This window comes from Streptomyces shenzhenensis (genome assembly GCF_021462265.1).
Lineage (GTDB): Bacteria > Actinomycetota > Actinomycetes > Streptomycetales > Streptomycetaceae > Streptomyces > Streptomyces shenzhenensis.
Map to the genome: position 1 here is coordinate 1 of NZ_JAJONF010000058.1, position 51996 is coordinate 51996.

Annotated in this window: 37 protein-coding genes and 2 pseudogenes; 21 read left to right on the plus strand and 18 right to left on the minus strand. The window is 73.2% G+C overall.

Annotated features, from left to right (window positions below; translation table 11 throughout):
• The 5 genes and pseudogenes from LQ326_RS41695 to mhpA all read left to right on the plus strand — a co-directional run.
• The coding region (locus LQ326_RS41695) for a type I polyketide synthase (RefSeq protein ID WP_234544297.1) at positions 1 to 2768 on the plus strand (2768 nt) is incomplete at its 5' end.
• 128 nt (positions 2769 to 2896) lie between these two features.
• Positions 2897 to 8335 (plus strand): annotated as a pseudogene (locus tag LQ326_RS41700) (type I polyketide synthase); the annotation flags it as partial.
• Complete coding sequence (locus tag LQ326_RS41705; protein ID WP_234544299.1) at positions 8332 to 11499, plus strand: type I polyketide synthase; 3168 nt, start codon at positions 8332 to 8334, stop codon at positions 11497 to 11499. The pseudogene LQ326_RS41700 and the gene LQ326_RS41705, both read left to right, overlap by 4 nt.
• 29 nt (positions 11500 to 11528) lie before the next feature.
• Complete coding sequence (locus LQ326_RS41710) at positions 11529 to 12317, plus strand: arylamine N-acetyltransferase family protein (RefSeq protein WP_234544300.1); 789 nt, start codon at positions 11529 to 11531, stop codon at positions 12315 to 12317.
• 11 nt (positions 12318 to 12328) lie between these two features.
• Positions 12329 to 13993, plus strand: coding sequence for a bifunctional 3-(3-hydroxy-phenyl)propionate/3-hydroxycinnamic acid hydroxylase MhpA (mhpA, locus tag LQ326_RS41715; RefSeq protein ID WP_234544301.1), 1665 nt, complete (start codon positions 12329 to 12331; stop codon positions 13991 to 13993).
• 275 nt (positions 13994 to 14268) lie between these two features.
• On the opposite strand, the gene LQ326_RS41720 is transcribed toward mhpA, so the two are convergent.
• On the minus strand, positions 14269 to 15906 hold the full coding sequence (locus LQ326_RS41720; RefSeq protein ID WP_234544302.1) for a serine/threonine-protein kinase: 1638 nt from the start codon (positions 15904 to 15906) through the stop codon (positions 14269 to 14271).
• Positions 15907 to 16080: 174 nt separating this feature from the next.
• Between LQ326_RS41720 and LQ326_RS41725 the strand changes: the two genes are divergently transcribed.
• The gene (locus LQ326_RS41725; protein ID WP_234544303.1) at positions 16081 to 16875 is read left to right on the plus strand and encodes an FHA domain-containing protein; all 795 of its coding nucleotides are present in this window, start codon (positions 16081 to 16083) and stop codon (positions 16873 to 16875) included.
• Positions 16876 to 16930: 55 nt separating this feature from the next.
• On the opposite strand, the gene LQ326_RS41730 is transcribed toward LQ326_RS41725, so the two are convergent.
• From LQ326_RS41730 to LQ326_RS41740, 3 genes are all read right to left on the minus strand, one after another.
• Positions 16931 to 17194, minus strand: a complete 264-nt coding sequence (locus tag LQ326_RS41730; protein ID WP_234544304.1) for a hypothetical protein — start codon at positions 17192 to 17194, stop codon at positions 16931 to 16933.
• Positions 17195 to 17227: 33 nt separating this feature from the next.
• The gene (locus LQ326_RS41735; RefSeq protein ID WP_234544305.1) at positions 17228 to 19672 is read right to left on the minus strand and encodes an ATP-binding protein; all 2445 of its coding nucleotides are present in this window, start codon (positions 19670 to 19672) and stop codon (positions 17228 to 17230) included.
• An 82-nt stretch (positions 19673 to 19754) separates the two neighbouring features.
• Entirely contained in the window at positions 19755 to 20489 is a 735-nt protein-coding gene (locus LQ326_RS41740; protein ID WP_234544306.1) for a Crp/Fnr family transcriptional regulator, read from the minus strand.
• Positions 20490 to 20660: 171 nt separating this feature from the next.
• On the opposite strand from LQ326_RS41740, the gene LQ326_RS41745 reads away from it, so the two are divergent.
• From LQ326_RS41745 to LQ326_RS41770, 6 genes are read left to right on the plus strand one after another with little or no spacing between them, the layout of a single operon-like run.
• Entirely contained in the window at positions 20661 to 21422 is a 762-nt protein-coding gene (locus LQ326_RS41745) for a hypothetical protein (RefSeq protein WP_234544307.1), read from the plus strand.
• A 9-nt stretch (positions 21423 to 21431) separates the two neighbouring features.
• Positions 21432 to 21854, plus strand: coding sequence for a hypothetical protein (locus tag LQ326_RS41750; RefSeq protein WP_234544308.1), 423 nt, complete (start codon positions 21432 to 21434; stop codon positions 21852 to 21854).
• Positions 21851 to 23053 carry a protein phosphatase 2C domain-containing protein gene (locus LQ326_RS41755; RefSeq protein ID WP_234544309.1) on the plus strand — a complete coding sequence of 401 codons (1203 nt, stop codon included), beginning with the start codon at positions 21851 to 21853 and terminating at the stop codon, positions 23051 to 23053. The genes LQ326_RS41750 and LQ326_RS41755 overlap by 4 nt, the downstream gene beginning before the upstream one ends.
• A complete protein-coding gene (locus LQ326_RS41760) occupies positions 23050 to 24195 on the plus strand; it encodes a hypothetical protein (protein ID WP_234544310.1) in 1146 nt (381 codons plus the stop codon). The genes LQ326_RS41755 and LQ326_RS41760 overlap by 4 nt, the downstream gene beginning before the upstream one ends.
• 14 nt (positions 24196 to 24209) lie before the next feature.
• Positions 24210 to 24860 carry a vWA domain-containing protein gene (locus LQ326_RS41765; protein ID WP_234544311.1) on the plus strand — a complete coding sequence of 217 codons (651 nt, stop codon included), beginning with the start codon at positions 24210 to 24212 and terminating at the stop codon, positions 24858 to 24860.
• A complete protein-coding gene (locus tag LQ326_RS41770) occupies positions 24860 to 25234 on the plus strand; it encodes a hypothetical protein (RefSeq protein WP_234544334.1) in 375 nt (124 codons plus the stop codon). The genes LQ326_RS41765 and LQ326_RS41770 overlap by 1 nt, the downstream gene beginning before the upstream one ends.
• An 87-nt stretch (positions 25235 to 25321) precedes the next feature.
• Here LQ326_RS41770 and LQ326_RS41775 read toward each other — a convergent pair whose 3' ends face one another.
• A complete protein-coding gene (locus LQ326_RS41775; protein WP_234544312.1) occupies positions 25322 to 26224 on the minus strand; it encodes a PfkB family carbohydrate kinase in 903 nt (300 codons plus the stop codon).
• A 161-nt stretch (positions 26225 to 26385) separates the two neighbouring features.
• On the opposite strand from LQ326_RS41775, the gene LQ326_RS41780 reads away from it, so the two are divergent.
• Complete coding sequence (locus tag LQ326_RS41780; RefSeq protein ID WP_234544313.1) at positions 26386 to 27429, plus strand: phosphatidylinositol-specific phospholipase C domain-containing protein; 1044 nt, start codon at positions 26386 to 26388, stop codon at positions 27427 to 27429.
• A gap of 100 nt (positions 27430 to 27529) precedes the next feature.
• A complete protein-coding gene (locus LQ326_RS41785; protein ID WP_234544314.1) occupies positions 27530 to 28090 on the plus strand; it encodes a glycoside hydrolase family 25 protein in 561 nt (186 codons plus the stop codon).
• Between the two features lie 36 nt (positions 28091 to 28126).
• Here the strand turns inward: LQ326_RS41785 and LQ326_RS41790 are convergent, their stop codons facing one another.
• The 3 genes from LQ326_RS41790 to LQ326_RS41800 form a co-directional block, all read right to left on the minus strand.
• Positions 28127 to 28789: an NADPH-dependent F420 reductase gene (locus tag LQ326_RS41790; RefSeq protein ID WP_234544315.1), complete on the minus strand. Its 663-nt coding sequence runs from the start codon at positions 28787 to 28789 to the stop codon at positions 28127 to 28129.
• 199 nt (positions 28790 to 28988) lie between these two features.
• Complete coding sequence (locus tag LQ326_RS41795) at positions 28989 to 29201, minus strand: EF-hand domain-containing protein (protein ID WP_234544316.1); 213 nt, start codon at positions 29199 to 29201, stop codon at positions 28989 to 28991.
• Between the two features lie 59 nt (positions 29202 to 29260).
• The gene (locus LQ326_RS41800) at positions 29261 to 30205 is read right to left on the minus strand and encodes a helix-turn-helix domain-containing protein (RefSeq protein WP_234544317.1); all 945 of its coding nucleotides are present in this window, start codon (positions 30203 to 30205) and stop codon (positions 29261 to 29263) included.
• 57 nt (positions 30206 to 30262) lie between these two features.
• On the opposite strand from LQ326_RS41800, the gene LQ326_RS41805 reads away from it, so the two are divergent.
• Positions 30263 to 30895 carry a GNAT family N-acetyltransferase gene (locus LQ326_RS41805; RefSeq protein WP_234544318.1) on the plus strand — a complete coding sequence of 211 codons (633 nt, stop codon included), beginning with the start codon at positions 30263 to 30265 and terminating at the stop codon, positions 30893 to 30895.
• A gap of 212 nt (positions 30896 to 31107) precedes the next feature.
• On the opposite strand, the gene LQ326_RS41810 is transcribed toward LQ326_RS41805, so the two are convergent.
• The 6 genes from LQ326_RS41810 to LQ326_RS41835 form a co-directional block, all read right to left on the minus strand.
• Complete coding sequence (locus tag LQ326_RS41810; RefSeq protein WP_234544319.1) at positions 31108 to 32301, minus strand: YncE family protein; 1194 nt, start codon at positions 32299 to 32301, stop codon at positions 31108 to 31110.
• Positions 32301 to 33083 carry a polysaccharide deacetylase family protein gene (locus LQ326_RS41815; protein ID WP_234544320.1) on the minus strand — a complete coding sequence of 261 codons (783 nt, stop codon included), beginning with the start codon at positions 33081 to 33083 and terminating at the stop codon, positions 32301 to 32303. Before LQ326_RS41815 ends, LQ326_RS41810 begins: the two co-directional genes overlap by 1 nt.
• A gap of 122 nt (positions 33084 to 33205) precedes the next feature.
• Positions 33206 to 33820, minus strand: coding sequence for an ATP-binding protein (locus LQ326_RS41820; RefSeq protein WP_234544321.1), 615 nt, complete (start codon positions 33818 to 33820; stop codon positions 33206 to 33208).
• A gap of 183 nt (positions 33821 to 34003) precedes the next feature.
• Positions 34004 to 34771 (minus strand): enoyl-CoA hydratase/isomerase family protein, encoded by a 768-nt coding sequence (locus tag LQ326_RS41825; RefSeq protein WP_234544322.1) that lies wholly within the window; start codon positions 34769 to 34771, stop codon positions 34004 to 34006.
• 119 nt (positions 34772 to 34890) lie between these two features.
• The gene (locus LQ326_RS41830; protein WP_372497098.1) at positions 34891 to 36129 is read right to left on the minus strand and encodes a L,D-transpeptidase; all 1239 of its coding nucleotides are present in this window, start codon (positions 36127 to 36129) and stop codon (positions 34891 to 34893) included.
• 155 nt (positions 36130 to 36284) lie between these two features.
• On the minus strand, positions 36285 to 37520 hold the full coding sequence (locus LQ326_RS41835) for a L,D-transpeptidase (RefSeq protein WP_234544324.1): 1236 nt from the start codon (positions 37518 to 37520) through the stop codon (positions 36285 to 36287).
• Positions 37521 to 37761: 241 nt separating this feature from the next.
• Between LQ326_RS41835 and glgX the strand changes: the two genes are divergently transcribed.
• The gene (glgX, locus tag LQ326_RS41840) at positions 37762 to 40011 is read left to right on the plus strand and encodes a glycogen debranching protein GlgX (protein WP_372497099.1); all 2250 of its coding nucleotides are present in this window, start codon (positions 37762 to 37764) and stop codon (positions 40009 to 40011) included.
• Positions 40012 to 40036: 25 nt separating this feature from the next.
• On the opposite strand, the gene LQ326_RS41845 is transcribed toward glgX, so the two are convergent.
• From LQ326_RS41845 to LQ326_RS41860, 4 genes are read right to left on the minus strand one after another with little or no spacing between them, the layout of a single operon-like run.
• Complete coding sequence (locus LQ326_RS41845) at positions 40037 to 40699, minus strand: response regulator (protein WP_234544325.1); 663 nt, start codon at positions 40697 to 40699, stop codon at positions 40037 to 40039.
• Positions 40692 to 41969 carry a sensor histidine kinase gene (locus LQ326_RS41850; RefSeq protein WP_234544326.1) on the minus strand — a complete coding sequence of 426 codons (1278 nt, stop codon included), beginning with the start codon at positions 41967 to 41969 and terminating at the stop codon, positions 40692 to 40694. The genes LQ326_RS41845 and LQ326_RS41850 overlap by 8 nt, the downstream gene beginning before the upstream one ends.
• Before the next feature lie 26 nt (positions 41970 to 41995).
• Positions 41996 to 42730 (minus strand): ABC transporter permease, encoded by a 735-nt coding sequence (locus LQ326_RS41855; protein WP_234544327.1) that lies wholly within the window; start codon positions 42728 to 42730, stop codon positions 41996 to 41998.
• Positions 42727 to 43635 carry an ABC transporter ATP-binding protein gene (locus tag LQ326_RS41860; protein ID WP_234544328.1) on the minus strand — a complete coding sequence of 303 codons (909 nt, stop codon included), beginning with the start codon at positions 43633 to 43635 and terminating at the stop codon, positions 42727 to 42729. The genes LQ326_RS41855 and LQ326_RS41860 overlap by 4 nt, the downstream gene beginning before the upstream one ends.
• A 191-nt stretch (positions 43636 to 43826) precedes the next feature.
• Here LQ326_RS41860 and LQ326_RS41865 point away from each other — a divergent pair, with 191 nt between their 5' ends.
• The 5 genes and pseudogenes from LQ326_RS41865 to LQ326_RS41885 all read left to right on the plus strand — a co-directional run.
• Positions 43827 to 45758: an ABC transporter ATP-binding protein gene (locus LQ326_RS41865; protein ID WP_234544329.1), complete on the plus strand. Its 1932-nt coding sequence runs from the start codon at positions 43827 to 43829 to the stop codon at positions 45756 to 45758.
• Positions 45755 to 47623 (plus strand): ABC transporter ATP-binding protein, encoded by a 1869-nt coding sequence (locus tag LQ326_RS41870; RefSeq protein ID WP_234544330.1) that lies wholly within the window; start codon positions 45755 to 45757, stop codon positions 47621 to 47623. Before LQ326_RS41865 ends, LQ326_RS41870 begins: the two co-directional genes overlap by 4 nt.
• A 23-nt stretch (positions 47624 to 47646) precedes the next feature.
• Positions 47647 to 49431, plus strand: a complete 1785-nt coding sequence (locus LQ326_RS41875) for an ABC transporter ATP-binding protein (protein ID WP_234544331.1) — start codon at positions 47647 to 47649, stop codon at positions 49429 to 49431.
• A complete protein-coding gene (locus tag LQ326_RS41880; RefSeq protein WP_234544332.1) occupies positions 49428 to 51170 on the plus strand; it encodes an ABC transporter ATP-binding protein in 1743 nt (580 codons plus the stop codon). Before LQ326_RS41875 ends, LQ326_RS41880 begins: the two co-directional genes overlap by 4 nt.
• Before the next feature lie 325 nt (positions 51171 to 51495).
• Positions 51496 to 51996, plus strand: a pseudogene (locus LQ326_RS41885) (M4 family metallopeptidase); the annotation flags it as partial.

A 51996-nucleotide genomic window follows, 5' to 3' on the forward strand; every position in this document is an offset into this window, starting at 1 on the left:
TGAAGCCGGGCACTCAGGCGGCCACGGACATCAATGCGGTCGGTCTCGGCCAGAGCGGGCACCCCCTGCTCGGCGCGGTCGTGCTGCTGCCGGACTCGGACGGGGCGGTGTTCACCAACCGGCTGTCACCGAGCAGTCAGCCCTGGCTGGCGGAGCACTCCGTCGCCGGGACGGTCCTGGTCCCCGGCACCGCGCTGCTGGAACTCGTGGTGCGCGCCGGTGACGAGCTGGGCGAGTCGGTGGTGTCGGAACTCGTCGTGGAGGCACCGCTGGTGCTGCCGGAGTCGGGCGGCGTTCAGGTGCGGGTGACCGTCGGGGAACGGGACGGCGCGGGCCTGCGGTCCGTCGCCGTGCACTCCCGGACGGAGGACGTCCGCCCCGACGCGCCGTGGACCCGGCACGTGACGGGCTTCCTCGGCGGCGCCCGGCCGCTCCCCACCCCGGTGTCCGCCCAGTGGCCCCCGTCCGGGGCCGAGGAACTGCCGACCGACGGTTTCTACGACGCCCAGCGCGCGGCCGGCTTCGAGTTCGGCCCGTTGTTCCAGGGGCTGCGCCGGGTCTGGGCGGCCGGCGACGAGGTGTTCGCGGAGGTGGCCCTGCCCGCGGACACCGAGGGCGCCGCTGACTTCCTGCTGCACCCGGCGCTGCTCGACGCGGCTCTGCACGCGGCGGCGTTCCTGCCCGGCCGTTCCGGCCCGGACGCGCCCGCGCGGCTGCCGTTCGCCTGGGACGCGGTGACGATCCACGCGACCGGGGCCACCGCCCTGCGGGTGCGGGTGCGGCCGTCCGGCGGCGACGACATCGCGGTCGAACTGGCCGACGCCACCGGCGCCCCGGTCGCCTCGATCGGCGGGCTGACGATGCGGCCCGCCGACCTGAAGCTGCTGCCCGGGCGGGAGACGACCGGTGACATGCTGCTGCGGACCGAGTGGCGGCCGCTGGCGGTGACCGCCGGTGCGCAGGCGCGGCCGAGTGCCGTGCTGGACCTGACAGCGCGGGACGCGGGGACGGCCGTGGCGGAGTCGGTCGCCACGCCTCGGCGGGCACGTGACCTGGTCGCGCGGGCGTTGGAGGCGATCCAGCGGCATCTGGCGGATCCGGTGCCGGACGAGCCGCTCGTGGTGCTCACCCGCGGGGCGCGGCGGGACCCGGCGATGGCCGCCGTGTGGGGGCTGGTCCGGGTGACGCAGTCGGAGAACCCGGGGCAGGTCGTCGTGGTCGATCTCGACGATGCGGCCGAGTCGCGGGGCCTGCTGGCCGCCGCGGTCGCCTCGGGCGAGCCCCAACTCGCCCTGCACACGGGGTCGGTGTCCGTGCCGCGCCTGACACGTCAGGTGCCGTCCGGGACCGCCCGGGCCCTCGATCCCGAAGGGACCGTCCTGATCACCGGCGGCACCGGCACCCTGGGTGCCCTGGTCGCGCGGCGGCTGGTCGTACACCACGGTGTGCGGCGGCTGCTGCTGACCAGCAGGCGGGGTGCCGACGCGCCCGGCGCGCCGGAGCTGGTGGCGGAACTCACCGCGCTGGGCGCCACGGTGACCGTCGCCGCGTGCGACATCGGCGACCCGGACGAGGCCGAGCGGCTGGTCGCCGGGGTGCCGGCGGAGCACCCGCTGACCGCGGTGATCCACTCCGCCGCCGTCCTGGACGACGGTGTGGTCACGGCGTTGGACCCCGCACGGGTCGACACCGTGTTCGCGCCGAAGGTCGACGGCGCGTGGCAGCTGCACCGGCTGACCGAGCATCTGGACCTGGCGGCGTTCGTGCTGTTCTCCTCCGCGTCGGGCACGGTCGGCAACGCCGGGCAGGGCAACTACGCGGCGGCCAACGCCTTCCTGGACGCCCTGGCCGAGTACCGCGCCGCACGTGGACTGCCCGCCCTGTCGCTGGCCTGGGGGCTGTGGGAGACCGCGAGCGAGATGACCGGCGCGCTGCTGGCCGGCACCCAGGGGCATCTCAAGCAGGAGGTGCTCGCTATGACCGACGAGGAGGGCCTCGCCCTGTTCGACGCGGCCCTGCGCGGCACCGGGCGCGCGGACCTCACGGCCGGCGCGGACGACGGACTCACGACGACAGCCGGGGGAAGCGCACCCGCCGTCCTCGTGCCCATCAAGCTCAACCCCGCCGCGCTGGCGGAGGCCGGCAACCCGCCCGCCGTCCTGCGGGACCTGGTGCCACGGTCGCGGCCGGCGGCGCGGCAGGCCGCCGACGCGGCCGTCACGGGCGACTCGCTGGTCGACCGGTTGCGGGCGCTGGCGCCGCGGGAGCGGTTCGCACGGCTCCTGGACGCCGTCCTCGCGCACACCGCGGCGACCCTGGGGCACTCCGGGACCGGGGCACTCGACGGGCGGCAGGCGTTCAAGGACCTCGGCTTCGACTCGCTCGCCGCCGTCGACCTGCGCAACCGGGTCGCCGCCGGCACCGGGCTGCGGCTCCCCGCCACCCTGGTGTTCGACTACCCCAACCCGGGCGCCCTGACCGAGTACCTGCTCGGTGAGCTGGGCCTGGGCGACGAGGACGCCGGGGAAGCGGCGGCCGAGCGGGCGCTCGACGAGGTGCGCCGGCTCACGGAGTCGCTCGGCGAACTGCTCACCGGCCCCGAGGACCGGGCGCGGCTGGCGGCCGGGCTGCGCAGGCTCGCGGCCAAGTGGCACGCCCCCGACGACCCGCGGCTGCCGGGCTCCCCCGCCGCGGACGCGGCCGACCTGGAGTCGGCGTCCGACGACGACATCCTCCGGCTGGCCGAGGCCGAACTGGACCTGTCCTGAGCTCCGACCACCTGTAAAGGACCCTTTCCGTGGCCACTGATGAGAAGCTTCGCGACGTTCTGAAGCGGACCCTTGTCGAACTCAGGCAGGCCCGCACCCGGCTGGAGGAGGCCGAGTCCCGGCGGCAGGAACCCGTCGCCATCGTCGGCATGGCCTGCCGGCTGCCCGGCGGTGTCGCCTCCCCCGAGGACCTGTGGCGGCTGGTGGACTCCGGCACGGACGCGGTGTCCGCGCTGCCCGAGGACCGCGGCTGGGACGTCGAGGCCCTCTACCACCCCGACCCCGACCACCCGGGTACGAGCTACACCCGCGAGGGCGGCTTCCTGCGCGACGCGGGCGGCTTCGACGCCGAGTTCTTCGGCATCTCGCCCCGCGAGGCGGTCTCCCTCAACCCGCAGCAGCGGCATCTGCTGGAGCTGTCCTGGGAGGCCGTCGAGCGGGCGGGCATCGACCCGACGAGCCTGCACGGCAGCCGGACCGGGGTGTTCACCGGCGTGATGTACCACGACTACGCGCCACCGCTGCGGGAGGTGCCCCGCGAGCTGGAGGGGCTGCTGAGCATCGGCGACTCCGGCAGCGCGGCCTCCGGCCGGGTGTCGTACACCCTGGGTCTGGAAGGGCCGGCGGTCACCGTGGAGACCGCCTGCTCCTCCTCCCTGGTCGCGCTGCATCTGGCGGTGCAGGCGCTGCGCTCGGGCGAGTGCGATCTGGCGCTCGCGGGCGGCGCGGCCATCATGGGCACGCCGGACGCCATGGTGCACTTCGCCCGGCAGGGGGGCCTCTCGCCCAACGGCCGCAGCAAGGCCTTCGCGGCGGCGGCGGACGGCACGGGCTGGTCCGAGGGCGTCGCCGTCGTCCTGGTGGAGCGCCTGTCGGACGCCCGGCGCAACGGCCACACCGTCCTCGCCACCGTGCGCGGTACGGCCGTCAACCAGGACGGCGCCTCCAACGGCCTGACCGCCCCCAACGGCCCCTCCCAGCAGCGGGTCATCCGCCAGGCCCTCGCCAACGCCGGGCTGACCGGGGCGGACGTGGACCTCGTCGAGGCGCACGGCACCGGGACCAAGCTGGGCGACCCGATCGAGGCGCAGGCCCTCATCAACACCTACGGCAAGGACCGCTCCCCCGAACGGCCGCTGTGGATCGGCTCCTTGAAGTCGAACATCGGGCACACCCAGGCCGCCGCCGGAGTCACCGGGGTGATCAAGTCTGTCCTGGCACTGCGCCACGGCACCCTGCCCCGCACCCTCCACGTGGACGCACCCACCCCCCACGTCGACTGGTCCGCGGGGACCGTCCGGCTCCTCACCGAGCCGCGGGACTGGCAGGACACCGGACGCCCCCGGCGCGCCGCGGTCTCCGCGTTCGGCGCGACCGGGACGAACGCCCACGTCGTGCTCGAACAGGCACCGGTCGAAGTGGAGGAGACGGGCCGTCAGGAAGCCGTACCGGACACGGCTTTCACGCCCTGGGTCCTGTCGGCGAAGACCCCCACCGCGCTGGCGGACCTGGCCCGCCGGGTCCACGACCATGTCGCCCAGGAGGACGAGCGGTCCGGCGCCCCGGAGATCGCCGCCGCCCTGCTGCGGCGGGCCCGTCTCGACCACCGTGCGGTGATCGTCGGTGCCGGCCGCACCGAACTCCTCGACGGGCTGGCCGCTCTCGCCGACGGCACGCCACACGCGGACGTGGTGACCGGACGGGCCGGGCCGGGTGCCGGTCGCCTGGCCTACGCGTTCGCCGGGCAGGGCAGCCAGCGCGCGGGCATGGGAGCGGAGCTGTACCGGGAACTGCCCGCCTTCACCGCGGCCTTCGACGAGGTCTGCGCGGAGCTCGACCGGCACCTGGACCGGCCGCTGCGCGAGGTCGTCTTCGCGCACCCCGGCACCCCTGAGGCGGAGCTGCTCGACACCACCGCCTACACCCAGCCGGCGCTGTTCGCCCTGGAGGTCGCGCTGGCCCGGGTGCTCGGGCAGTGGGGGGTGCGGCCGGACGTCCTGGTCGGCCACTCGGTCGGGGAACTCGCCGCCGCGCATGTCGCCGGGGTGTTCTCGCTGCCGGACGCGGCCCTGCTGGTCGCCGCCCGGGGCCGGCTGATGCAGGCGCTGCCCGCCACCGGCGCGATGGTCGCCGTGGGCGCGCCCGAGGAGGCGGTGCTGCCGCTGCTGGCGGGGCACGAGTCGGCCGTGGCGATCGCCGCGGTCAACGGGCCGGAGTCGGTGGTGCTCTCCGGTGACGAGGACGTGGTGCTCGCCCTCGCCGAGCGGCTCCGGGAACAGGGCAGGCGCACCAAGCGGCTGGCGGTCAGCCACGCCTTCCACTCGCCCCATATCGACGCGATGCTCGACGAGTTCGGCCGGATCGCGGCCCGCGTGGCCTATCACGCGCCCGCCGTCCCGATCGTCTCGGACGTCACCGGCGCCCTCGCCGACCCCGCCGAACTGGCCACCCCCGACTACTGGGTGCGGCATGCGCGGGCGGCCGTCCGGTTCGGCGCCGCCGTGGCGACGCTGCGGGAGACGGGAGTGGGGACCGTCCTGGAGCTCGGCCCCGGGGACACCCTGACCGCGCTGGTGCGGGAGACCGCCGACGACACCGTGGTGGCGGTCGCGTCGCTGGCACGCCGGCAGCCGGAGACCCGGTCGGTGGGCCGGGCGGCGGCCCGGCTGCACACCCGCGGGCACGCCGTCGACTGGGCTTGCCTGGTGCCGGCCGCCGGCGCGCCGGCGCCGTTGCCGCCGTACCCCTTCGAGCACCGGCACTTCTGGGTCGAGCCGGTGCGCACGGCGGATCCGGGGATGCTCGGGATCGGTGCGACCGGGCATCCGCTGCTCGGAGCGGCGGTCGCGCTGCCGGGGTCCGGGGGCGTGGTGTTCGCGCAGCGGATCTCGGTACGCGACCAGCCGTGGCTCGCCGACCACGCCGTCGGCGGCTCGGTGCTGCTGGCCGGCACCGCCCTGGTGGACCTGGCGGTCCGGGCCGGTGACGAGGTCGGGGCCGGCGTCCTCGACGAGCTGGTGATCGAGGCGCCGCTGGTGCTGCCCGAGAACCGCGGAGTGCACCTGCGGGTGGCTGTGGAGGACTTCGCCGCATCCGATGCCTCCGGTGCCTCGGATGCCTCCGGTGGTGCCGGCGGGCTGCGGCGGCTGACGATCCACTCCCGGCCGGACGAGCCGGCCTCGGGCGGCACGCGCGGTGCGGACGGCACCTCACAGGGCACCGGGTGGACCCTGCACGCCACGGGTTTCCTGTCCGCCACCGAGCCCGCCGGCACCGGGTCCCCCCTCGCCGACCTGGGCGCCTGGCCGCCCGCGGACGCCGAACCGGTCGCCCTGGACGGCTTCTACGACCGCCAGGAGGACAGCGGCCTCGTCCTCGGCCCGCTCTTCCGCGGCCTGCGCGCGGCGTGGACCCGCGGCGACGAGGTGTTCGCCGAGGTCTCCTTGCCCGGCGGGGACGCCGAGGGCTTCGTGCTGCACCCGGCGCTGCTGGACGCGGCGCTGCAGACCGCGGGACTGCATCCCGCACGCGACGGGCAGAAGCCGGAACTGCCGTTCGCCTGGCGGTCGGTGGCCGTGCACGCCACCGGTGCCACCGCCCTGCGGGTGCGGCTCGGCGTCACGGACACCGGCGCCCTGCGGCTGGACCTTGCGGACGCCACGGGCGCCCCGGTGGCCACCGTGGGCTCCCTGGCGACCCGCCCGCTGCACGCCGAGCGGCTCACCGCCGCCCGCCCCGCCGAGGACGCGCTGTTCCGGCTGGAGTGGACGCCGGTGCCGCTGCCGGAGGCTCCGGCCGTCGAGCCGCACGCGGTACTCGACCTCACCGGCGGCCCCGAAACGGCGCCGCCGGACCGGGCGCGGGCGTTGACCTCCGCCGCCCTGGACGCCGTACGGGCGCATCTCGCCGCAGCCGGGGACGGGCCGCTGGTCGTGCTGACGCGAGGCGCCGACACGGATCCCGCCGTGCGGGCCGTGCACGGGCTGGTGCGGGCCGCACAGGCCGAGCACCCGGACGAGTTCGTGCTGGTGGACGCCGACGAGGCCTCGCGTGCGCTGCTGCCGGCCGCGGTCGCGAGCGGGGAGCCGCAACTGGCCCTGCGGGCAGGCACGGCGTCGGTGCCGCGGCTGGCGCGGGTCCGGGCGGACGCAGCCGAAGAGGTCGCGGGGGCGGAGGGGTCCGGGGCGGGGCGGCAGCGTCCGCCGGACCCCGACGGCACCGTCCTCGTGACCGGCGGGACCGGTGCGCTCGGCGCGCTGATCGCCCGGCATCTGGTCCGTCGGCACGGGGTACGGCACCTGCTGCTGACGAGCCGTCAGGGGGCTGCGGCGCCCGGGGCCGCCGAGCTGCGGGCCGAACTCACCGGGCTCGGGGCCTCGGTGACCGTTGCGGCCTGCGATGTCGCCGACCGTGCCGCCGTGGCCGGGCTGCTGGCGGGGGTGACCGCGGCGCACCCGCTGACCGCGGTCGTGCACACCGCCGGTGTCCTCGACGACGGCGTGCTCACGGCGCTTGCCCCGGAGCGGTTCGACACCGTGCTGCGGCCCAAGGCGGACGGCGCCTGGCATCTGCACGAGCTGACCCGGGACACGGACCTCGCGGCGTTCGTGCTGTTCTCCTCGGCGGCCGGCACGCTCGGCAGTGCGGGGCAGGCCAACTACGCCGCCGCCAACGCCTTCCTGGACGGTCTCGCCGCGCACCGCCGTGCCGTCGGACTGCCCGGCATCTCGCTGGCCTGGGGCCTGTGGGAGCACGCGAGCGGGATGACCCGCGGGCTGCGCGGCACCGGCCAGGACACCCGCGGACGCTACGTCCTGCCGCTGCCGACGGACCGGGCGCTCGCCGTGTTCGACCAGGCGCTCACCGGGCCCGCCGAACAGCCGGCGCTGGTGCCGGCCGCACTGGACCTCGGTGCGCTGCGCGGGGCGGAGACGGTGCCCGCGATGCTGCGCGGCCTCGTCCCGCCGGTCCGGCGCCGGGCGCGGGCGGAGCAGGCGTCCGCCGGGTCGCTCACCGACGAGCTGCGGCAGCTGCCCCCGGCCCAGCGGCTGCGCCGGCTGGGAGGCCTGGTCCGGTCGCTGGCGGCGCAGGCGCTGGGGCACGAGAGCGCCGAAGTGATCGACCCGGAGCGGCCGTTCAAGGACCTGGGCTTCGACTCGCTGTCGGCGGTCGAGCTGCGCAACCGGATCGCCGGCGCGACCGGCGTACGCCTCCCGGCCACCCTCGTCTTCGACCACCCGACGCCCGAGGCGGCGGCCCGGGAGCTCCACGACCGGCTCTTCCCGGAACCCGCCGGGATCACGGACCAGGAGGTGGACATGATCGACACCGACCGTGAGGAGCGACTGCGCCGGACGCTGGCGTCCGTGTCGCTGCGACGGCTGCGGGACCTCGGGGTCCTCACGCCCCTGCTGGAACTCGCCGACGCCGACGCGGGGCCGCGGGCCGGCGCCCCCACGGTGGCCCGGGCGGCGGACCCGGCCGGCGCCGAGCAGATCACCGAGCAGATCGCCGAGATGAGCGTGCAGAGCCTCATCGCCAAGGCCCTGGGCGAGAGCGGGCGTTGACGGCGATGCGAGCGGATCACGAGGCGCGGCCTGCGACGGCCGTCCGACCGGATGACGATGCGGAGAAGACAATGAACACCGATGACAACGCCGTCGTCGAGGCCCTGCGCGCTTCCCTGACGGAGAACGAGCGGCTGAAGCGGGAGCTCGCGGCGACCGCGGACAGTCTCCGGGAGCCCGTGGCGATCGTCGGAATGGCCTGCCGGCTGCCCGGCGGGGTCCGCTCCCCCGAGGACCTGTGGACGCTCCTCGACGAGGGCCGCGACGCGATCACGGGCTTCCCCGAGGACCGCGGCTGGGACGTCGAGGCGCTCTACGACCCCGACCCCGACGCGCACGGCAGGAGCTACACCCGGGAGGGCGGATTCCTGCACGACGCCGGGGAGTTCGACGCCCGGTTCTTCGGGATCTCACCGCGTGAGGCGCTGTCCATGGACCCGCAGCAGCGGCTGTTCCTGGAGACCGCCTGGGAGGTGCTGGAGCGCGCCGGGCTCGACGCGGGCGCCCTGCGTGGCAGCCGTACCGGGGTGTTCGCGGGCGTCATGTACCACGACTACGGCACCGGACTCACCGAGGTGCCCGAGGAGTTGGAGGGCTTCCAGGGCGCGGGCGTCGCGGGCAGCCTGGTCTCCGGCCGGGTCTCCTACCACCTGGGCCTGGAGGGGCCGTCCGTGACGGTCGACACGGCCTGCTCGTCCTCGCTGGTGGCGCTGCACCTGGCTGCCCAGTCCCTGCGCGCGGGCGAGTGCGACCTGGCGCTGGCGGGCGGGGTGGCGGTGATGGCCACGCCGAGCACGTTCGTGGAGTTCTCCCGGCAGCGCGGGCTGTCCCCGGACGGCCGGTGCAAGGCGTTCGCGGCCGGCGCGGACGGCACCGGCTGGTCGGAGGGCATGTCCCTGCTGCTCCTGGAGCGGCTGTCCGACGCCCGGCGAGCCGGTCATCCGGTGCTGGCCGTCGTACGGGGCAGCGCGGTGAACTCCGACGGCGCCTCCAACGGCCTGACCGCGCCCAACGGCCCCTCCCAGGAACGCGTCATCCGGCAGGCCCTCGCCGCCGCCCGGCTGACCCCGGCCGAGGTGGACCTGGTCGAGGCGCACGGTACCGGTACCCGGCTGGGCGACCCGATCGAGGCGCAGGCCGTGATCAACACGTACGGGAAGTCCCGGGACGCCGGACACCCGCTGTGGCTGGGCTCGCTGAAGTCCAACATCGGGCACGCCCAGGCCGCCGCCGGGGCCGCCGGCGTCATCAAGGCCGTCCTGGCGCTGGGGCACGGTGTGCTGCCGCGGACCCTGCACGTGGACGAGCCGACCCCGCACGTCGACTGGTCCGCGGGCACCGTCCGGCTGCTGGGCGAGGCCCGCCCGTGGCCCGTCGTGGACCGCCCGCGCCGGGCCGCCGTCTCCGCGTTCGGGGTGAGCGGCACGAACGCGCACGTCGTCATCGAGCAGGCCCCCGACCTGCCGGAAGCCGAGCCCCCGGAGGCCGCGGACTCCGACGTCCCCTGGGTGCTGTCGGCGCGCACGCCGACGGCGCTGGCGGAGCGGGCGCGCCAGCTGGCCGTGTACGCCGAGGCGCACCCGGAGCTGGACACCGCGGCGCTCGGCCGGGCCCTCGCGACCACGCGGGCGGCGATGGAGCACCGGGCGGTGCTGATCGGCGTCGGCCGTGACCAGCTCCTCGACGGGGCACGGACCCTGGCCGCCGGCGAGACCTCGCCGCTGGTGGTGACGGGCCGGGCGACCGGCGGCCAGCTGGCCTTCCTGTTCTCGGGCCAGGGCAGCCAGCGTCTCGGCATGGGCCGTGAACTGCGCGCCCGGCACCCGGAGTTCGCCGAGGCCTTCGACGCGGTGTGCGCGGAGCTGGACGCCCGGCTGCCGCGCCCGCTGCGCCAGGTCCTCGACGCCGAGCCGGGCACCGCGGAGGCCCGGCTGCTGGACCGTACGGAGTTCACGCAGCCGGCGCTGTTCGCCTTCGAGGTGGCACTCGCCCGGCTGCTGGCCTCCCGGGGCATCGAACCGGACGTCGTCGCGGGCCACTCCGTCGGCGAGATCGCCGCCGCGCACCTCGCCGGGGTGCTCTCCCTCGGCGACGCCGCCGCCCTGGTCACGGCCCGGGCCGGACTGATGCAGGCGCTGTCCGCGCCGGGCGCGATGGTCGCGGTGCGGGCCGAGGAGGACGAGGTCACCGCGCTGCTGTCCGGCCACGAGCACGAGGTGAGCATCGCCGCGGTCAACGGGCCCGAGGCGGTGGTGCTGTCCGGCGTCGAGGAGCGGGTCCTGGAGATCACGGGGGCACTGCGCGCGGTCGGCCACCGCACCAAGCGCCTCAAGGTCTCCCACGCCTTCCACTCGCCGCTGATGGAGCCGATGCTCGCGGAGTTCGAGCGGGTCGCCCGCGGTCTGCGGTACGAGCGTCCGCGCATCCCCGTGGTGTCCAACGTCAGCGGGAAGCTCGCCGAGGGCGACGACCTCGTGACCGCCGGCTACTGGGTGCGGCACGTGCGCGCCACCGTCCGGTTCCGGGACTCCCTGCGGACCCTGCGGGCCGAGGGGGTGCGCACCTTCCTGGAGGTCGGGCCCGGGGACACGCTCACCGCGATGGTCCACGAGAACGTCTCCGGCGACACCGAGGCCGTACCCGCCGTACGCCGTGACCGCGAGGAGTCCCTGTCGGTGCGGGCCGCGCTGGCCGCCCTCCAGGTGCGCGGCCGGGCGCCCGCCGTGGCACCGCACCCCCGCCACGTTCCCCTGCCCACCTATCCCTTCGAACACAAGCGTTACTGGCTGGAGAGGACCATCGTGCCGCAGAACGACACCGCCGCCCTTGTCGAGGACCCGGCGCCGGACCGGCCGGCGGAAGAGACACGGACGTTCGTCGAACGGCTCGCGGAGCGCCCCGCCGAGGAGCGCCGCAAGGAGCTGATCGCGCTCATCGTCGATCTCGCCGCCACCGCCCTGGGCCACGACACCACCGACGAGTTCGACGAGGAGACCGGCTTCTTCGACCTCGGCTTCAGCTCGCTGACCGCGGTCGAGGTGCGCAACAAGGTCAACGAGATCTGCGGCACCGACGCCAACCCGATGCTGCTCTTCGACCACCCCACCCCCGGCATGCTCGCGGACCACCTGGAAGAGCTGCTGTTCACCACCCCCACCCACTGATCCGACACCTTCGAAAGGCGGACCGAGCCATGTTCGACGTGGACACGTATCTGAAGCACCTGGGGTACACCGGCTCCCTGGAGCCCACTCCCGGCACCCTCCGCGAGCTGCACAAACGGCACATGATGTACGTGCCGTTCGACAACTCACGCAACGCTGCCAAGGGCCTGGCGATCTGGGACGACGTGGACGCCGGGGCGGACTACTTCTTCCAGGCGCTGATCACCGAGGGCCGGGGCGGCATCTGCCACGAGCACTGCGGGCTGTTCCGCACGCTGCTCGCCGAGCTCGGCTTCGACGTCCGGGTCATCTCCTCCGGCGTGCGGGGCGCGGGCGACGAGTTCGGCCCCGACCTGGAGCACATGCTGGCCGCGGTGCGCCTGGACGGCGAGGACTGGCTGGTCGACGTCGGCTTCGCCGGGCCGTCCTTCACCGAGCCGGTGCGCGTCAGCGAGGACGTGCAGCGCCAGAACGGCTTCGACTACCGGGTCGTCGAGGACGGTGGGCGCCTGGTGCTCCAGCGCCGGCCCGCCGGGCGCGACTGGCAGGCGGTGTACCGGTTCACCCTCCAGGAGCGCGACCTGTCCGAGTGGAAGGCCATAGCCAGCGGCGACAACGACGACCCGTACTGGCACTGGGCCGGCGAGATGATCCGCGCGGGCACGCTCATCTACGGCCGCGCCTACGAGACCGGGCAGCTGCTCCTGGTCGGCCGCCGCTACCTGCGCGCCGAGGACGGCACGGACCAGGCGCGGGTGCTGGCCAAGACCGCCGAGTACGAGTCCGTCGTACGCCACGTACTGCGCCAGGACGCCTGAGGAGCATGACGATGAGCACGGACAGGGACGACGACACCCCCGGCGGGCCGGGGCGCGGCGCCGCCGGGTGGGACGCGGACGTGCTGATCGTCGGCGACGGGCCGGTGGGCCAGACGCTGGCGATCCTGCTCGCCCGGCGGGGATGGTCGGTCACCGTGGTCGACCGGTGGCCGCAGCCGTACACGATGTCGCGGGCGGTGGCGTTCGACAGCGAGGCCGCCCGGGTGCTGGCCGCGCTCGGCCTCACCGGCTACATCGCCGACGAGACCGAGCCCTCGGGCCGGTACGTCTGGCAGAACGGCGACGGCAAGGTCCTGCTGGACATCGAGGGGTCGGCGCGGGGCTGGTGCCACTGGCCCGACTCGACCTCCATGTACCAGCCGGGACTGGAGGCCGCGCTCACGGCACGCGGTGCGCAGCTGCCGACGCTGCGGGTGCTGCGCGGCCACGAGGCGGTCGACGCGGCCGACCTCGGCGACCACGTCGAGCTCACCTGCGTCGGCCTGGACGGCGGGCGGCGGACGCTGTCGGCACGCTGGCTCGTCGGCTGCGACGGGGCGAACAGCTTCGTCCGGGACCGCGTCGGCACCCCGATGCGGGACCTGGACTTCGCCCACGACTTCCTGATCTGCGACGTGGTCCTGCACGAGGAGCGCACGTTCGACCCGAACAACCTGCAGATCTGCGACCCGGCCCGGCCGCGCACCGAGGCCTCGGCCGGTCCCGGGCACCGGCGCTGGGAGTTCATGCGGCTCGCCGACGAGTCGGTGGAGGAGCTCAACACCCCCGACAGCGCCTGGCGGTTGCTGAAGCTCTTCGACGTCACTCCCGGCAACGCCACGCTGCTGCGGCACGCCGTCTACACCTTCCGCTCCCGGTGGGCGGAGCAGTGGCGCTCGGGACGTCTGCTGCTCGCCGGGGACGCGGCGCACGTCATGCCGCCGTTCGCCGGTCAGGGCATGTGCTCGGGCATCCGGGACGCGGCGAACCTGTCGTGGAAGCTCGACCTGGTGCTGGCCGGCCGTGCGGACGAGGCGGTGCTCGACACGTACGTCTCGGAGCGCGCCGCCCATGTCCGCCATGCCGTCAGGATGTCGGTGGACCTCGGCCGGGTCATCTGCCAGCTGGATCCGGCCGCGGCCGCCGACCGCGACATGGCGATGCTCGCGGCCCGCGAGCGCGGTGTCGGCCGCGGAGCGCCGCAGGCTCCCGTCCACCCCCTCCGCGACGGGCTGCTCCACCGCGCGGACACCCGCGGCCGCCTGACCGGCCGGCTCACTCCCCAGGGCCGCGTGCGCCGCGACGGGACGACGGCTCTCTTCGACGACCTGATCGGCACCGGCTTCGTCCTCCTCACCACGGAGGACCCCCGCCCCCGGCTGAGCCAGGAAGCCCTGAGGGTCCTGGACCGCCTCGACATCCGCACGGTGCGGGTGTTGCCCGCGGCCGAGCCCACGCCCACGCCCACGGACGACCGGGTGCCCGACGCGGCGGCCGACGCCACGGTGGTGGACGTCGACGCCACCTACATCCCCTACCTCACCGAGGCCGGCGCCACCAGCGTGCTGGTCCGCCCCGACTTCTACGTCTTCGGCCAGGCGGACACCCCGGAGGCCTGCGCGGCTCTCCTCACCGACCTGGGAAGGCAGTTGGAGGTGGCGGCGCTGACCCACTGAGCCACGGTGCCCGGCCCGCCGGCGGGGCCGGCGGGCCGGGGCGTCCGGTGCAGCGCTGCTGAAGGCCGCACCGAAGCTCCCTCACCGTGGCCGACACCCTTGAGCACCACGCGCCGGCCCCCGACGCCCCCGCCCATCCGGCCGGGCCCGGCGGCTCGGTCTCCTCCCAGCTGCTTGCCTTGCGGACCTGTCGGCACGCACGGGTGGGTCCCGCGAGGCGGCGTGCACCGGCGGTGATGGGTCCCTCCGCCAAGTACAAGGTGTGGCTTCGGCTTTCACCGCTTGACGGGGGTGTCGCCGTTCATGCCGAAGCGAGCGGAGCACTGCTCGTCGGACCGGTCGCTCGCGTTCCAGACGCAGATCCACATCGTGTGGCCGACGTCCGAGACGAAACTCGTCTTCGCGGCGCCCCAGGAGGCCTGGAACGTGTACGCGACGCCGTCGCTGCGGTAGAGCTCGGCGCCGCAGGTCTGGTTCAGGGAGGTGTTGAGCACGCCCGCGAGCTCGCCCGAGCCGTTGTCGTCGAGCCAGGCGGAGCAGGCCGCGTCGTTGCCGACCCAGGAGGTGTCCGCCTCGGAGCCCTTGACCTGGGCCGGGTCGTCGCTGCCGTTGATGCCGCTGATCGACGACGAGGTGAGGCGTGGGGCCGGCGCCGAGGACTCGGCGGTCGCGCCGGTGCCGGCGGGGGGCCTCGCGCTGGACGTGCTCGGCGGGACGGCGGTGTCCGTGCCCGCCGGGACGGCCGTGAGGGCCGAGGCCGGGTGCGTGGAACCGGCGGTGGGCGAGGCCGAACTGCCGGGGCTCGCGGAGGACTTCCGCGTCGTCCCGGCCACGTGCTCGACGGCGGCCGACGCGCTGCCGGACGGCCTTGCGGCGCTGTCGCGCGGGGGATCGGACGGGGTGAGTACGAACGCCGCGACGGCACCGAGGACGATGACCGCGGCGGTCGAGAGCAGGAGCAGGCGTTTGCCCGGGCGGCGGGGTGGTGCGGCGGAGGGCGGCACGGTCCCGGGCGTCGGCTCCGCGTCCGGGTCCGGCGGCGGGACGGTCTCCAGCTTGCCGACCGGCGTCGTGGCGAAGGCGCGTCGTACGGTGATGCGTGCCATGACCTCGGAGGGCCAGGAGGGGGGAGGCACGGGCAGGTGCGCCTGGGCCGCCTCCGCCACCTCGCCGGCGGTGGGGCGGGCGCCACGGCCGGTGGCGAGACAGGATTCGACGAGGGCGGCGAGGCCGGCGTCCACGGCGCGCAGCGGTTCGACGTCGGGGATGACGCCGGGCGTGCGGCCCGAGGCCGCGAAGAGCAGGAGCGCCCCGAGCGAGTAGACGTCCGCGGGCGCCGCCACGTCCTCGTCCCCGGCCTGCTGTTCCGGTGCCGAGAATCCCTGCGTTCCGTAAGAGCCGCCGCTCCTGGTGAGCCGCGCCTGGTCCGCGGCGCGGGCGATGCCGAAGTCGATCAGTTTGACGCCGTCACGCACCAGCATGACGTTGGCGGGTTTGACGTCGCGGTGCACGATCCCTAACGCGTGCACGTCCGACAGGTGAGCGGCCGCCTCGGCCAGCAGCAGCCACAGCGCCTCGACGGGCAGCGGGCCGCGCAGCCGGACCGCCTCGTCCACGGTGAGTCCGGGCACGTATTCGGTGGCGAACCAGGGACGTTCCGCGGTGCCGTCGCTCGCGAGCACCCGCGGCCCGACCCCGGGCGGCACCCGGTAGAGGATGCCGACCTCGCGTGCGAAGCGTTCGCCGGCGACCAGCCGTGGCCGGACCCGCTTGACGGCGGCGTAGCCCTTGTCGGACGCCCCGAGGTAGACCTCGCCCATGCCGCCGACGCCGAGCAGGCCGATGATGTTGAAGCTGCCGATCTCCTGCGGATCGTCCGGACCGAGCGGTTCGGCGATCGTGCTATCGATCATCAGCAGTTCCCCGGCCGCTCGCGCTCACGGCGGGCAACCTATCGGACACGCCGGGGCACTGCAACGCGAGTTGACAGCGAACAGGAGCCGTGCCCGGCGTACCGGGCCTCGTACCAGGACCGGTCCCCGCGGTGCGCTCCTACACTGACGCGACCCGAGCCGGAGGTATGTGACATGGCGTACGGAAACTTCCCACCCCAGATGCTGCCGCCGGGCAGTCCGTCCGGCAGGGTGCCCGCAGCGCCGCCGGGGACGATCTTCGTACTGGGTCCGGAGGGCGGATACGCCGTGCCGCCGCGCCGGTACACGCTGCTGTTCGGGCGGGACCGCGAGGACGTGCATGTGCCGGTCGGTGTCGACGACCCCACCGTCAGCCGCCGGCACGGCGTGTTCACCTGTACGGGCACGGACGGCGACTGGTGGCTGGTCAACACCGGCAATCTGCCGATCGAACTGCCCGACGGCGTGCTGATGCTCACCGGCCACAAGCGGCTCATCGAGTCCGGCTACACCCCGCTGGTGATCAACTCGTCCAAGCAGCGTTCCCACCTCGTCGAGGTCCGCGTCGTGGACGAGGACGACCGGCACCCCCGCTCCACGAGCGGTGCGGAGACCGTGGATCCCGAGACGGTCTACGAGCTCTCCCCGCAGGAGCGGCTGGTGCTCACCGCGCTCGCCCGGCGCTACCTGGAGGGCCACGACGCCTTCCCGCTCCCGCTGGCCTGGGAGGACACCGCCCGTCTGGTCAACGCTTCCCCCTACGCGAGCAAGACCTGGACCCACAAGTCGGTCGCGAACGCGGTCGAGGACGTGCGGGAACGGCTGCACCGCCGGGGCGTGCGCGGACTGCTGCGCGACGAGGTCGGCGAGCCGGTCGGCTCGACACTCAGTGTCAACCTGATCAGGGAACTGCTGAAGACGGCGACGCTGAGCGCCCAGGACCTGGAGTTGCTGGCCGACAGGGACTGAGCGGATCGCAGGGTACGTGCCCCGGCCGGTCACCGGCCGGGGCACGCGGCGTTTCTCAGCCTTCCGCCCCGCGCTCGGCCGCGGCGTTGTAGGTGACGTGCATGGTGCCGTGCTCGACAGCGAAGACGGCTGCCTGGTCCGCCGCCGAGTTCTGCTGCCCCGGCTGCTGCCCCGGCTGCTGCCCTGGCTGCGACTGCGGCTGCGACTGCGGCTGCTCGGGGGGACGCGTCGTGTTCGTCACGCGGTTGTCGTCTCCGACGACGAAGGTGCCGGAGACGTCCCCGGTGTGGATGTCCCCGTGGGTGGATTCCGGTGGCATGGTGGGCCTTTCTTCAGGTGGGCCGCAGGGAGGTCAGGCGCCGCAGTCGGTCTGCAGGCTGTCCGCGGCCGAGTTCATCGCCATGACCTGACTCGACGTGTCGAACGCGGAACCCGTCGGGTCGTTCGCGTACGACTGATACAGGCTCTGGATCTGCTGGGTGGCGGTCAGCATGTCGTCGAGGTCCGATTCCACGGAGCTGTCCTGGGCCTGCGAGATGGCTGCCCGCAACGTGGACTCGATGGAATCGAGGTCGCTGATGGCGGCGTCGACGTCGGAGAGCACCGTGCTGTCGTCGGGAACGGCGGACGTCTCGCCCGAGTTGTAGGAGGCCATGGCGCTGTTGTACGAGTCGACCGCGGCGGACGCGACGGCGGCGTCGGTGTTGAACTGCTGGGTCTCCGACGACAGGTCGGGGATCACGGTCGCGCACACGGGATCGACGGTGGGCGACGTCTCCTCGGTGGGCACGCTGTCGTCGGCGGGCAGGGTGCCGTAGCTCAGGTCCGGCGTGCTGACGGAACTCGACGCGACGGCTGCGGAGGGGTCCGTCCGATCGTTCGCGTTGACCATGAAACCCACGCCCAGCACGGCCGCAAAGCCGAGCGTGCAGACGAGGGCGAGTGCCGATACGCCGCCCTTGGCACCCACCGCACCGGTGGCGGTGAGGGCCGCGGGGGCCTTGCCCGTCGCGGTCGTCGCGGTGTGCGCGACGTGCGGTGACCTCGTCACGGAAGAGTGCGCCGCCGACAGGTCGATCCGCTGGGGTACCGGTGCGGCCGAGTGCGCGCCGGTCACATGGGCGCCGACGGGCGGCTGTGCGGAGGAACGGGACAGGTCGACCACCGGCCTCGCCACGTGTGCGGGCAACGCTGTGTGCGCGGAAGCCGGAGCGGCGGGCCCCGGCACGGCCGGGTGCGTGAAGGCGGGCGTGTGGGCGGCGCCGTGCGACGAGACCGCCCCGTGCGACGACACCTCCCCGTGCGACGGGGCGAGCGAGTGGGCCGGCGGTGTGCCGGGCGACGCCGCGCCGACGGCCTGCTGGGCCGTCGAATGCGCCCGCAGGGCGGTGAGTTCATGCCACAGCACCTCCGCCTCGAGCACCAGGGCCGTCGTCTGCGCGGCCCGCCCGATCGCCCTTCGGCGGGTGCGCGCCTCACGCAGGAAGAACTCCTCGCCCTCCTTGTCCCCCGCGCTCCTCGCCGCTGCCCAGCCGGCTCCGAGCAGGCTGCCCCACGCGTCGAACTGCCGGGACAGCGCCAGCTTCGGCGAGGCGGCACGGGCCAGCGCCGCGCCGAGCGGCGCGTGTCCGCTCCGCTCCGCTCGCTGCACCGCGACGTCCAGAGCCTGGAAGTGCGCCGCGACGTCGTCCGGAGCGGTGTCCCTCGCCTCGACCCACGCGGTGAACGCCCGGCAGAGCCGGTCGGCGGGAAACTCCGTGCCGCGCGTGTTCAGGACGCACTCGGCGACATCCGGCGGACAGCTGTAGCCGGTCTCCGAGGCGAGCAGCAGGCCGTGTCGCACCAGGCCCTCGGCGAGCGCGTCGGAGTCCGGCCGGCCGAGCAGGTCGTTGAGATGCCGGGGGGCCAGCTCGGCGCCGGACAGCGAGCCGAGCAGGTACAGCAGGTCCCGCTCCTGCGGCCGGAGTCTGTTCAGCAGCGCGGGTAGCAGTTCGGGGAGATCGGCGATGCCCGGCAGGCCCTTGCCGGTCGCGGCGGCCAGCGCGATGCGCCGCAGCCGGAGCGGGTTCCCCTCCACCGCGTCGCACAGCGCGGGGACGATCCGCGCCTCGTCCGGCCGCAGCTCGCGGGAGAGCAGCCCCGCCACGAGTTCCGCCGCCGCCGGGGCCGTCAGCCCTTCGAGCCGGATCGCGTGCACGCCGTCGACGGCGGTCGGCCGCTGCGCGGTGAAGACGAACGTGGACTGCTCGGCCATGTCGAAGAGCCGGCGCAGGTCATTCTCGTCGAGTCCCGCGTCGTCCAGGTAGATCCGCAGCCGCAGGGACTTCAGATGCTCCTTCAGCACCTCGAGGGACGGCTTGTAGTTCGGCGCGTCGAAGCTGATGTCGAAGATCGCCTGCGCGATGTCGTCCGCCGTACGTCCGCCGGCCTCGATGTAGGCCGAGCCTTCGGCCCCGCGCGCCATCGTGCGTGCGAGGTGGCGCAGCAACGCGCTCTTGCCGACCCCGGACGCGCCCCAGACCTGCACCAACTGACGTGTCTCGATCGCCTCTCGGAGGACGCGCAGGTCCCGCGCCCGTCCGATCAGCGGCTCGCCGGCGGACCGCGGCAGCTGGGAGATCGGCCGGCGTCTGACCGGATCCGGCAGCGGCCCCCCGTGGACGGTGACGGTCGAACCGTACTCGGCGTTGATACTCAGGTTGTTCACGGTGTTGTGGCTGCCTACGACCATCGTCCCGGACACGTCGCCGGTCCGGATCCGCTCCGCGTCCCGCGGAACACCACTGTTCTCTGGCATCTGCTTTCCCCCGTCCTCTCCAACGCCCGGGTCCCGGCACTCGGCAAGGCTGGCGTCGATCCGTCGTGCGAATCCGGCGTTTTTACGTGTTCGGCGCGATCGCCAGTGATCCGGCGGGCCCGGCCGCGACGGCGATCCGGGCGAGGTGATCCAGGTCGAGGATGGTGATCCTGCGGTAGCCGGTCGCGACCGCGCCGGACTCCCGCAGCGCCCGCAGGGCCTTGTGGACGGACGACTCCGCCGCGCCGACCAGGGTGGCCATCTCCGGCTGCGACAGCGGGAGACGGGCTTCGTTCTGGCCGGGACGCCCGTAGGTGACGGCCAGGTGGTGCAGGATCCTGGCCAGCCGTCCGAGCACGTCGCACCCGGTGAAATCGACGATCCGGCCGGTCGCCGTGCGCAGTTTGGCCACCACGCTCGCGCTGAGCGCGAGTCCTATGGCGGGGTGCTGTTTCGTGCACTCCAGCAGTTCGGAACGCAGGATGTAGCGGGCCAGCACCTTGCCACAGGCGGTCACGGTGCCGACGCGCGGCTGGCCGTCGATCCCGGCGAACTCCCCGACCAGGTCCCCTGCCATCCGCACGGCCAGCAGCGCCTCACGGCCGTCCTGCGCCCGCGCGGTGACCTTGACCATGCCGCCGAGCAGGAGCAGCGCGAAGTCCGAGGTGTCGGCCTCGCGGATGGTGATCTGACCGGCCGGGTAGGTCACGCGGTGGCCGAGTCCCATGAGGATCGCGCGGTCGGCCTCGTCGACCCGGCCGAGCAGCCCGGCCGGCGGCCAGTAGGCCGCGGCCCCGCGAACCCGTGTGTCGGTCATCGGCCCCCTCCCTTCCTCGTGCGGCCGAAACCGCACAAGCCGTATTAGTAGCCGTTCTACCCGGGGACCCCTCCTCTACGGTCTCGTCAATCATCTTGTCGACACCGGACAGCGCGGACGACGGCACATCGGTCGTCGAGCTGCCTGCCCCGCCGTGATCGCGGAGGAACTGTGAATCCGAGGTACGAGTACCGAGCGCTGCTGGCGTGCGACATCGCGGGCTCCGCGGGCCGTGGCGAGCGGCGGTTGCAGGAGATCCGCCAGGTTCTGCGTGCCGCGCTGTCCGACGCCCTGGGCGTGGCGGACCTGGACGCGCGGGAGTTCGGGTACGCCGACACCGGCGACGGCTGCCGGCTCGTCGCCCCGGCCGCGCTACCCAAGGCCAGACTGCTGTTCCCGCTGCTCCCGGAGCTGGCCGCACGGATCCGTGTGCACAACGGGCAGGCCGGCGCGGACACCCGGCTGCGGGTGCGGGCCGCGCTGCACGCGGGGGAGATCCGGCTCGATCCGGACGGCACCACCTCCGGCGCGCCCTTCGAGGCGCTGGCCCGGCTGCTCGACTCGGCCCCGCTGCGGCACGCGACGTCGGCCGGTACCGGCGGCACTCCGCTGGCCGCGATCCTGTCGCAGCACTTCTACGAGGAGACGGTCGGGCACGGCCACGAGGGGCTCGAAGCCGACGCCTTCACCGCGGCCGAGGTCCAGGTAAAGGAGTACGCCGCGCGGGCCTGGCTCTGGTACCCGGGCAGCCCCGTCGGGCCGCGGTTCGGTTCCGGCGCCGCTTCCGGCTCCGGCGCCGCTTCCGGCGACGGCGAGCAGCCCGCACCGCCCGAGCCGCGGACCGCGGACCAGCTCGTCCAGGCCATGGGAAACGGCACGGTCTTCGCCGTCCACCGGGGCGACCAGCACATCCGCCACCACGCCCGAGGTTGACGACCGCTGATGAACGAGGAACTCGCCGAGCTGGCCGCGAGCGGTGCCACCGCTCTGGTCTCCGCGATGGGCACCGATCTCTGGCAGGAGGCGAGGAGGCTGATGGGCCGCGTCCTCGCACAGGTCCGGGGCAGCCGCCGCGACGAGCTGTCCGTGGCGCTGGACCGGCAGTCGACCGCCACGAGGGGAGCGGTCGACGCCGGGGCAGTGCACTACTGGACCGAGGCTCTGAGCCAACTGCTCGACCGGCACCCGGAGCTGGCCCAGGACGTCATGACCCTGGCTTCGCTGCGCAGCCCGCAGCGGCCGGACATCGTGATCCAGGTCAATTCCGCCACCCATTCAGGTGAGGTGTTCGCGGTGCAGCACGGCACTCAGCACTTCGCCTCCGGGCCGCGGTCCCGCGACCGCGATTCCGGGGACCGGCCGTGAGCCGGGACGCCGGCCGGCGGGGCGGCCTCATGGACGGACGGTTGCGGACGGTGCTGCTCGTGGCCGTCGTCATCGGGGCCTTCGTCGAGGTCAGCACGGAGCATCGGCGGTACGGCCCGCTGGTGGACGTGTTCGCCCTCGCGGCGGTCGGTGTGGTCGGCGCGGCGGCCGTGCTGGGGTCCGAGTCCATGGCGGCACTGGCCCGGCAGCGGGACCGGCTCGCACCGGAACCCCGGCCCGGCACAACGGTTCCGCTCTGCCGCTACGTCGCCGGACCCGTGGCGCCGCAGTCCCAGCCCCCGAGGCCCCAGCCGTTCCTGCGGGAGCGGCCGACCGACCTCGGCGTCCCCCGCTTCGGCGACGGCGCCCGTGCCCAGGGCTACCCCTGGCTGCTGCCGGAGCGCACGGTGCAGAACGGGATCGCCGCCGACGAGGCCACGGTCGGTGCCTTCACCATCCGCGCGGCCTCCGTCATCGGGCCCGGCCACCGCTGCGGCCGGCCCGCCGAACCGCGCCAGGACTCCTACCGGATCGGGCGGAGCGGGGACAGCCGGTACGCGATCGTGGCCGTGGCCGACGGCCTGTCCAGCGCGGCCTGGTCCGACGCCGGGGCCACCACGGCCTCCAGCCAGGCCGTCACCCTGCTGCGCGAGCAGATCGAGACGGCGGGCTTCGGCGGGCTCGACGCCAAGGAGCTGTACGGGCGGATCGCGGAGTCGGTCGCCGCGCACGCGGCCGGCCGTGGCGTCGCCACCTCGCACCTGGCGACCGTGCTGATCACGGCGGTGCTCGCCGAGCCGGACGCGAACGGCGTCGCGAAGGCCTGGGTCGCGTGGCTGGGCGACAGTTCGGCCTGGACGCTCGACCCGCACGTCCCGCTGTGGCGGTTCTGCGCCGGCGAGGCCAAGGACCGCGCGGCCGCGGTGGTCTCCAACGAGGTCGCCGGGCGGCTGCCGGACACACCGCACCTGGCCAGGGACCACTACGTCACGCTGGCTCCCGGCGCCGCCCTCGCCCTGGTCACGGACGGGATCGGCGACGCGTGGGCGGACCCGGCGGGCAACGTCAACGAGTACTTCGCGAACTCCTGGCGCTCGCCGGTCCCCGCCACGCGGTTCACCGCCGACGTCGGCTTCGACGCACCGCAGTGCCTTGACGACCGCACCGCCGTGGTGATGTGGAACGGTGACCGGGCATGACAGAACCGCACCTCGTCGACGGCGCCGGCGACGGCGGCAGTGCCGGCGACGGCGCCGCCCCGGCGGCCGAGCCGCGGGGCTGGACGCTGCCACGGGCCGTGCGCGTCAGCGATCTCGGACCACTGGCCGACCCGGTCTCCGAACACAACGGCCAGGCCATCGCCGTACGGCCGCTGACGAACCATCCGGGCTGGCTGGCCAAGCTCTACCGGCCGGACCAGCACCCGGAGGACGCCCATCGGCTCGACCTTCTGATCTCGGCTCCGGACACGCTGCCCGAAGCGGATCGTGCGGCCCTGTACGCCGGCACCTGCTGGCCCGCGGCCCGGATCCACGAGCCGGGCAGTCCGGCGGTCGGCTGCGTGATCCCGATGGCGCCCGAGCAGTACCGTTCCGAACTGCGGCGCGGCCAGTTCAGCGACCGGCGCTTCGTGGAGATCGACTGGCTGGCGAAGTCCGACGAGTCGATCCGGGGTGTCGGGCTGCCGCCCCCCGGCTTCGCGGGCCGGCTGGCCGCCTGTCGCCGGCTGACCGAGCTCGCCGCGATCCTGGAGAGACTGGGCCTAGTCTACTCGGACTGGTCGTTCTCCAACGCCTTCTGGAGCCCCGGTCAGCGTTCTGTCTACCTCATCGACGTCGACGGCTGCCAGCCGAAGAAGATGCCCGACCTCCACCAGCCGAACTGGGCCGACCCGCTCACGCCGCCGGGCACCGACGCGGACGAGTACACCGACCGCTACCGGCTCGGACTGCTCGTCGCCAAATGCATGACGGGCCACCGTGACGCGGGCGCCTTCCACACGGTCGCCGCGTCCCGCTGGCAGAACCAGCCCGCCGTCTGCGAAGTACTGCTCGACATGCTGCTCGCGACCGACCGCGAGCGACGGCCCTCGGCCGCTCAGCTGAACCAGGCGCTGAACGGCGGCCCCTATCTCAGGGCCGTGCCACGGCCGACCCGCACGGCGCTGCCTCCGCTGCCCGTGCGGCCCCCGGTCCGGCAGTCCCCCACCGAGGCCCCCGAGCCCGCGCGGAAACCCGAGCCGGCACCCCCCGAGGCGCCTGAGCCCGGCCTGCAGGCCGGCTGGATCCTCGTCCTCGTCCTGGCCGTGATCCTGCTGTTCGTCATCGCCGCCAACCACTAGCTCAGAGGTGCACCATGTCACTCTGCCTGCCCACCTACGTGGTGATCGACGCGTCCTCGTCGATGAAGGAGCACGAGGCAGTGCTCAACGCGACCCTCTCCCGTCTGCACTACAACCTCGCGACCAATCCCCGGGTCTCGGAGTTCGCCCGCGTGTGCGTGGTCGCCTTCTCCACCGATGTGCACGTGGTGATCCCGATGTCGGACATGGAGCAGGTGCCGGCCATGCCCGAGGTGCTCTGCGGCGGGCGCACCGAGTACGGCAAGGCCTTCGACCGGGTGCGGGAGTGCATCGAACAGGACGTCAGCGACCTGAGGACGCAGAACTTCAGCGTCCTGCGGCCGACGGTCTTCTTCCTGACCGACGGCGGGCCGACCGACGCGCACTGGCACAGCTCCTTCCGCGAGCTGGTGGACAGGGACTGGCCGCGCCACCCGCACGTGATCGCCTACGGCTTCGGCGGCGCCAAGCGCGACGTGCTGGAACAGGTGGCGACCAAGGCGCTGTTCATCGCCGACGGTTCGGACACCGAGTCGGCGCTGAGCGCCGCGATCACCGGTCTGCTCAACACCCTGATCGCCTCGTCGAAGACCGGTCAGATGCAGATCGCCACCGACGTCAAGGGCTTCGAGTACGTCCAGGTCGCTCAGGAATACGTGGACTGATGACGGACGTCGACCCGCGTTCCACGGCATCCCGGACACTGCGCGCCTCCGTCGGACTGACCGCGCTGGCCGCGACGCTGCTCGTCTGCGGCGCCGCGGTCGAGGCGACGGGCAATCTCCTCGACTCCTCGGCGCAGCGGAGCGGCAGCTCGCACCCGGCGACGACTGCGCACCCGGCCCCCACCCGCTCCCGCGCCTCCGAGACGCCGCCGCCCCACCGTCCGCCCCCGGTCTCCCCCACCTATCCGCCCCGGCCCACGGTCATCGCCACGCCCACCGCCACGGTCATCGCCACGCCCACGCTCACGCCCACGCCCACACTCACGCCCACGCCCACGCCCACGCCCACAGCCAGCCCGTTGAACGGGTGGTAGAAAGCAAGGCCGCGTCCAGTGGTGACGGCGTCGAGCAGGGCGTACAGGGGACGGGTGCCGGTCTGAGCGTTCGCGCGGGATCGCCGGTCAGTCCGCGGTCAGCCACGCGCGCGTGCCGAAGGAGGCACAGGCGCGGGAGGCCACCGCGGCGGCCCTCGCCAGCGCTTCGGCGAAGGCCGGGCCGTCGATCCGGCCGAGCCCGCTCAGGTGGTGGGCGAGGGCACCGTGCAGGACGTCGCCCGCGCCCAGCGTGTCCACCACGCGGGTCTCCGGGACGCCCACGAGGCCGCCACCGCCGGGGCCCGCCCACACGATCGGCGCCCCGCCACCGGTGACGGCCGCCCAGGTCACCCCGTGGTCCCGGAGGAACTCCAGGGTCTCGGCGGTCGTGCCGGCACCGGGCGGGCGGAAGTCCGCCGAGCACACGGCGATGTCTGTCGACGCCAGCAACCGCTCCGTGCCCTCCTTCCAGCTGCCCGCGTCGAGGAGGGTGGGCCGGCCTGCGGAGCGGGCGGCCTGCGCGACGTCGACGGCCAGGTCCATGTGATGCCCGTCGAACTCGGCGATGTCGCACGACTCCACCAGCTCCTCCAGGCCGGCCGGGGCCCGCAGCCGGTGCCCGGTCGCGTTGGTGGAGGCGACCGCGCGCTCGCCGGTCGACGCGGTCACCAGGATCGAGGAGACCGCGGGCGGGTCCGCGCGCCCGGCGGCCAGGTCCAGGACGCGCACGCCGAGCGCGTCGAGGTCCGCCCGGACCCCGAGTGCCAGCGGATGGGAGCCGAGGCCCGTGAGCAGCCGGGGAAGGCCGCCCAGACGGCCGAAGGCCACGGCGGCGCCGGTGGCCGGACCGCCCGCGGCGACCACCTGGTCACGGGCCGTCAGCTTCTCGTCCGGACCTGGTACCCGGTCCACCAACTGGATGACGTCCAGGGTGCACAGCCCCACGAACAGGCCCGTGACCCGTCGGCCGCCGCCCCGTACGGGTCCCATCCGCAAGCACCTCCTCGGGCCTCGGTACGCGGTCAGCGTACGTGCGGCCTCCCGAGTCGTGAGGGAGTTGCGGAGGCCGATGTTCCCCCAGGGGCTACCGCCAGGTAACCGCCGGCTTCTACGCTGCCGTCAACTCACCACCAACCCAAGGGAGTTGGGTCATGCGTGTACTGAGACGGCTGGCGGCGGTCATGGGTGCCGGGGCCTTGTTCGTGATGGCGGGCTCCGCCGCGCACGCGGACACGGTCCAGGACGCGGCGAAGTTCTCCGCGACCACCACCATCGGCACGCACAACGCGTACGAGAAGGACAAGTACACCTACTGGGCGCAGGCCCTGGACTCCGGGGCGTCGCTGCTGGAACTGGACGTGTACGTCGACAGCATCAGCAAGCGGTGGCGGGTCAGCCACAGCAACCCGTGGGGCGACGACAACAACTGCGAAAAGGCCAGCACCCCCAGCCAGTTGTACGGCCAGAGCACCAGCCAGGACCTCGGCAGCTGCCTCGACAACATGGCGGCCTGGGAGCAGCTGCACCCCGACCACGCGCCCGTCGTCGTCAAGGTCGAGATGAAGGTCGGGTTCAACCAGACCATCGGCCTCGGCCCCAGCGCGTTCGACACGCTCGTCTCGCAGAAGCTCGGCGGCAGTGTGTACAAGCCGGCCGACCTGCTCGGCTCGTCGTACTCCACGCTCGACGCCGCCGCCAAGGCCAACGCCTGGCCCACCCGTGACCAGCTCAAGGGCAAGTTCATCTTCGAGCTGATCCCGGGCACGGTGGAGAAGGCCAACCCGTTCGACCACTACTGGACGGACGAGGAGTACGGGGACCACCTGCGCGATCTGTCCGCGGCCGGGAACATCTCCCAGGCCCAGGCCTTCCCGGCCGTACTCGGTGCCGAGAACGGGGACCCGAGGACCAGCAGGTACGACTCCTCCATCCAGCCCTGGTTCGTGTTCTTCGACGGCGACGCGGCGACCTACCTGAACAACGGCTACGACACGTCGTTCTACGCGACGAACCACTACATCCTGATCATGACGGACGCCGCCGGCGTCTCACCGGCGATCTCCTCGACCAGTCCGACGGACGCCGAGGCCGCGGCCCGGCTGGCGCTGCTCGCCGCCGACCACGCCAGCATCATCACCGCCGACTGGTCGGCGAAGCCGGCGTCCGTACTCGGCGAGGTGGCAGCCCGCGGCTGACAATTCACCCGCGCCCACGGGGATCCGTCACGCCGCGAAGGGGAATACGACCTACGCAGTTGCAATTCGTGTCACCCCACTGGCACCAGGAGCACCCCACATGCTGCACGGAATCGACGTGAGCGCGTTCCAGTCGTCGAGCTACGACACGGATGGCCTCTCCTTCGTCTTCATCAAGGCGACGGAGGGGCATTCGTACGTCAACCCCAGACTCGCCGCCCAGACCAAGACCGGACGCGACGCCGGACTGGTCGTCGGCTTCTACCACTTCCTCTGGCCCGGCAACCTCACCGCCCAGGCCGAGTACTTCGTCCGGCACGCCCCCGAGAGGGCGGGCGAGATCCTCGCCGTCGACTGGGAGACCACCGGCGACGGCACCCACGCGAGCCACGCCGAGAAGGACTCCTTCATCCGCAAGGTGAAGGCACTCCGGCCGAACAACCGGGTGATTCTCTACACGAATCGCAACTACTGGCTGACGGTCGACACGACCTCGTACACCGGTGACGGCCTCTGGATCGCCGACTACGTCAGCGCCGGCCACCCCCGCATCAAGGCCCACTGGCTTTTCCACCAGTACACCAGTGACCCCCACGACAAGGACGTGGCCGGCTTCGCCGACAAGGCCGCCCTCAAGGCCTGGGCGTCGAAGAAGGGCTGAGCTCCCCCGCGGCGGCCGGCCCCGGCGGCGAAACGGTCAGCCGCGGAAGCCCTCGGGGCGTTCCGGGGACGCCTCGGCCAGGGCCTTCGCCACCTCTTCGACGCCCGCGCGCAGCCCGTACACCGGCGTACCCGGCTGCTGGCGCCAGGAGTCGTCGATGCCGCCGTTGTCGACCGTGTCGAAGCCGAGTTCGTCGATCAGGGCGCGGACGACCCGCTTGGCGGCCTCGTCGTCGCCGGAGACCGGGAGGGCCTGGCGCCCGGGGTCCCCGGCGGGGCGGCCGCGGTCCAGGATGTCCTGGGCGAAGGTGCCGTTGAAGGCCTTGATCACCGGGTGGCCGATCTGCCGCTCGGTCCACCGGCTCTCCGTGATGCCCTCGTCCTCGATGCCGGCGATCCGGCCGTCCCGCTCCCGCGGGTAGTAGTTGTCGGTGTCGATCACGGCGACGTTCTCCGCGGCGCCGTCCAGGAGACCGGAGGGCAGGTCCGGGACCGCCTTCACCGGGACCGTGACCACCACGACCTCCGCGCCGCGCGCCGCCTCCGCGGCCCGTACCGCCGTCGCTCCCGTCTCCTCGGCCAGTGCGGCGAGCGTCTCGGGCCCCCGGGAGTTCGCCACGGACACGTCGTGACCGAGGGCGGTCAGCCGCCGGGTGAGATTGCCGCCGATGTTGCCCGCGCCGATGATGCCGATCTTCATGACACGCCTTTCGAGAGTCCATGCACCTGCATACATAAGCTGCTGTGCGGCACAACCCCGGGCGCGCATGACCTATTCCACGGCTGGACCGACCGGGTGAGGGCCGGCACCGTCCTGCCGGCACCGTCCTGCCGGCGGTGAAGCGGGCATGAGAAAGGGGCGCCCCCGCTCCTGGAGCAGGGGCGCCCCCCCTTGTGCCTCACTTGTTCAGGTAGGCCCAGAACTCGTCGAACGACAGGACCTTGTCGCCGTTGAGGTCGCGGGTCTTGATGATGGACTCGGCCACCGTGTCGGTGACGTTCCAGTCGCCCCCCTGCGCGAGAGCGGACTTGAACTCGGCGGCGGTGATGAAACCGTCACCGTCCGCGTCGATCCGCTGGAACTGCTCGCGTGCCTCGTCGATGTGCGCCACCGATCCGCCCCTCTGGTTCGTTTCTCTGCTGCCGTACCGGCGTACTGCCGCAGGTCAGATTAACGGCCCGGCCAGGCCTTCAGCGCGGCGACCACCCAGCCGAACTCCTCCTGGTACCGCGGCGGTGTCCGCGCGCCCTTGATGACGGCCGCCAACTCCCGGTAACGGGAGACCTCGTCGCCCGCATCGATACGGCGCAGCACCGCCGCCCGGTCGGTGCCCTCCCCGAACACCTCGGTCAGCACGGCGTCCGCCTCCGGCGCCTCGGGGGCCACCCCGCGCGCCCGGGCCGCGCCGACGATGTCGACCAGCTTGCGGAAGAACCACTGCGAGGCACCCGCCGGGGTGTCCGGCCCCCGGTCGGCCGCATTGAACTCGATCATCCTGCGCATCGCCGCCCGGAAGTCCGGGTTCTGCAGCAGCTCGGCCAGTTCCACCCAGGCGTCGACCTGTTCGGGGGTGGGTTCGTCGGGCAGCGCCACCCCGAGGGTGCGGGTCCGCTCCCGGATCCAGGGGTCGGCCGTGTCCAGCCCCTCGAAGATCTCCGCCACGAAGTCGTCCACGATCCGCTGCCGCTCAGCCGCCGACAGCCGTGCCAGTTTGTTCATCAGGGTCATCTCCTCCGCACTCGAACCACGTCGCGCCACGGTCGACAGCACCGCACGGGTCACCTTCAGCGAGAGGATCTGCGCGTCCAGCGCCGTCACGTGCGCGGCCGCGACCTCGGCCACGGTCTGCTCACCGGAGAGCACCGCACGCACATGCCCGAGGCCGAGCCCCAGCTCGCGCAGCGTGCGGATCAGCTCCAGACGGGCGAACGACTCGGCGTCGTAGAGCCGGTAGCCGCCCGAGGAGCGGGTCACCGGGGAGAGCACACCCTCGTCCGACCAGTAGCGGATGGTGCGCACGGTCAGCCCGGTGGCCTTCGCCAGCTCGCCGATGGTGAGAAGGCCGGTGCCGCGTTCTGGGGGGTCTGGGGGGCCGCCCCCCGGATGGATCCGCATGTCTGCGAGTGTGGGCCTTCCAGTGGGTGGAGACTCAAGGAGCCGGGGAGTGCGGTCGTGGAGACCTTGCGTGACATTCTGGACGCGGCGGCCCGTGGCGTCTTCCCCCCGCCCGACGGCCGTACGACGGTCGTGGCGCAGCCGTCCGCCCGGGACGCGGGCGTCCTCTCCTTCACCGCCCACTCGGTCGTCTTCGTCGACGAGGCCCCGGAGTGGATCCACGACACCCTGCGCGCGACCCCCGCCGACGAGCTGGCCGCGACCATGAACGCGCGTTTCCTCACCGCCCTCATGGACCGCACGGGCCGGGAGCACGAGACGATCGACGCGCTGCTGGTCGCCGGCCCGCTCCCCGGCCGCCCGGACCTCCCGCTGACCGAACTGACCGGGCCCGACCACGCGCGGGTCGCCTACGCCCGTCGCCGCCGCGACGAGGTGCGCGCCTGGGCGGCGGACGGCGGGGTGGTGGTGCTCGGCCGCGGGGTCGCGGGACGCCTGGAGGTGTCCGTGGAGGTCGACGAGGGGGTACGGCAGCGGGGACTGGGCCGGGCCCTGGTGGCCGCCGCCCGGCAGCTCGCCGGGGAGCCGCTGTGGGCGCAGGTCGCTCCGGGGAACGCCCGCAGCGTACGGGCGTTCCAGGCGGCCGGGTACGTGCCGGTCGGCGCCGAGGCGCTGCTGCTCAAGCCGTGAGACCGGCCGCCCGGCTGCCCGGCTGCCGCTGCCGCTGCCGCTGCCGCTGCGGTAGACGGTGCCACGGGCGGTGCGCCGGGCGGGCGTCCGAGTGCTGCGCCCGTGGTCGCCTTGTGGTCACCGGTCGCCTTGCGGTCGCCGGTCGCCCGTGGTCGCCCGTGGTCCCCTTGCGGTCGCCGGTCGCCCGTGCTCGCCCCGTGGGAGCCCCGGGGTCAGCGGAAGACGCCGGTGTGTCCGAGGGAGTAGCGGCCCGGCTGCGGGTAGACGGCGAGGCCGTGCGGGCCGCTGCCGACGTGGATGCGGGCCAGTTCGGTGCCGGTGCGGGTGTCGATGGCGTACACCTCGGAGTTGTACCGGCCGGACAGCCACAGCACCTTGCCGTCCGCCGACACCCCGCCCATGTCGGGGCTGCCGCCGCCGGGCAGCCGCCACTTGCCGGTCAGCCGGTTCTGGGCGAAGTCGAAGACGGAGATGGTGCCCTCGCCCCGGTTGGAGATGTACATCTGGCGGGAGTCCCGGCTGACGTACAGTCCGTGGGCGCCCTTGCCGGTGGGCAGGAAGTCCGGCCGGGCGAAGGTGTCGCCGTTCAGGATCCACAGTCCGTCGGCCATCATGTCGGCGATGTAGAACCGCTTGCCGTCCGGGGAGACCTTGACGTCCTGCGGCATCGCGCCGTGGAACGGCAGCCTCTCCTGCCGGAGCACCCGCATCCCCTCGGTGTCCACCTTGAGCAGTTCGCCGCTGAACTCGCAGGAGACGATGAAGTACCGGCCGTCCAGCGAGAAGTCGGCGTGGTTGACGCCGTAGCAGCTGACCGGGACGGCCTTGACGGTCTGCATGGTGTGCGCGTCCCGGAAGACCAGCTGGCGGTCGTTGGAGGCCATCACGATCGCGTATCTGCCGTTGGGCGTGAAGTACAGGTTGTACGGGTCGTGCACGGCGACCGGCTTGCCGGCCCGGCCGGTCCTCGGGTCGATGGGGGTGAGGCTGTTGCCGAGGTCGTTGTTGACCCACAGGGTCTTCAGGTCCCAGGACGGCACGACGTGCTGCGGCTGCCGGCCGACCCGGATGGTCCCGGTCACCCGGTACGTCTTCGGGTCGATGACCGAGACGGTGTCGGAGTTGGTGTTCGGCACGTAGACCAGCGACGGGAAGCCCTTCACCACGGGTGAGAGGTTGCCGGGGCGGTCGGCGGCGTACACGTCCTTCGGGTCCAGGACCGGGGGCATGCCCGGCAGCCCGTCGGCGACCGGCTCCGCCTTCTTCGCCGGCGGCTGCACGGCCGCGGTGGTGCCGGCGGCCGGCGTCCCGGGGCTCTCGGAACCGCCGCTGCACGCGGGCAGCAGCGCCAGGGCGGCGAGGACGGCACCGGTGGACAGCAGACGGGCGGCGTTCGTGGTTCGCATCAGCTGAACAGCTCCGTGGTGGTGACCGCGCGCAGTCCACGGCGGTTGAGTTCTTGGAGGACGGCGGGGAGGGCGGCGACCGTGTCCGGATACCCGAAGTGCATGCTCACCACCGAGCCGCCCGTGACCTCCGCGAGCACCTTGCGGGTGACGGCCGGCGCGCCGGGCCGGGTGTAGTCGAGCGAGTCGACGTCGTACGACAGCACGTGCGGGTAGCCGGCCTCGGCCGCGAGCCGGGCGACGAGCGGGGAGGCGGTCGGCGCCCTGGAGGGGCGGAACCACCTGCCGATCGATCCGGTGAGCCGCTTCAGCCGCTCGGCGCAGTCGGTGATCTCCTTGCGGGCGTCCGCCTCCGCCATGGCGTTGATGGAGATGTGCCGCTGGGTGTGGTTGCCCAGGTCATGACCGCCGTCCAGGATGCGGCGGGCCATGGCGGGGTACGCGTCGAGCCAGCTGCCGACGGCCAGGACCGTGAGGCGGGCGCCGTGCCGCTCGGCGGTGCCGAGGAGCTGGTCGGCGAGGGCGGGGTCGCCCTGGCCGTGGAAGGTGAGGGCGACGGACGCGGCGGCGCGGGGGCCGTGGGTGATCTGGAAGGGCAGCCGCTCGGGGGAGGCCGACGGTGACGTGGGGGCGGGGGTGGTGGGGGTGGTGGGGGTGGTGGGGGACGGTGCCGCGGTGGCCGTACCGGTGTGGCCGCAACCGGTGACGAAGGCGCCTACGGAGGTGAGGGCGGCGCCTGCGCGGAGGAGGTCGCGTCGGTTGGTGGGGGTCACCTGCACCATTTAAGGGCGAACAGGTAAGAAAATGGGCGATTGACCCGATAAGGGCTATTTTTACAAGCTGCGGGCCGGTGCGGCCGGTCGCGCCCACGCGGCGGCGGCCGTACATCGACACGGCCCGCGCCTTACGGGGCGCGGTCGGCCACCCGCATCTCGAACCACGTCGTCTTGCCGCGGGGCAGCAGGTCGACACCCCACCGGTCCGCCAGCTTGTCCACCAGGAACAGTCCGCGTCCGCTGATGTCCGTCTCCTGGACCGACATCAGACAGGGCAGCCCCCGCGACGGATCGCGCACCTCCACCCGGATCCAGCCGGGACGGCGGCGCATCCGCAGGCCGAACACCCGGGCACCCGTGTGCCGTACGGCGTTGCCCACCAGTTCCGAGACGAGTAAGACCGCGTCCTCCGTCGTCTTGGGGCTGAGCCGCCACTGACGGAGGACGACGACCTGGACGAGCCGGCGGGCGGTCGCCGCGGACTCGGGGCGGGACGGCAGCGGAACCTCCGCGTCCGTCGGATTGCCGAACAGCTCGATCGCCTTGAGTGCCCGCTCGTCCTCGACCGCAGGCGACCAGCGCGCCGCGGCCGCACGACTGTGTCCCCGCGGCTGTTCGATGCCCTCCAGCCCCGCCATGCCCCCATCATGGCCGTCCCGCGTGCCCTCCGGGGCCGTTCCCGAGGAATACGCCCCCGCAAAGCTTCCGTCCGATACCGGGCCTTTGGTATGTGCCCTGGGCATCGCGGCAGCCTGGGCATCCGTTCCGACCTGCGAAGACGTCCTATTGTCAGGCAATCGCCGATCCCCTCGACAAGGCGGGCTCAGGGTTGCCTCAAGGCTCCCACAATCCGCCCCATCGGGGGACCTGGAATCAGACGGCGCGTCAATTGCAAGTGGTTCGGGGGTTTCACAGCAGGGCGAAGATCACAGGAACTTGGCCTTGCCCGGTCCCTCCTCCACGAAGCTCCGCATCCCGCGCTCCCGGTCCTCGGTGGCGAACAGTCCGGCGAACCAGTTCCGTTCGACGGCGAGCCCCGTCTCCAGATCGGTCTCCACGCCGGTGTCGACCGCCTCCTTGGCGGCCCGCAGCGCGATCGCCGGTCCCTGCGCCAGCTTCGCCGCCCAGGCGTGCGCCTCGGTGTAGACGTCGGCGGCGGGCACGACCCGGTCGACGAGGCCGATGGCGAGCGCCTCGTCCGCCTTGACCATACGGCCCGTGAAAATCAGGTCCTTGGCCTTGGACGGGCCCACCAGCCGGGGCAGCCGCTGGGTGCCGCCGGCCCCCGGGATGAGCCCGAGCAGGATCTCGGGCTGCCCGAGCTTGGCGTTGTCGGCGGCGATGCGGTAGTCCGCGCACAGGGCGAGCTCGCAGCCGCCGCCGAGCGCGTACCCGGTGACGGCGGCGACGACCGGCTTGGGGATCCGGGCGACGGCGGTGAAGGAGTCCTGGAGGTCACGGGAGCGCAGAACCATGGCGGCATGGTCCATGTTCTGCATTTCCTTGATGTCGGCTCCCGCCGCGAAGACCTTCTCGCCGCCGTAGATGACGACGGCACGGACGTCTTCGCGCCGGGTGGCCTCCGCGGCCAGCTCCTTGAGCCGGTCCTGGGTGGCGACGTCCAGGGCGTTCATGGGCGGACGGTCAAGCCGCAGCGTGCCCACACCTGAGGAGACTTCGAGGGTTACAGTCATGCCCCGCAGGTTAGCGGGCGTTCACCGCCCCGGCCCGGCGGCGGGGGCCGTCTCGACACGCGGCTCCGCCGCGTGGTCGCGACCGGCCCCCCGCACACCGCACCCCCGCGGGCGACGGACTACTTGGTCCATTCCTGCCAGGACATGTTCCAGCCGTTGAGCCCGTTGTCGGGCGACACGGTCTGGTCGTGCGAGTGCTTCACCGTCACCACGTCGCCGACGATCGAGTGGTCGAAGAACCACGCCGCCGGCAGCGCCCGGTCGCCCCCGCCCCGGATGTCCCGCAACCCCACGCACCCGTGGCTGGCGTTGTAGTTGCCGAAGGCGTCGCCGCCCCAGTAGTTGCCGTGGATGAAGGTGCCGGACGTGGTCAGCCGCATCGCGTCCGGCACGTCCTTGATGTCGTACTCGCCGCCGTAGCCGACCGTCTCGCCGTTCATACGGGTGACGCGCAGCTTCTCGCTGATGACCATCTGGCCGTTCCACGTGTCGTAGCCCGGCTTGCCGGTCGTGACCGCGAGGGTCTTCACGACCTTGCCGTCCTGCATGACCTTCATCGTGTGCTTCTTGGCGTCGACGACGGACACCTGGTTGCGGCCTATCGTGAACTTCACGGTCTTGGCCTGCTTGCCGTACACCCCGTCACGGCCCTCGACACCGTTCAGGTTGAGGGAGACGGAGACCTTCGTGCCGGACTTCCAGTAGTGCTCGGGGCGGAAGTCGAGGCGGTCGTTGCCGAACCAGTGGCCCTCGACGTCGACCGCCGGCTCGGTCTTGATGGTGATCGCCTTCTCCACCGCGGCCGGGTCGGTGATGCCCCGGGTGAAGCGGACGGAGAACGGCATGCCGACGCCGACCGTGGAACCGTCCTCCGGCGTGAAGTAGCCGACGAACGTGTTCTTCGGGGTGAGCGTGGTGAAGCTGGAGTCCTCCGCCGACTCACGTCCGTCGGCGTCCTTCGCGACCGCGTGCACCGTGTACTTCGTGGAGTTGGCGAGGTGCGTCGAGGGCGTCCAGCTGACCCCGTCCGCGGCGATCGTCCCGTCGACCCGGTCGCCCTTGGCGTCCTTGACCTCGACGTCGGTCAGCCGGCCCTTGGCCGCGGTGATCTTGAGCACCCCGCTGGTGTCCACGCCGGTCGCACCGGACTTGGGGCTGATGCTGACGGTGGCCACGGACTGCTTGCTCGCCTGGGTGGTGGAGTCCTTGGCATTGGCCCCCTGGTCCGCCCCCTTGTCGGAGGAGCCGCCCCCGCCGCAGGCGGTGACGGCCATGAGCAGGACGCCGGCGACGACCGCCATCCCCTGCTTCCTCCGCGCCCCCCGCACCGGCGCCCCCGATATCGGCCGCTCGTTCAAAGTCGTTCTCCCCTCCCAGGGCCTGGTCAGGCCCACCCCGGCGCGGCAGACGCGCGCTCTGGCGCATATTAACCGCCGGGTTTTGAGGTTGGTGTTGGGCGAATGTCACCGTTGCGTCGCAACTTATCGCCCCGCCGACGCGTCCCCCCACCTGGTCACTTGACCGCGCTGCCGGCCTTCCACTCCTTCCACCCCATGTTCCATCCCCCGAGGCCGTTGTCGGGAGCGACCGTCTTGTCCTTGCTGTTGACGACCTCGATGACGTCGCCGATCAGGCTGCGGTCGTAGAACCAGCCCGCGGGCGTCTGCGAACTGCCGCCCTTCACGTCCCGCAGACCCACGCAGCCGTGGCTGACGTTGACGTGTCCGGGGGCGTCCGGCGCCCAGTAGTTGCCGTGCAGGAAGGTGCCGGAGTCGGTGAGCTTGATGGCGTGCGGGACGTCCGGGATGTCGTACTCGCCGCCGAAGCCGACCGTGCGGCTGTTCATGCGGGTGACGTCGTGCATCTCCATCACCACCATCCTCCCGTTGTAGGTGGTGTGCGCGGGCGCGCCCGCGGTGATCGGCACGGTGGCGAGCAGCTCGCCGTCCCGGCGCACCTCCATGGTGTGCGCGGCCGCGTCGACCAGGGAGACCTGGCTGCGGCCGACGGTGAAGGTGAACGTCTTGGACTGGAGGCCGTAGACACCGCGGGCGCCCTCGACGTCACGGAGGTTCAGGCCGACGGTGACGACCGTGCCGGGCTGCCAGTAGCGCTCGGGGCGGAAGTCGAGGCGGTTCCTGCCGAACCAGTGCGGGCGGACCTCGACCGCGGGCTTGGCGGTGACCTGGATCGCGCGCTCGACGGCGGCACGGTTGTCGATGTCCCGGCTGAAGGCGAGGGAGACGATCATGCCGGTGCCGACGGTGGCCCGGTTCTCGGGGGTGACGTACCCGATGAAGCGCTCGTCGGGGACGAGCGTGGTGAAGGTGGTGTGGCGGGCGGAGCGGCGGCCCTCGCCGTCGACGGCGACCGCGTCGACGGTGTACTTGGCGGCGAGCGCGAGTTTCGGTTCGTCGGGCCGCCAGGTCCTGCCGTCCGCGGCGATGTGCCCGGGGACCGGGGAGTCCTGGGCGTCCTGGGACCTGACGACGCTGACGGACTCCAGGCGGCCGCTCGGCACCCGTACCGTCAGCCGGTCGCCGGGCCGTACGGACCTGCTGCCGTCGTCCGGGGAGATGCGGATGACGTCCCCGGGTGCCGGGGGTCCACCGCCGAGGACGCGGTCGACGCCGAGTCCGTCCGTGCTGTTCGAGGAGCAGCCGGCGGCTCCCGCCAGCAGCCCCGCCCATGTCAGTACCGCGGCCAACGCGGCCCCCGCGCGCCGTGCGCGCCCTTGTGGATGCCTCACGTGCCGTTCAACGAGCGGGCATGCCCCTGGGAAACGTGAGTGCGACGCCGGCACTGGGCAGAACAGAGGGAAGGACGACGAGCTGGGGAGCCGCCGTGCCCGGGCACGAGCTGCCGCGGGCATGTCCGCAGTGAGCCGCCGACCGTGCCCGGGACCGGGAGTCCGGGCGCCGTCGGCCGCTCGGACGCGGGCGGGTGCCCCGGTGGTCGGCGAGCCGCGGGACACAAAAAGGGGCCGACAGGTGACGAGCGCAGCCGAGCAGCAGGGGGCACGGGCGCGGGCCCCGAGGGCGGACGGCGCCGAGGTGGACGGGCCCGCGGTGAACGGGACGGCCCTGCCCGTCCCGTCGGCGTGGCCGGGGGCGTCGACACCGCTCGGCGCCCGGTTCCGGGTGGGCCCGGACGGGGTGGCGGGCACCAACTTCGCGCTGTGGGCGGCCGGGGCGGAGGCGGTCCGGCTGTGCCTCTTCGACGAGCAGGGGCGGGAGACCCGCGTCCCGCTGACCGAACTCACGCACGAGATATGGCACGGGTTCGTCCCCGGTGTGCTGCCAGGACAGCGCTACGGCTACCGGGTCGACGGCCGCTGGGACCCGTGGACCGGGGCCCGCTGGAACCCGGCGAAGCTGCTCCTGGACCCGTACGCGCGGGCGGTGGACGGCGAGTTCGCGCTGCCGCCCGAGGTGTACGGGCATGTCCGGGACTGGCCCGACCAGCAGGTCGCCGACACCGTCCGCGACGAGCGCGACTCGGCGCCGTACGTCCCGAAGGGTGTGGTCGTCCACGATGACGACGACTGGTCCGACGACCACCGCCCGAAGACGCCGTGGGCGGACTCCGTCATCTACGAGCTCCATGTGCGCGGCTTCACGAGACTGCACCCGGGGATACCGCAGGAGCTGCGCGGCACCTACGCCGGACTGGCGCACCCGGCCGCCGTCGGCCACCTCGTCGCCCTGGGCGTGACGGCCGTGGAACTCCTCCCCGTCCACCAGTTCGCCCACGAGGACCACCTGCTCGGGCGCGGCCTGAAGAACTACTGGGGCTACAACTCCATCGGCTACTTCGCCCCGCACGCGGCCTACGCCGCCTCCGGTACGACGGGACAGCAGGTCGGCGAGTTCAAGCGGATGGTGCGGGCGCTGCACGCGGCCGGGATCGAGGTCATCCTGGACGTGGTCTACAACCACACCGCGGAGGCGGGCGAGCTGGGTCCGACGCTGTCCCTGAAGGGCATCGACAACCGGGGCTACTACCGCCTCCAGGACCACGACGCCCGCCGCTTCGCCGACTACACCGGCTGCGGCAACACCCTGCACGTGGTCCGCCCGCACGTCCTGCGCCTGATCACCGACTCGCTCCGCTACTGGGTCACGGAAATGGGCGTGGACGGCTTCCGCTTCGACCTCGCGGCGGCGCTGGCCCGCTCGATGCACGACGTCGACATGCTCTCCCCCTTCCTCGCCGTGATCGCCCAGGACCCGGTGCTGCGCCGCGTCAAGCTGATCGCCGAGCCGTGGGACGTGGGTTCGGGCGGCTACCAGGTCGGCGCCTTCCCGCCGCTGTGGACGGAGTGGAACGACCGCTACCGCGACGCCGTCCGCGACTTCTGGCGCGGCGCCCTCCCGGACGTGCGCGACCTCGGCTACCGCCTCTCCGGCTCCAGCGACCTCTACGCCTGGGGCGGGCGCCGCCCCTACGCCTCCGTCAACTTCGTCACCGCGCACGACGGTTACACCCTGCGCGACCTGGTGTCGTACGAGCGCAAGCACAACGAGGCCAACGGCGAGGGCAACCGCGACGGCTCCGGCGACAACCGCTCCTGGAACTGCGGGGCGGAGGGCGAGACGGACGACGAGGGCGTACGGGCGCTGCGCAGACGGCAGCTGCGGAACCTGCTGACCACCCTGCTGCTGTCGACGGGGGTGCCGATGCTGGTCGCCGGTGACGAGCTGGGCCGCACGCAGCGCGGCAACAACAACGCCTACTGCCAGGACAACGACATCAGCTGGCTGGACTGGAGCCTGCTGGACGACCCCGCCTGGCGGCCGCTGTTCGACCTCACCTCCCGCCTCATCCGGCTCCGCCACCGCCACCCGGTGCTGCGCCGCCGCGCCTTCTTCTCCGGGCGCGCGCACTCCGCGGACGGCCTGCGCGACCTGGCCTGGTTCACGGCCCGCGGCGCGGAGATGACCGAGGGCGACTGGTACGCGCCGGCCGCCACCCTGGGCATGTACCTCTCGGGCCGGGACATCCCGGGCCGCGACGAGCGGGGCGCCCCGGTCCTGGACGACAGCTTCCTGACCGTCCTGCACGCCGGCGACCGCCCGGCGCGGTTCGTGCTGCCGGGCCCGCCGTGGGCGGAGCGCTACGAGGTGCTGGTGGACACCGCACGGGAGGAGCAGGGCGAGGAGCCGGGGGTGGTGCACGCGGCCGGTACGGCGATCACGGTGCCGGCCCGGGCGGTGCTGCTGCTCAGGGTGGCCGGCTGAGGCGGCTGCGGGCCGTCACCCGCCCTTACGGGCCGGTGGCGGTCTCACCGAGGATCCCCCGCTGGTACGCCGTGGCCACCGCCGCCGCGCGGTCGTTGACACCCAGCTTGGCGTACAGGTGGGTGAGGTGGGTCTTCACCGTGGCCTCGCTGATGAAGAGCTCGCGGGCGATCTCGCGGTTCGAGGTGCCCCGGGCGACCAGGGCCAGCACCTCGCGTTCCCGGGCGGAGAGCGGTCCGTTGCCGGGGGCGCCGGGCGCCCGGACGGCCGAGACCAGCCGGGAGGCGACGGCCGGGGAGAGGACGGTACGGCCCTGGGCGGCGGCGCGGACGGCGGTGAAGAGCTCCTCGCGCGGGGCGTCCTTGAGCAGGTAGCCGGTCGCGCCGGCCTCGATCGCGGGCAGGGTGTCGGAGTCCGTGTCGTACGTGGTGAGGACCAGCACCTGGGCGCGGGAGCCGAGCCGGGCCAGTTCGCGGATGGCGTCGACCCCGCCGCCGCCCGGCATCCGCAGGTCCATCAGGATGACGTCCGGGTCCAGGGCCTGCGCGCACGCGACGGCCTGCACGCCGTTCGCCGCCTCACCGAGCACCCGGAAACCGGCCGTGGACTCGAACATGCCGCGCAGACCGTCCCGTACGACGGGATGGTCGTCGGCGATCAACAGGGAGATCAACGGCTCGTCACTCATGGCGGACCAACGGTACGCGCGCCGACAGGGCGGTGCCGAGCCCCGGTTCGGACTCGACGGTCAGGGAACCGGCGATGCGTTCGGCGCGGGCGCGCATGCCGTCCAGGCCGAAGCCGCCGGCGCGGCTGCGGGCGGGCAGGGCGAGCGGGTCGAAGCCGACGCCGTCGTCGCGGATGTCCAGGATGACCTCGCCGCCCGGGAAGTCACCCAGGTAGGAGAGGGTGACGCCGACGCGGGAGGCGCGCGCGTGCCGGGCGGCGTTGGAGAGGGCCTCCTGGACGATGCGCAGGAGGGTGGCGGCTACCTCCCCGTGCGGCTGCTCGGCGGTGCCGGTGACGGTGAACTCGGCGCGTATGCCGGTGCGTTCACCCCATTCGGCGACCGTCTTCTGCAGGGCCTCGGGCAGGCCGTCGTGCTCCAGCGCGACGGGGGCCAGGTTGTGCACGGAACGGCGGGCCTCGCCCAGGCTCTGCCGGGCCAGGGCCAGGGCGCGGCCCACATGGTCCTCGGCCTGCTCCGGGTCGGGGGTGTTGATGACGACCTGGAGCTGGGCGATGATCCCGGCCAGCCCCTGGGCGATGGTGTCGTGGATCTCGGCGGCAAGGCGCCGGCGTTCGTCGGCGACACCGGCCTCCCTCGCCTGGACGACGAGCTGGGCGTGCAGCGCGGCGTTCTCGTCGAGGGCCTGCTGCAGAGCGGTGTTGGTGCGCTCCAGTTCGGTGATGGTCGCGGTGCGCTCGCGCGACCGCCGTGTCTCCTGCTCGGTGAGATGGGCGACCACCATCTGGAGGCCGGAGTTGGCGACCACGAGCGGGACGAAGAGAATCCACTGGACCGTGCTGCGGAGCGGCAGTCCGCCGGCCTGCGCGCCGGCCACGGTGACCGCACTCGCGAACAGTCCGAGCCGCTGCCACCTGTTGCCCGGGATCGTCTCGTCGGCGTCCATGTAGCCGCTGGCGGCGTAGAACGCGAAGAACGGGGCGATCCAGGTGAGGGCGAAGGCGAGGGCCCAGCGGACGACGTAGTACGCCGTCCCGGTCCGGGACGGCGTACGGCCGCCACCGGGCCGGCGCAGCCTCAGGACGTGCCAGCACAGCTGGAGCGCGAGCGCGGCGCCGGTCAGGGACCAGGCGGCGTACCACTCGGCCGCCGGGGCGTGCGGGTCGGCGGAGGCGAAGGCGAGGACGACGCTGATGCCGAGCAGCCCGTACGGACCCCAGGTGTGCAGTTGGTCCCAGCGCCGGTCGATCTGGCCGTCCACCGTGGTCATGTCGTCAGTCTGCACGGCCTGCCCGCCTACTCCCAGCGGAACCAGCGGGCGGCCCCGGCCGTCAGCAGGATCGTCCAGGCCGCGAGGACGCCCAGCTGCTCCCAGCCGGGCCAGTGGCCGGCGGCGGCCTGGTCCAGGGCGCGGGCCGCCGCCCCGAACGGGGTCGACTGCACCACCCGGGCCATGGCGTGCGGCATCTCCCGCACCGGGATCCACACGCCCGCGCAGAACATCATCGGGAAGAAGACCGCGGAGCCGATCGCGCCCGCGATCTTCGTGGTGCGGGACAGCGCCGAGACGACGGAGCCGAGGGCGAGGGCCGCCGCGGCCGCGAGCAGCAGCGCCAGCAGGTAGCCGCCTGGCTGCCGCGGCAGCGGTACGCCGAAGGCCAGCCGGCCCACGAGCAGCGCCAGCAGCGCGGAGCCCAGCGCGACCGTGCCCTGCACCACCATCTGCGCGGACAGCAGCGCGGAGGGCCGTACGGGGGTGAGCCGCATCCGGCGCAGGACGCCCCGTTCCCGGTGGCCGGTGAGCGCCTGCGGCAGCGTCTGCACACCGGCCATGATCAGGGCGATCAGCACGGCGACGGGGACGTAGGCGTCGACCGGGCGCAGCCCGCCCAGGGACGTGTCGGCCTCCCGGAACGAGGGGATCGAGCCGAGGATCACGAGCAGCAGCGTCGGGAACAGGAAGACCCAGAAGACGGCGCCCGGTTCACGGCAGAACAGCCGGAACTCGGTGCGCAGCACGGCGGTGTTCATGCCGCTTCCTCCTTCGTCAGGTCCAGGAACGCGTCGTCGAGGGTCGCGTCCACGACCCGGAGCTGGTGGGCGGTGATGCGGTGCCGGGCGAGGAGGGTGATGACGGCGTTGACGGTCTCGTCGGTGCCGGAGAGCGTGATCCGGCCGTCCTTGCGCTCGACGGAGGCGAGGTCCGGGAGGGCGGTGAGGTCGTGGTCGGCCACGGGGGCGGACGGGGTGAAGCTGATGACGGTGGCACCGGCGCTCCGGCGGATCAGCCCGGCCGGGGTGTCCAGGGCGGCCACCCGCCCCTTGTCGATCACCGCGATCCGGTCGCAGAGCCGCTGCGCCTCCTCCATGAAGTGGGTGACGAGGAGGACGGTGACCCCGCGGTCCCGGACGTCCTCGATCAGCTCCCAGGTGTCCCGCCGGGCCCGCGGATCCAGCCCGGTGGTCAGCTCGTCGAGGACGACGACCCGCGGGTTCCCGATCAACGCCAGCGCGATGAACAGGCGTTGCCGCTGGCCGCCGGAGAGCTTGCCGAACCGGGTGGCGAGCTTGCCGGCGAGCCCGAGGCGCTCGGCGAGCGGCGCCCGGTCGAGCGGGTCCGGGTAGAAGGAGGCGTACAGCTCAAGGGCCTCGCGGACGGTGAGCTTGGGCGGCAGCTCGCTCTGCTGGAGCTGGGCGCCGAGGACACGGGAGACCTTCTCGTGGTCGGCGACCGGATCGAGCCCGGTCACCCGGACCCTTCCCCCGTCGGGCGCCCGCAGTCCCTCCACGCACTCCACGGTGGTGGTCTTGCCCGCCCCGTTCGGCCCGAGGATCCCGAAGATCTCGCCCTCCTCGACGGCGAGACTCACCCCGTCCACGACGGCCCGGCCGCCGTAGGACTTGCGCAGGTCTGTGACTTCGATGACGGTTGGCATGCTCCGAGGGTCCCGTCCGGGCCGCGCCCGCCGCATCGCCCGCCCCGCTCGAACCGGCGTCAGCCGATCGGCCGATGCGCCGGATCCGTGGGTACGACGGCTCGAACGGGCTGGTCGTAGGTCCAGCGGCGGATTCCGGTCCGGCCAAAACTCGGTAGGCGTTGTCAGTGCCGATCCGTAGGCTCGCCCTGATGCCTGCGAAACGTGCAACTGCCAAGGAACGCTCAGCCGTCCGTGTCCTGCTGCGCCTGTGGCCGTACGTGAGGCCGGTGCGGATGCGGCTGTCCGTCGCCGCGTTCGTGGCGATCGTCGCCTCCTGCACGGGGCTGGTGATCCCCCTGGTCCTGAAGTGGATGGTGGACGGCCCGGTGGCCGACCGCGATCCGGCCGGGGTGTGGCTCGGCGCGCTGTACCTGCTGCTGCTCGGCATCGCGGAGGCACTGCTCTTCGGCCTGCGCCGCTGGCTGGTCGCCCGGCCCCTCTCCCGTGTCGAGGCGGAGATGCGGGCGGACCTCTACGGTCATCTCCAGCGCCTGCCGGTCGCCTTCCACGACCGCTGGGCCTCCGGCCAGCTGCTCTCCCGGGCCACCACCGACCTGATGCTGCTGCGCATGTTCCTCGCCTTCCCGCTGACCTTCCTCCTGGTCAACGGGGTGACGATCCTCGTCGGCGTACTCATCATGCTGGCGCAGGACTGGACGCTGGGCCTGGTCATCCTCGGCCCCACGATCCCCGTGATCTTGATGTGCGCGATCTTCGAGAAGCGGTACGCGGGCGTGGCCCGGCTCGCCCAGGACCAGGTCGGCGACCTCACCACGGTGGTCGAGGAGAGCGTGCTCGGCATCCGCATCATCAAGGGCTTCGGCCGCCACCGCAGCCAGGCGCACGCGTTCCGCGAACTGGTGCGGACCCTGCGGGGCACGGAGCTGCGCAAGGCGCGGATGCTGGCGACGATCTGGGGCGTCATCGTGACCCTGCCGGAGGTGGCGATCGGGGCGGCGCTGCTGTGGGGATGTGTCCAGGTCGCGGAGCACGAGCTGAGCGCGGGGACGCTGGTGGCGTTCCTGTCGACGGCACTGGCGCTGAGATGGCCGGTGGAGTCGATCGGCTTCCTCCTGGCGATGAGCCAGGAGGCGGCAACGGCGACGGAGCGGTACTTCGAGGTGCGGGACGCGTGGCAGGAGGGCGCCGATGCGTCGTCGACTGCGGGTGCGCCGTCGACTGCGGGTGCGCCGGGGCTGGCCGCGCAGTTCCCCGCGCCCCTTCGGGGCGCTCCTCGACACGCGGCTGAACAGCGCCCCGTAAGGGGCGCGGGGAACGGCGCGACCAGCCCCCACCGGACCGCACCCGACAACGGCCCCCTCTCCTCCGCCCCCGAACCCGACGGCATCCGCTTCGAGAACGTGCGGTTCCGCTACCCGGACGCGGCCCCCGACTCGCCCCCGACCCTCGACCGGGTCGACCTCCACATCCGCCCCGGTGAGTCCATGGCCCTCGTCGGCGCCACCGGCAGTGGCAAGACCACGCTCACCGCGCTCATCCCCCGCCTGCACGAGGTCACCTCCGGGCGGATCACCCTCGACGGCCGGGACATCACGGCCATGCCCCGTGCGGAACTGCGCTCCCTCGTCGCCGTGGCCTTCGAGGAACCCACCCTCTTCTCCGCCTCCGTCGGCGAGAACGTGCTCATGGGGGCCGACGACGGCGCCGGGGCACCCGAGTTGGCACGGGCCCTCGCCGTCGCGCAGGCCGATTTCGCGCACGCCCTCCCCCAGGGCACCGGCACCCAGGTCGGCGAGCAGGGCCTCAGCCTCTCCGGCGGCCAGCGCCAGCGCCTCGCGCTCGCGCGGGCTGTCGTCGGCCGGCCCCGCTTCCTCGTGCTGGACGACCCGCTCTCCGCCCTGGACGTGCACACCGAGGCCGCCGTGGAGGCCGCCCTCCGCGACGTACTCGCCGACACCACGGCGCTGATCGTCGCCCACCGCCCCTCCACCGTCCTGCTCGCCGACCGCGTCGCCCTGCTCTCCGGCGGCCGGGTCACCGCCGTCGGCACCCACCACGAACTGCTGCGCACCAACGCCGAGTACGCCCACCTGATGTCCGGGGAGGATCACCGCCGATGACCGCCGCCACCTCCCTGCCCGCCCCCGACGAGGACGACGAACGCCCGCATCCGCAGACGGCGGGCACCGCCGGCGGCGACCCCTTCGACCGGGACGTCCTGCCCACCCCGCCCGGCGCCACGGCCACCCTGCTGCGCTCGCTCCTCGCCCCCATGAAGGCGCGGGTCGCCGGCACCACGCTCCTGCTGCTGCTCCAGCAGGCGGCGGTGCAGGCGGGCCCGCTGCTGGTGGCGTACGCCATCGACACGGCCGTACCGGCGTTCCGCCGCCACGACCACGGCCCGCTGTTCGCGGTGGCGGCCGGTTACGGCCTGAGCGCGCTGCTCGCCGGCGGCCTCCAGTACGCGTTCGTCCGGGCGTCCGCGCGCGTCAACCAGGATGTGCTGCTCGACCTGCGCGGCCGCATCTTCCGGCACGCGCAGGCCCTGAGCATCGACTTCCACGAGCGCTACACGTCCGGCCGCCTCATCTCCCGCTCCACCACGGACGTCGAGTCGCTGCGCGAGCTCCTGGCCGAGGGCCTCCAGGAGCTGGTCATGGTCATCCTGTCCTTCCTCTACATCTCGGCGATGCTGCTCTGGCTGGACCCGGGTCTCGGCGCGGTCGCGGTGGCCAGTTTCGTACCGCTGTACCTGCTGGTCCGGCTGTACCAGCGGCGCGCGGTACGGGTGTACAAGGCGCGGTCCACGGCGATCGCGGCGGTGATCGTGAAGTTCGTGGAGACGATGAACGGCATCCGCCCGGTGCGCGCGTTCCGCCGGGAGGCCGCCAACGACGCCGAGTTCGCCGTACTGAACCGCCGCCACGAGCGCACGAACGGCGACGCTCTCCTCGAAATGGCGCGGTACGTGGTCGGCTCCCGGCTGGTGGCCAACACCTCGGTCGCGGTGATCGTGCTGTGGGGTGCCTACCGGGTGGCGTCCGGCTCCCTGGAACTGGGCGTCCTGGCCGCTGCCGTCCTCTACCTGCGACGGCTGTACGACCCGATCGACCGCCTGGGCATGTTCCTCAACTCCTACCAGTCGGCCGCCGCCTCCCTGGAGAAGATCGCGGGTCTGCTGGCCCAGACCCCGTCCGTCCCGGAGCCCTCGGTGCCGAGGGAACTGCCCCCGCCGGCGACCGGACTCCCCGGCCGCGAGGTCGTCTTCGACGGGGTCAGCTTCGCCTACCGCACCGGCGGCGAGGTGCTCCCCCGCTTCGACCTCACCCTCCCGGCCGGGCAGACGGTCGCGGTCGTCGGCTCCACCGGCGCCGGCAAGTCGACGCTGGCCAAACTGCTCGCCCGCTTCTACGACCCCTCCACCGGCCGGGTCCTCCTCGACGGCGTCGACCTGCGCGAACTGACCGTGCCCGAACTGCGGCGCGGGGTCGTGATGGTCACCCAGGAGGCGTTCCTGTTCTCCGGCACGGTCGCCGAGAACATCGCCATCGGCCGCCCGGAGGCCACCCGGGAGGAGATCGAGCGGGCGGCGAAGGCGATCGGCGCCCACGAGTTCATCACCGCGCTGCCCGACGGGTACGACACGGACGTCCGCAAGCGCGGCGGGCGCATTTCGGCGGGGCAGCGCCAACTGGTCGCCTTCGCACGCGCCTTGCTGGCCGACCCCGCGGTGCTGATCCTCGACGAGGCGACCAGTTCGCTGGACGTCCCCGGCGAACGGGCCGTGCAGCGCGCGATGGCGACCGTGCTCAAGGGCCGTACGGCGGTGGTGATCGCGCACCGGCTGTCCACCGTGGAGATCGCCGACCGGGTGCTGGTGATGGAACACGGCCGCGTCGTCGAGGACGGCCGGCCGGCCGAACTCATCGCCGGCACGGGCCGGTTCGCCGATCTGCACCGGGCGTGGCGGGACAGTCTGGCGTAGCCGTGAGGACGGGGGTTGGCAGGGTGATCGACGCGTACGAGGATCCGGGCACGCCGGACACACGCGGCGGCTGGGCCTATCTGTGGTGGCTGGTGGCCCGCCAGCCGGGCCGCTCGCTGGCCGGGGCGCTGCTCGGCAGCGTCTGGCTGACGCTGATGGCCGGGACGCCGTACATGATGGCCCGGGCCGTCGACGACGGCCTGGTGCCGGGCCGTATGGGGGTGCTGGCCGGCTGGTCGGCGGCGATCTTCCTGCTCGGGGCGGTCAACGCGTGGATCAGCATCATGCGCCACCGCACGATGACCCGGGTGCGGATGGACGCCTATTTCCGCACCGTCAAGGTGGTCGTCGGGCACGCGGTACGGCTCGGCGCCGAGCTGCCGCGCCGGGCCGGTGCCGGGGAGATCGTCACGATCGGCGTCTCCGACGTGCACACCATCTCCCAGGCGCTGACCGTCGTCGGCCCCGGGGTGGGCGCGATCGTCGTGTACGCGGTGGTGGCCGGTCTCCTGATGCCGATCTCGCCCCTGCTGACCGGCGTGGTGCTGCTCGGGGTGCCGGTGGTGGCCCTGATCGCGGGCCCGCTGGCCCGGCGGCTGCAGGGCAGGGAGGCCGAGTACCGGGAACGCCAGAGCGTCCTCACGGCCCGCATCGGCGACCTTGCGGGCGGTCTGCGCGTCCTCAACGGCCTCGGCGGCAAGGACCTGTTCGCGGACGCCTTCCGCCGCGACTCCCAGCACCTGCGTGCCCAGGGCTACCGGGTGGGCGCGGTCGCCAGCTGGGTCCAGGCCCTCGGTATGGGCCTGCCGACGGTCTTCCTCGCCGTGGTCACCTGGATCGCGGCCCGCATGGCGGCCCGCGGCGACATCACGGTGGGTCAGCTGGTCTCGGTCTACGGCTATGTCGCCGTCCTGGTGGGCCCGGTCGCGTTCTTCCTCGACATGGGCTACCAGCTGAGCCGGGGCGTGGTGGCCGCCCGCAGGGTCGTACGTCTCCTGCGCCACGAGCCCCCACCGGACGAGGGCACCCGGCGGGCCCCGGCCGAACCGGCCGTCCTGCACGACCCGGAGTCGGGCGTACGGGTCCGCCCGGGCCGCCTGACGGCCCTGGTGGGCGCCAGCTCCACGGAGACGGGGGAGGTGGTGGACCGCCTGGGCCGCTACACCCCCTCCCACGTGACGTGGGGAGAGGTACGCCTGGACGCCGTCCCGCTGCCGGAGGTACGCACCCGCATCCTGGTGGCCGACAACGACGCCCACTTCTTCGCGGACACGCTGCGCAACGCAATGGGCGCCTACGACGCGCCCCGAAGGGGCGCGGGGAACTGCGCGACCAGCCCCCACTCACCCGCACCCGCCGACGCCCCTCAAGCCGCACCCCCGTCCGCCCCCCTCACCCGCGCCCTCCACGCCGCCGCGGCCGACGACATCGTCCAGGCCCTCCCCCACGGCCTCGACTCCGAACTCACCGCCCAGGCCCGCAACCTCTCCGGCGGCCAGCGTCAACGCATCCGCCTCGCCCGCGCCCTCCTCGCCGACCCCGAGGTCCTCCTCGCCGTGGAACCCACCTCCGCCCTCGACGCCCACACGGAGGCCCTCGTGGCGGAGCGCCTCCGCACCGCCCGCGACGGCCGTACCACTTTCCTCACCACCACCTCCCCCCTGATGCTGGCCCACGCCGACGAAGTGATCTTCCTGGTCGACGGCAAGGTCGCCGCGACCGGCACTCACGAGCGACTGCTCGACCACGCACCCGGATACCGGGCCCTGGTGGCCCGGGACACGCAGGACGAGGAGGTCGTACGGTGACGACGAGCCAGCTGCCCGTCGCCGGCCGCGCCGACGTCCGCCGGGCCACCCTCGGCCTGGTGAAGGCGGACCGCGGTGCCTTCGCCGCCGCCCTGCTGCTGAACGCGGCCGCGGCCGCCGCCGGCCTGGCCGGTCCGTGGCTGGTCGGCCGGATCGTGGACGAGGTACGGGCCGGCCGCGGGGTCGGCGCCGTGGACCACCTCGCCCGGTGGATCCTGCTCTGCTCCCTCGCCCAGCTGCTCCTCGCCCGCGCGGCCCGCTACCTGGGCCACCGCTTCGGCGAGCGGACCCTGGCCCGCGTCCGCGAGCGGTTCGTGGACCGGGCCCTCGCGCTGCCCGCGTCGGCCGTGGAGCGGGCCGGCACCGGCGACCTGACCGCGCGCGGCACGGGCGACGTGAGCACCGTAGGCACCACCCTGCGGGACGCCGGGCCGGAGCTGCTGGTCAACACGGTGCAGGCGCTGTTCGTGATGGGCGCGGTGTTCGTCCTCGACCCGGTGCTGGCCGCGTTCGGGGTGCTGGGCCTGACCCCGATCTGGTGCGCGCTGCGCTGGTATCTGCGCCGGGCCCGGGACGGCTATCTCACCGAGGGCGCGGCCACCTCCGGGGTCGCGGAGATCGTCACGGCGACGGTCACGGGCGCCCGTACGGTGGAGGCGTTCCGGCTCCAGGAGCAGCGGATCACGGCGAGCCGGGACGCGCTGGAGACCAACCGGAAGGCCCGCTTCTACACCCTGTGGCTGCGGACCGTGTTCTTCCCCGCCGTCGAGGTGTCGTACGCGGTGCCGGTGTCCGGCGTGCTGCTGATCGGCGGGCTGCTGCACGTGGGCGTCGGAGTGGTGGTGGCGGCGGCGCTGTATCTGCGGCAGTTCACCGAACCGCTGGACCAGATCCTGATGCGGGTGGAGCAACTCCAGTCCAGTGGCGCCTCGTTCGCGCGGGTGGAGGGGCTGGCGCGGGCCCCGCGGGTGGTGCCGGACGGCGCGGCGCCCGCTCCGGCGGACGACCGGATCGACGTGCGCGGGGTGCGGTACGCCTATGAGCGCGGCGGCGAGGTGCTGCGCGGGGTGGACCTCACGGTGCGGCCCGGGGAGCGGCTCGCGGTGGTCGGGCCGTCCGGCGCCGGGAAGACGACGCTGAGCCGGCTGCTGGCGGGCGTCGACGCGCCCGGCTCGGGCACGGTGACGGTGGGCGGGGTGCCGATCGCGGGGCTGGAACCGGAGCGGCTGCGCCGCCAGGTCGTCCTGGTCACCCAGGAGCACCACGTCTTCCTCGGCACGGTCCGGGACAACCTGCTGATCGCCGACCCGGCCGCGACCGACGCCGGTCTGTGGACGGCGCTGACCGCCGTCGGCGCCGACGACTGGGTGCGCGGCCTGCCCGACGGCCTGGACACCCCGCTCGGCACGGGCGGGGTGACCACCGACGGCTCCCGGGCCCAGCAGCTGGCGCTGGCCCGGGTGGTGCTGGCCGATCCGCACACGCTGATCCTGGACGAGGCGACCGCGTTGCTGGACCCGGCGACCGCCCGGCACACCGAGCGCGCCCTGGCCGCCGTGCTCGAAGGGCGTACGGTCATCGCCATCGCCCACCGGTTGCACACCGCTCATGACGCCGACCGGGTGGCCGTGATGGAGAACGGCCTGCTCACCGAAGTCGGCACGCACGACGAGCTGGTGGCGGCGGGCGGCGCGTACGCGGCGCTGTGGGCGACCTGGCACGGCGAGAAGGCGCCCTGAGCCGCAGTCACCGGCGCGGCCTCTGCCGCCTGCCGCCTGCCGCCCTTGACGCTCCCCGGTGATCCGCATACCGAACACGAACAGCCGGTCAACGAACGTTTTCCGGCCAAGTTCCTGACGTGGTCCTGACAGGTGGCGTTTTCTGCTGCCACTCTTCCCACGGCCGGCTCACAGCAACCCCACAGATTCGCCCCACCGCTGCTGTCGAGCCCGGTACTGCACACGCACACGGTTCCGCGTTCCGCCCAGTTCTGCCCGGCCGGCCCACCCGCCGTCCGGATCTCCCCTGGCCGTGCGACCCGCGGCCATGCAGAAGGAGTCAGTGTTGAGAAGCAGTTCCTCGCGCAGACGCACCCCCCACACCACCCCCCACAGCACGTACCGGCGCACCGCCGCCGTCGCCCTCGCGGGCGTCACCGCCCTGATCGCCGCCGCCGTCCAGTCGGGCACCGCCAGCGCCGCCCCGGCGGCCCCGCAGGCGGGCCGGGCCAACCCGGCCCACTCCGCCGTCAGGCTGTCCCCCTCGCAGCGCGCGGAGCTGCTCCGCGACGCGAGCGCCGAACGGGCCGCCACCGCCAGGGCGATAGGCCTCGGCGCCCAGGAGAAGCTGGTCGTCAAGGATGTCGTCAAGGACGCCGACGGCACCCTGCACACACGCTACGAGCGCACCTACGCCGGCCTCCCGGTGCTCGGCGGCGACCTGATCGTCGACACCGCCAAGTCGGGCGCCACCGAGCGGGTCGTCAAGGCGAACAGCCACACCCTCAAGGTCGCCGGCCTGACCCCGGCCAAGAGCGCGGCGAGCGCCGAGAAGACGGCCCTCGCG

Coding starts and splice junctions, on each gene's coding strand:
- LQ326_RS41710 (WP_234544300.1), top strand. CDS start 11,529: ATGTTCGACGTGGACACGTATCTGAAGCACCTGGGGTACACCGGCTCC.
- mhpA (WP_234544301.1), top strand. CDS start 12,329: ATGAGCACGGACAGGGACGACGACACCCCCGGCGGGCCGGGGCGCGGC.
- LQ326_RS41720 (WP_234544302.1), bottom strand. CDS start 15,906: ATGATCGATAGCACGATCGCCGAACCGCTCGGTCCGGACGATCCGCAG.
- LQ326_RS41725 (WP_234544303.1), top strand. CDS start 16,081: ATGGCGTACGGAAACTTCCCACCCCAGATGCTGCCGCCGGGCAGTCCG.
- LQ326_RS41730 (WP_234544304.1), bottom strand. CDS start 17,194: ATGCCACCGGAATCCACCCACGGGGACATCCACACCGGGGACGTCTCC.
- LQ326_RS41735 (WP_234544305.1), bottom strand. CDS start 19,672: ATGCCAGAGAACAGTGGTGTTCCGCGGGACGCGGAGCGGATCCGGACC.
- LQ326_RS41740 (WP_234544306.1), bottom strand. CDS start 20,489: ATGACCGACACACGGGTTCGCGGGGCCGCGGCCTACTGGCCGCCGGCC.
- LQ326_RS41750 (WP_234544308.1), top strand. CDS start 21,432: ATGAACGAGGAACTCGCCGAGCTGGCCGCGAGCGGTGCCACCGCTCTG.
- LQ326_RS41760 (WP_234544310.1), top strand. CDS start 23,050: ATGACAGAACCGCACCTCGTCGACGGCGCCGGCGACGGCGGCAGTGCC.
- LQ326_RS41765 (WP_234544311.1), top strand. CDS start 24,210: ATGTCACTCTGCCTGCCCACCTACGTGGTGATCGACGCGTCCTCGTCG.
- LQ326_RS41770 (WP_234544334.1), top strand. CDS start 24,860: ATGACGGACGTCGACCCGCGTTCCACGGCATCCCGGACACTGCGCGCC.
- LQ326_RS41775 (WP_234544312.1), bottom strand. CDS start 26,224: ATGGGACCCGTACGGGGCGGCGGCCGACGGGTCACGGGCCTGTTCGTG.
- LQ326_RS41780 (WP_234544313.1), top strand. CDS start 26,386: ATGCGTGTACTGAGACGGCTGGCGGCGGTCATGGGTGCCGGGGCCTTG.
- LQ326_RS41785 (WP_234544314.1), top strand. CDS start 27,530: ATGCTGCACGGAATCGACGTGAGCGCGTTCCAGTCGTCGAGCTACGAC.
- LQ326_RS41790 (WP_234544315.1), bottom strand. CDS start 28,789: ATGAAGATCGGCATCATCGGCGCGGGCAACATCGGCGGCAATCTCACC.
- LQ326_RS41800 (WP_234544317.1), bottom strand. CDS start 30,205: ATGCGGATCCATCCGGGGGGCGGCCCCCCAGACCCCCCAGAACGCGGC.
- LQ326_RS41810 (WP_234544319.1), bottom strand. CDS start 32,301: ATGCGAACCACGAACGCCGCCCGTCTGCTGTCCACCGGTGCCGTCCTC.
- LQ326_RS41815 (WP_234544320.1), bottom strand. CDS start 33,083: ATGGTGCAGGTGACCCCCACCAACCGACGCGACCTCCTCCGCGCAGGC.
- LQ326_RS41820 (WP_234544321.1), bottom strand. CDS start 33,820: ATGCCCAGGGCACATACCAAAGGCCCGGTATCGGACGGAAGCTTTGCG.
- LQ326_RS41825 (WP_234544322.1), bottom strand. CDS start 34,771: ATGACTGTAACCCTCGAAGTCTCCTCAGGTGTGGGCACGCTGCGGCTT.
- LQ326_RS41845 (WP_234544325.1), bottom strand. CDS start 40,699: ATGAGTGACGAGCCGTTGATCTCCCTGTTGATCGCCGACGACCATCCC.
- LQ326_RS41850 (WP_234544326.1), bottom strand. CDS start 41,969: ATGACCACGGTGGACGGCCAGATCGACCGGCGCTGGGACCAACTGCAC.
- LQ326_RS41855 (WP_234544327.1), bottom strand. CDS start 42,730: ATGAACACCGCCGTGCTGCGCACCGAGTTCCGGCTGTTCTGCCGTGAA.
- LQ326_RS41860 (WP_234544328.1), bottom strand. CDS start 43,635: ATGCCAACCGTCATCGAAGTCACAGACCTGCGCAAGTCCTACGGCGGC.
- LQ326_RS41865 (WP_234544329.1), top strand. CDS start 43,827: ATGCCTGCGAAACGTGCAACTGCCAAGGAACGCTCAGCCGTCCGTGTC.
- LQ326_RS41870 (WP_234544330.1), top strand. CDS start 45,755: ATGACCGCCGCCACCTCCCTGCCCGCCCCCGACGAGGACGACGAACGC.